This is a genomic window from Lacihabitans lacunae, from assembly GCF_042649125.1.
Lineage (GTDB): Bacteria > Bacteroidota > Bacteroidia > Cytophagales > Spirosomataceae > Leadbetterella > Leadbetterella lacunae.
Window position 1 is genome coordinate 173014 of sequence record NZ_JBHRYQ010000001.1, and the last position, 57671, is coordinate 230684.

A 57671-nucleotide genomic window follows, 5' to 3' on the forward strand; every position below is an offset into this window, starting at 1 on the left:
TGCTCAAGTTATTGATTGTATCAAAAGCACCGAAAATTATGTTTTCTCTGCGGAAGAGTTAAAACAGATAGATGAAATTTTGAAATAATAAAAAAAAAAAACGCTTACACATGAAAAAGGCTCCTTGAATTTATCTTTAAGGAGCCTTTTTTATATAAGTTTTAAAAATAATATCCCAAAAAACAGCCATTGGTATATCCAAACTGTTTTGGCAAGGCGATTAGGAGTTTGGAAATTTTGCTTAAAAAAGTACAACAAAAGTACAAAGCTTATCAAAAACCAAGCAACATAGTTTTGAACTGGCGGAGTATCGTTTTGCCAATTCCACATGTTTTGTGCTATGGCCACGGGTTCTGCTATTAGGTCAAAAAGAGTCATGAAGGCTGCTCCTAGTGCAGATTTTAAGTAAATATTTTCGATTTGCAGACTTAAAACCAACATTCCGGTAGTGTAAATCATAATAAACCAATTAATGCCAATCATTGGAGGAGTTCCGAAAACGTTGGGTCCGAGCGTTGTCAAATACGTGTAATGTCCGAAAATCAAGCCCGTATTTACTCCCGCTACTTCTATTAAGTAGCCCAAAAGGCTTATTACAAGTGAAAATATTTGAAAACGGGAGTTTATTTTTTCATGTGTGTAAATCAAGAAAAAACAGACGCTCAATAAATGGAAAGGCGTAATGAGTTGAAAAAAAGCTTCGGTTTTCTCGAAACTTAGTCCTATTATTCCTGCCAAATACATGGACCCAAGTAAATACGAAAGTGGTTTAGTGTTTTTCATAAGCGATTACCGCCTCACAGTATTTTTTTAGATTAAATGTTTTGTCCAATTCTTTAAGAATTCCTTCATTTTTGATTGGGTCGGGCAAAAAAGCCTCAGGATCTATTTGGGCTGTTTTTCCATTTAGTATTTTATTAAAATCTACTTCAGATATTTCTTTTAAAGCCATTTCAAAAAGCTTACGTTCTTGCTCCAAACCCAACAAAACAAGCGATTGATAAATAGCTGGCACAACATCTGATGCATGCCAAAATAGCTTAAAATAGCTTCCTTTTTCTTTATATTTCAATAAAATATAAGCCAAAAAATAAAGGTAGTTTGATTGGCTTTCAGTTACTTTCTCTTTTATTTCTTTTCTGAAAAATAGCTTTATTCTCAGAAAAGCGTCACCTTCTATTTCGTTATTATGTGCTTTTAAGTCAGGTAGTTGACTTAAATCTATACATTGTTTCTTTATCCTTTGAGCTTTTTCTTTTTTGTTTAATTTCAACAATCGAAGTGCAAATACTAAGATCAGTGAAATTTTAAAAACCAAAGGAGTTTTCATGCCTGTTACATTTTTTCTTTCAGAAAATCAGCCGTATAGTTTCCTGATATTTTCACCATGTCTTCTGGTTTTCCTTCGAAACAAATGTAGCCGCCTTTGTCGCCACCGTCTGGCCCTAAGTCTATCACCCAGTCGGCACATTTTATGACTTCCATGTTGTGTTCAATCACAATAACTGTGTCTCCTTGGTCTACGAGGGCGTTTAGGGCCTTCAATAGTTTTTTGATGTCATGAAAGTGTAAACCAGTAGTAGGTTCATCAAAAATGAACAAGGTTTTGCCTTTGTCTGAGTTTCCTTTTCCTAAGAAAAACGCCAGTTTGACCCTTTGTGCTTCACCACCAGAAAGTGTGTTAGACGCCTGTCCGAGTCTTATATAACCTAATCCTACCTCCTGAAGTGGTAAGATTTTGTCTGCTAACTTGGGTTGATTTGTTCTGAAAAAGTCGATGGCTTCATCTACCGTCATGTCCAATATTTCGGAAATGTCTTTTTCATGAAACTTAACCTCTAATATCTCTTTTTTAAACCTTTTACCTTGGCAGCTTTCGCAAGTCAATTTAACGTCTGCCATAAACTGCATTTCTATGGTTTGGTGGCCTTCACCTTGACACGCTTCGCAGCGGCCGCCGTCTACGTTAAACGAGAAATGGGCAGGCTTGTAATCTCTAGTTTTCGATAAAGGTTGTTCTGACATCAAGGCCCTTATGGTGTCGTAGGCTTTTATGTAGGTTATTGGGTTTGAGCGGCTTGACTTTCCTATCGGATTTTGGTCTACCATCTCTATTTGAGAGATTCTAGACAAGCTGCCTGTAATGTCATCGTATTTACCAACGTCATCGCCAAAGTCACCTTTGAGTTTTGATATAGCCGGATACAAAACTTTTCTGATTAAAGTCGATTTTCCTGAGCCACTTACGCCCGTTACTGCTGTAAGCACACCAAGCGGAATCTTTACATTCAGGTTTTTGAGGTTGTTTTCACGAGCTCCATTCAAGGAGATAAAATCCATGAATTTCCTTCTGTGCTTTGGCACTTCTATTTTGGCTCTGCCCGTCAAAAAATCAAGCGTATGACTGTTTTTTATAGGGGCTTCTTTTTCAAACCAATCTCCTTGGAAAATCAACTCACCACCTAGGTTTCCTGCTTCAGGACCAATGTCAATTATCTGGTCTGCTGCCTTCATGACTTCTTCTTCATGCTCCACTACAATTACCGTATTGCCAATCGCTTTCAGCGACTCAAGTACAGAAACCAGCCTTTGGGTATCTCTGGGGTGAAGGCCAATACTTGGCTCATCCAAAATATACATAGAGCCCACCAATGCACTTCCAAGCGAAGTTGCTAGGCGAATTCTTTGGCTTTCTCCACCCGAAAGGGAGTTAGAAAGACGATTCAAGGTTAAATAACCCAAGCCAACTCTTTCCATATAGTCTAACCTATTGGTTATTTCAGTCAGGATTCTCTTCGCTACTTTTTCGTCGTAGACGTTTAATGTTAAGCTTTTAAAGAATTCGCTAACTTCAGAAATTGGCAACAAAACTAAGTCAATGATAGACTTGCCTCCCACTTTAACATAGGACGCATCTTTTCTTAATCGAGAACCTCTGCAGTCGGGACAAACCGTGCGGCCACGATACCTCGATAGCATCACGCGGTATTGGATTTTGTAGGTTTGTTCTTCTAAAAACTTAAAGAATTCTTCTAAGCCATTGAAGTGTTCATTTCCGGTCCAAAGTAGTTGGTATTGCTCTTCGGTTAAGTCTTTGACAGCCCTGTGTATTGGAAAGTCAAATCGTATTCCTTTTCTTACCAAAGGAAGCAACCATTCGTTCATTTTTTCTGACCTCCATGGGGCTATAGCACCCTCAAATACCGAAAGGTTTTTGTCCGGAAATACCAAGTCAGGGTCGAGGCCAAGTACAGATCCAAAGCCTTCACATCTTTTGCAAGCACCGTATGGGTTGTTAAATGTAAAAAGGTTTACAGAAGGCTCTTCGAATTGAATGCCGTCAAGTTCAAATCTGTCAGAATAGTTAAATACTTCTGCTCCGCTTTCGGCCATAACTTTGACCTGACAATCGCCTTCTCCTTCAAAAAAAGCAGTTTGCAATGAGTCTGAAATACGGAATTGGGTGTCTTCGTCAGGTTCGTTTTTATCGTCAAAATGAACAACCGCTCGGTCTATCAGTATAAATATTTCTTCTTTTGTGATTTTTCTGTTTTCTAAAACATCTTCAATCAAACATACTTCGCCATCTATCAGTATTCGGTTAAATCCTTTTTTGAGAAGTAGGTCTAATTCATCTGCTATTTTTCGGTCTTCTTTACATTTCAGCGGAGCCGAAATCATTACTTTGGTGCCTTCAGGATAACTGAATATCTGATTTACCATATCTGTCACGGTGTCTTTCTTTACCGGATGGCCTGATTTTGGCGAATAGGTAACCCCAATTCTAGCAAAAAGTAATCGGAGGTAATCGTATATTTCGGTGGTAGTTCCTACGGTAGAGCGAGGGTTTTTCGATCCTACTTTTTGTTCAATAGCTATGGCAGGCGAAATTCCTTTTATATAATCTACCTCGGGTTTTTCCATTCTACCCAAAAACTGACGGGCGTAAGAGCTAAGCGATTCTACGTACATTCGCTGCCCTTCGGCATAAAGCGTGTCAAAGGCAAGCGACGATTTTCCACTCCCCGAAAGCCCGGTAATTACCGTCAGAGAGTTTCTTTTAATGGCTACATCAATGTTTTTGAGGTTATTCACTCTCGCTCCTTTGATGATAATGTATTGCTTTGGGTCTAGATTTTCTATATTCAATGTTTCCGCTTCTATTTTGCCTATCTTCATAATACAAATTTAAACCTCTTTTGTTTGTTTTTGTAGTGTTCTTTTAGATAAATATTTAGTTTTAACCGAATACCTCCAAAGTGTGGAAGTTTAGATTTTAAAACCTTGATTTTATTCAGATTGAAGCCGCGGAGTTTATTTGTAATTAAAAATTGAAGTATTTATTAATATTTTTTAAGAAAACCAATATTGCTTTTGCGTTATGCTGAAACTTTTGGTTTTTATATACTATTTTTGATTTATGAAAAATAGTGCAGTTATTTTTGACATGGACGGGGTTATATGTCACACCAATCCATTTCATACCAAGGCTTTTGAGCAGTTTTTTGCGAAGCGAGATTTATACCCTACTTATGAGGAGTTTGCCGAGCATATGTTTGGTAAAAGCAACAGTTACATTCTAAAGCATTTTTTGAAAAGAGAAATAGTAGGGCAAGAGTTTTTAGACATGGAATTTGAAAAAGAATCGCTTTTTCGTGACATATATGCTGATCATATCGAAACTATCCCTCATTTTTTGCCTTTCTTAGAATCTCTTAAGTCACATGGTTTTAAAACTGGAGTGGCCACCTCGGCACCCAAGGCAAATTTGGAGTTAATTATGGGTAGGTTAGGTTTTGAACCGAAAATGGAATCCATATTGGCAAGTGAAAACGTAAGTAAACACAAGCCAGACCCTGAAGTATATTTAACCTCTGCTCAAAACTTGGGTATTGTCCCGGCGAATTGTATTGTTTTTGAAGACTCCTTTTCAGGCGTGAGTGCAGGGCTAAACGCCGGCATGCAGGTAGTAGGAGTTTTGAGTTCACACACTAAAGAAGAATTGCCACCGTGCACGTTTTACATCAACGATTATTCCGAAATAAGTGTGGAAACTCTAAAAGACATTCTTAAATGAGAAAACTCTATTTTTTTGTATGTTTTTTTTTAATCAATGTTGGTCTTTTTGCTCAATATAAAATAAAGAAAATAGATGCTGACATTGTAATTGATGGTAAACTTGACGAAGCAGCTTGGGCAAATGCCGCAACCATCTCAAATTTTTATCAATATTTTCCTGATGACAAAGCCAAAGCCACATACGACACCGAAGTGAAGATTTTGTATGATTCAAAAAATCTTTACATCGCAGCAAAAATGTATTCAAAAGGCTCAAAATATATAACGCCTTCATTTAAACGTGATTTTAGAGCTGGAGGTAGCGACAATATTACTTTTTGTATCGATACATTTGATGACCACACCAATGGTTTTTTGTTTGGTACCAATCCGTATGGTGTAATGCGGGAGGGTTTAATGTTTGGCGGGGCTTCAGACAATAGTTTTTTGAATATTTTTTGGGACAATAAATGGGTGGCTGAGTCAAGTTTTGACGAAAATGCTTGGTATACCGAACTAGCCATTCCTTTTAGCACATTAAGATTTAAAGAAAATAGTCAAAAGTGGAATTTTAAAACATACAGGTTTGATTCCCAGTCAAATGAAACTTCCTCATCTATACAGACTTCTCAAAATCAAATCATAATGAATTTGGGATATACAGAAGCGGTTGAATTTGAGTATCCATTGGGGAAAAACGGAGCCAATATTGCGTTTATTCCATATGTTTCGGCACGAAATGCCACTGATTTTGAAAGCAAAAATCCAAGAGAAGGTACCAAGTTTGGGATTGGTGCAGATGCTAAAGTAGCCATTACTTCAGGGCTTAATTTGGATTTGACGGTAAATCCTGATTTTTCCAATGTGGCAGTTGATAAGCAGGTGGTTAACTTGACCCGGTTTGATATTAATTTGCCCGAGCAAAGGCAGTTTTTTCTCGAAAATGCCGATTTGTTTTCTGGTTTTGGTAGCGTAATTACTAATCCATTTGTGCCCTCTACAGGTACTTTGGTAGTTGGGAATCAGCTATTTTCGCCATTTTTCTCACGAAAAATAGGTATTTCTGTCGATTCGGTTTCTGGTTTGTCTGTTCAAAGTAGGATGAACTATGGAGCACGCTTAAGCGGAAAAATTGACGACAATTGGCGAATAGGAATATTAAATACCCAAACAGCAAAAGATGAAGCTAAAAGTATTGACGCAGTTAATTACTCCGTTTTTGCTTTACAACGCAAAGTGTTTGATAGATCTAACATTGCAGCCATTTTTGTTAATAACTTCAACCCAGGTTCTGCCGTAGATGGCAAAGGGAATCTGTTTAATAGAGTAGGAGGGTTGGAGTACAACTTAACCTCCAAAAATAACGAATGGCAAGGGAAGCTTTTCTATCATAAATCTTTTGAAAACAATACACCAGCAGATTCATATGCACATGGTGGTGTTATAAATTATTCTACTAAAAAGTTTATTTTCAAGTGGTCGCATGATTACATTGGAGATGGCTTTGTGGCGGACGCAGGTTTTGTGCCAAGAAAGAACTTTTGGCATATTAGTCCTACAGTTGGGTTTAACTTTTTTCCGAAGGAATCCATTTTTAATCGATACAGTTTTGGCTTAGCATATGACCAGTATAACAGTAACAAAATAGGTCTTACAGATAGAAAAGCAGGGCCATTTGGTTTATTTGTTTGGCAAAATACCAGTAAACTTTTGGTTTCAATTAATCAAAATTATACCTATCTGTTTTCTGATTTTGATGCCTTAAGAAGCAATAAAAAATTACCTATTTTAACAAAAGGAAGCTCATTTACATATTATAACATGGAGGCTAATTTGGTTACAGATTTGAGGCAAAAGGTTTCATTGGTGTTAAATCCTTTGGTTGGCCAATATTATGATGGAAATATAAAGTCGGTTTCAGGAAATTTAAATATGAGATTTCAGCCTTATGGCATTTTGACTTTGAATTATAGTTACAATGACATTAGACTTTCTAAGGGTCAAAACAAAATTTTTATAGTGGGGCCAAACCTCGATTTGACTTTAAACAAAAAACTGTTTTGGACCAGTTATGTACAATACAATAGTCAGTTTAATAACTTAAATGTAAATTCGCGTATTCAATGGAGATTTGCTCCAGTCTCTGATTTCTTCTTGGTTTACACGGACAATTACAATACCGAAATTTGGATGCCTAAAAGTAGAGGTGTCTTTGCAAAGCTAAACTATTGGTTTAGTATTTAAATAAAACAAAATGAATACCGCTAAAGTATATTTATTGCCCATGCTCCTGGCAGAAGATACACACTCAAAAGTGTTAACTCCCTACGCCATTGATTTGCTCAGTACACTAAAAGTCTTTTTTGTAGAAAATGTAAAGACCACACGTAGGTTTTTGTCGTCTCTAAAAAAGGGTATCGTAATAGATGATTTGACTTTTTATGAAGTAGATCAAAAAACAAATTTCGAGTATTTGTTTGATTTAATGAGCCAGATAAATGAGCCCATCGGAGTGATATCGGAAGCTGGATGTGCTGGAGTAGCAGATCCGGGTGCTTTGGTAGTAGAAGTTGCTCATCAGCTACGTGTACCCGTAGAGCCGCTTATGGGGCCCAATTCGATACTTCTAGCCTTGATGGCTTCCGGTTTTAATGGGCAGTCTTTTGCGTTTCACGGTTATTTGCCAATAAAAGAAGATGAGCGAAATAAGAAGATAAAAGCTCTGGAAAATGAAGGTTTCAAAAATAAGCAAACGCAGATCTTTATGGAGACACCTTACAGAAACAATCAAATGTTGGCATCGCTCCTAAAAATTTTAAATCCCCATACTAGACTATGTATAGCGTGTGATATTACAGCTCCAACCGAATATTTTGAGTCTAAAAGTGTAGAGTCTTGGAGGCGTAATATATTGCCAGATTTGCATAAAAGACCAGCGATATTTTTACTGTATTGATATAATTTTCGGATCTAAATCCAATAAAAAAGCCTCCGAAAGGAGGATTTTTTATTATATTTTGATTTCGTTATTTTTTAGATTCATTCTTGCAGTATCCACCTTTGGTCTAATTTTTCGAAGCCTATCTATATTTAGAGTGGTATCTGAACCTAATCGGGTTCTATATTTTTCTAGTGAGTCTAATAAGCTAGTGCCGGCAGTTAAACTATCGGAGGTGACCTCGCCTTCACCGCTTGAGCTGTAACAGCTAAGGTAGTCTTTTTCTATTTTAATGCTAGGTTTCGGGAATGGCCCTGCCGTATAGTCGAGACTTTTATCTTTATAAACATTGTTCATAAAGATTCCGAAAATAGGTAAAGCAGACTTGCTGCCTTCGCCCAAGCCACCTTTAAAGTGAATACTTCGGTCGTCACCTCCTACCCAAACACCGCAAACTAAGTCTTTGGTAAAACCAATATACCAGGCGTCAGAGTTGTTTGAAGTAGTGCCAGTTTTACCGGCTACTTGTCCTCCGTTTCTAAAGAGCTGTTCGTAGTTATACATTCTTCTACCAGTTCCGCCAGCCTCTTCCACGTTTCCTCTAAGCATATATTGCATCAAGTAAGCAGATTCAGGCTTAATTGCTTCCTTGGTTTTGGGTTCAAATTCAAATATCGTTCTTCCCGAATTATCCTCTATTTTGAAAACGAAAATAGGTTCTTTATATAGTCCTTCGTTTAAGAAAATTCCGTAGGCGGCTACCATTTCATATAGTGACACGTCAGAAGTTCCTAAGCCCAGCGAAGCTACTGGCTCAAGTTTTGAAGTAATACCCATTTTTCTGGCGTATTCTACCAAGTACGAAGGCAGCATTTCAAGGGTAAGTTGAACCGCCACGCTGTTTATACTTCTTGCTAGTGCCGACCTCAGCGTTAGGTTACTATTCGAAAACTTGCCATTTGCATTTTTAGGTTCCCAAAGCTTTTCAACACCATTTTCTGTCCATTTAACTTCTTGTTTTACATCCTGTCTTTTATCGCAGGGACTAAGGTTGAGTTTTCCATCTATAGCCGCAGTATATAAAATTGGCTTAAAAACTGAGCCAGGTTGGCGTCTTGCTTGTTTTACGTGGTCGTATTTGAAGTGGTCAAAATTAACGCCACCAACCCACGATTTAATAAAGCCCGAATACGGGTCAAAAGCCATCATACCAGCTTGCAAGAAACGTTTATAGTACCTGATTGAGTCCATTGGGCTCATGTTGACTTTCTTTTCTCCTTCCCAACTGAATAACTTCATTGGGATAGGTTTATTCATTTCTTTATTGATAGAATCAACATTGTTATTATACTTAACGGCAAGTTTTTTATAAATATTGGTACGCTTAGCCACAGTATCGATAAATCCTGGAATCTCATCTCCGTTTTGATATGTCCATGGGTTTTTGTCTTTCCATTGGTTATCAAATTCCTTTTGTAGCATTCTGAGGTGTTGCTCTACTGCACCTTCGGCGTATGTTTGCATGCGGCTGTCTATGGTGGTGTAGATTTTTAGACCGTCGCGGTAAAGGTCCACATCCATGTCATTTTTCTCCGCCCATTTTTCTATAAACTTAGATAAAGCTACTTTAAAGTAGTTTCCTTGTCCGTCATTTTGTTCCTCAATATAAAGGTCAAGTTTAATGTCTTCAACTTGAAGTTTTTCTGCTTCTTTGGCGTCTAGGTGCCCTGCCTGAACTAGTCGCTGCAATACGGTATTTCTTCTCTTTTTAGAGTTTTCTGGGTTTCTTCGCGGGTTGTAATAGGTTGTGGCTTTTTGAAGCCCTACTAGCACCGACGCCTCTGAAACCGTAAGTTTATCAGGTGTTTTATTGAAATAAGTTTTTGCGGCAGTTTTTATTCCGTAAGCGTTATCTCCAAAATCCACAGTGTTGAGATAAAGCGTGGCTATTTCTCCTTTTGTAAATCTTTTTTCAAGTTCTATGGCAGTAAGCCACTCCTTGGTTTTATACGTTAGAGTTGAAAGCAAAGGAATGTGGTAAAACAAACCTTTCATTTCTTTTTTACGAATATTATAGAGGTTTTTAGCTACTTGTTGTGATATTGTACTTCCACCACCGTTATCTCTTTTTCCGGTCAAAATTCCGACCGCAACACTTGCCATACGACGTAAATCAATGCCTGAGTGCTCAAAAAAACGTTTGTCTTCAGTTGAAATAAGTGCTTTAAATACCCAAGGTGAGATCTCTGAACTGTCTACAGGAGATCTATTTTCAGCGAAATATTTTCCAATTACTACTCCATCTGCTGAGTAAATGGTAGATGCTTGCGACAATTTTGGATTTTGCAATTGTTTTATACTCGGCATACCGCCAGTAAGCCAAAGGAAGTTCGTTTTTATTAAAAACAAAAAGATTAATACACCAAAAACAAGTCTGTAAAACCATGCATACATGGTGTATAGCAGTTTGTAGTTTTTGCCAGTAGTGTCTAAATGGCTAAATAAGGTTTCGTTTACTTTGTCTCTAATGCTTCCGACAAAATCATAAAATCTATTGACTTTGGCTCTCCCAAAAATGTAATGAAGAAACAAAGTTAAGAACTTGCCAACAAAGCCTAATTTTGACCAAACTAACTTAAGAAACTGCGATACTTTCGCTAAAATGACTTTTAAAGTCTCCAACATCGATTTTGTTTATAATGTAGTTGCAAAAATATGATTCTTTTCAATACTAATGTTCTATATCCGAAATAATTATAGTACTCAGGTATTATTTTTACTTAAAAAAAATTAAATATACCTATTGGAATGGCTAAAAAGCCACAATTTTGAAATAATATCGAAGAATATCAAACCATTTAGATTGCTTGTTTGACCATTTAACCCAAAGATTTTTGAATGAAGACCAAATCAGCTATTTTTGAAAAAATTAATTTATATGACTGAAAATATACTGACTGTAGACAGAATAGTAAAAAACTATTCCAATCATAAAGCACTAGACGATGTTAGTTTAAATGTACCCAAGGGCGTTATTTATGGGCTTTTGGGGCCAAATGGTGCTGGTAAAACATCGCTAATTAGAATCGTAAATCAAATCACTGGTCCAGATAGTGGCCAAATATTATTTGATGGAAAACCACTTTCAGAAGAGCATATTTATCAAATTGGGTATTTGCCTGAGGAGAGAGGCCTTTATAAAAAAATGAAGGTGGGAGAGCAGCTTTTGTATTTGGCTAGACTAAAAGGTTTAAACAAAGCAGAGGCCATGGACAAACTCAAATATTGGTTTGAGAAATTTGATATTAAAACCTGGTGGGACAAAAGCGTGGAGGACCTTTCGAAGGGTATGCAACAAAAAATTCAGTTTGTGGCCACAGTTCTTCATCAACCCAAACTGATAATTCTCGATGAGCCATTTTCTGGTTTTGATCCTATAAATGCGAGCATAATTAAAGACGAGATTTTGGAGTTAAAAGAAAAAGGGTCTACGATTATTTTTTCTACACACCGTATGGAATCTGTGGAGGAATTGTGCGACTATATCGCTTTGATAAATAAGTCTAAGAAAGTACTAGAAGGTAAAAAAATGGACATCAAAGATGCTTTCAAAACCAATACGTTTTCGGTGTTGTATTCTGGTGTGTTGCCAACCGAAACCGATAGCTACCATTTAAAAACGAATGAGGCAAATTTAGATGGTTCTAACTTGGCAGTGCTGGAGGCCAAAGCCGGAAGTGGTGGAAATCAAATCATTGCAGACTTAATCCAAAATGCTGAAATTAAGTCTTTTAAAGAAGATATTGCTTCTATGAATGATGTATTTATAAAAGCCGTGCAAGGCTCTAACTAAACTTTTAAATTAAATTTTTATGAAAAATATTTTATTAATTATTCAAAGAGAATATCTGACTCGCGTAAAAAAGAAGTCGTTTATTATCATGACTTTGGTGGGTCCTTTATTGATAGGTTTACTTTATGGAGGTGTATTTTGGGCGGCTTTGTCTTCTGTAGACCAAAAGAAAATAGAGGTAGTAGATGAAAGTAATCTTTTTGAAGGAAAATTTAAACCTACTAATGAGTTTCTTTTTGATTTCTCAAAGTCTGACTTGGCCAGTGCAAAAGCAAATTTTAAGGAAAGTGGATATGATGCCTTGGTGCATATTCCTGCCGGTATATTTGAGAACACCGGAAAGGTGCAAATCTTCTCAGAAAAAGGGGTGGCTTTAGAGCTACAAAACAGGGTAGAAAGCACGATAGAGAGAGAAATAGAAAACATTAAATTAACCGAGGCGGGCATCACACAAAGTGTGCTAGAAAGTGCTAAAATGAATGTGAAGTCAGAAACTATAAGTCTCAAAGAAGGCACTGAAGAGAAAAGTAGTGCGGCAGCGGCGTCTATTGTAGGGGGTATTTGTGCTTTTTTGATTTACCTATCAGTATTTATCTATGGAGCTCAGGTTATGCGAGGGATTACTGAGGAGAAAACTAGTAGAATTGTTGAAGTTATCATCTCATCTGTGAAGCCTTTTCAACTTATGATTGGTAAAATAGTGGGTGTGGCTTTAGTTGGACTTACTCAATTTGGTTTGTGGATATTACTTTCGGTGGGTGTCATTACTATTGGCGGACAAATAATGGCCGATAAGTTAGCCGCTTCCCAGCAAATGATTACCGAATCACAAATGGCGAACTTACCACCCGAGGCTCAGGAAATGGCAAAAGCAAAAATGCAGAATGGCGGGGGAATGCCGCAAGGAGCACTTCCTGATATTTTTGGAGCTATAGATACATTGCCTATGGCTACTATTTTGATTTCGTTTTTCTTTTATTTCATAGGCGGTTATTTGTTGTACAGTGCACTTTTTGGTGCTGTAGGGTCGGCGGTAGATAGTGATACCGACACCCAGCAGTTTATGATGCCTATCACTATTCCCATCATAGCGGCTTTCATGATTTCTCAGTTTGTGATTCGTGACCCGCACTCAAACTTGGCCATTTGGACCTCAATGATTCCGTTTACATCACCTATTATTATGATGGTCAGAATTCCGTTTGGGGTTCCTGTTTGGCAAATTGTGGTGTCTGTTTTGCTATTGATCGGTGGATTTATATTTACCACTTGGATTGCCGCACGTATTTACCGTGTAGGTATTTTGATGTATGGCAAAAAAGTAACTTGGAAAGAAATGGGGAAATGGCTTTTTTATAAAGGCTAATTTTAAATAAAAGCATAATAAAGGGCTTGGTTTATTCGTAAATCAAGCCCTTTTCATTTGTATTTTGTCATAAGAAAGTTGGTGGTTTTGATTTTTATAGATTAAATTCGAATCTGTTCTTTAAGAAAAGACAATAATCAACAAACCAATTTTAATAAATCTAACCTAAAATGAACGAAAAAACCTTATTTGGGCATCCTAGAGGCCTATTTGTATTGTTCTTTACAGAAATGTGGGAACGCTTCAGTTATTACGGCATGCGTGCCATTTTGTTTTTATATTTAACCAAAAGTGCTCAAGAAGGAGCTCTAGGTTTGGGCGAAGACACCGCAGGTGCAGTTTATGGTCTTTATGCAGCTTCTGTTTATTTATTAACACTTCCCGGAGGTTGGATTGCAGACAACATTTTAGGACAGAAAAAAGCGATTTGGTGGGGTGGTATCAGTATTATGATAGGTCACGCTATTCTTGCTATTCCGGGTAGTCCAGGTGTGTTCTTTTTAGGATTGGCTTTTGTGGCAGTCGGAACTGGGCTTTTAAAAGCAAATATATCATCTATAGTTGGGGAGTTATACCCCGAAGGAGGAGCACAACGTGATGCGGCCTTTAGTATTTTCTATTTAGGAATTAACCTGGGTTCATTTTTAGGAATGTTTATCGTAGGATATTTGGGCGAAAAAGTGGGCTGGCATTATGGATTTGGAGCTGCCGCATTTGCCATGTTTTTTGGGTTAATAAACTTTAAAGTAAACGGCAAGTATCTTAAAAATGTAGGTGAAAAACCTGCGACTAAGTCATCTTTGACGTATTTGTATGTGGTTATCGGTATGTTAGCTTTGGCGGCTATCTCGGTTACTTCGGGTATATTAGATAGTATTCAGTTGGCTAATTCTATGAAATATATCATTTCTGGTATTACCGTTGGGTATTTCTTTTACATCGGTTTTTTAGACAAATCGCTAACTATAGTAGAGCGTAAAAGAGTAGGAGTGCTGTTTATATTGTTTGTAGCCATTGCTATTTTTTGGTCAGGTTTTGAACAAGCAGCCACTACGTTTACCATTTTTGCAGACAGACACACAGACAAAGACCTGTTTGGATTTGCATTGCCAGCATCATGGTTTCAGAACGCAAATTCGTTTTATATCCTAGTGTTTTCAGCACCCTTTGCGGCACTTTGGGTTTGGTTAAATAAGAAAAACTTGAATCCGAATGTTCCTGTTAAATTTGGTCTTGGCTTAATTCAGTTGGGTCTTGGTTTCCTTATCATGTATTTTGCAGCTCAGCGAGTGTTAGATGGCACTTTAGCAGGTATGGGATGGTTAACTTTTACCTACCTTTTGCATTCGCTTGGAGAGCTTTGTATAAGCCCTGTGGGTTTGAGTTCGTATACCAAACTTGCACCTAAAAAATACTATAGTCAAATGATGGGCTTGTGGTTTGTGGGGGCTTCATTGGGTAACCTTATTGCAGGATTATTTGCAGGAAACTTTGACGAAGGAAACGTGAACGCGATGCCGGGGCTGTTTATGCAGTTTTGTTTATACGGTGTAGGAGCAGGCTTAATAATGATACTCTTTCAGAAACAGATTAAAAATTGGATGGGAGGGATAAAATAAAAAGAAAAAGCCGGATTAACCTCCGGCTTTTTTTGCTTTATAGCTTTCTTTTAGCAAATAGGCCAATATTTTATCTCGCTGATCGCCTTGAATCAAGATTTCCATATCTTTTACACTTCCACCTGTTCCGCAGTGATTTTGTAGTTTTTTCTTTAGTTCATTTATGTCAGCAGCAGTACCTATAAAGCCTTCTACTCGACTTACTACTTTGCCGCCGCCACGCCTGTCTAACCAAATCTTAAAACTTTGTTTGTCGTTTGGAAGTGTTTCCATTTCCTCATTGTCTGAGGCATATTCGTAGTCAGGGTTTGTAGAAAAAACCACTCCGCCTTTGTTATTTTTCATAGTTTTATTTTTTTATGATTCGTATTCCCAATAATAAAAATAGGGATTTCTGCTGTATTTATTTAACCGTTACGGCCAATGAAAGTTCCAAAATGTTAAAATTCAAGGCTGTGGCGTCTAATTTAAAAGGCTCTCCATCGAGGTGAATGTTGGTGCCCGGAGCTATTTTAATTGAAAAAGATTTTCCGGTATAGCTATCTACATGTTTTGAGTTTCTAAGCTTTTTACTCATCATTAAATACGCCAATACGGGCCCGTAGATTTTAGAATGTGGCAATATTACCGAGCAGTCTAATAGCCCATCGTCTATTTTGGCATCGGGGGTTATGTATGCATTGTTTCCAAATTGATTGGCATTTCCGATAGTTAATGAAAATACCTTTTTTGTTTTATTTTCAAAAGCTATTTCTATGGGTTTAAATTTAAAATAAGCGTTTAAGGCTACTTTTATGTAGTTAGCCAAGCCGCGTTTATGGCTGTTTTGGTCAAAAACATAGGCACAATAGGCATCGAAACCGATACCAGCGGTACAGAAAAAAGGAAACTCATTGATAGTGCCGGCGTCTATTTTTTTTACTTTGTGCGTTAGGGCTACTTCCAGAGCATTTTCTATTTCTAGTGGAATTTGTAGCATACGGGCGAGGCCATTGCCCGAGCCAACTGGAATAATAGACAATACCGCGTTAGTGTGAAGGAGTGCCGTTGCTACTTCGTTTACGGTTCCGTCGCCGCCCACTGCCACAAAATGCGTGTAACCTTTGGCTAAATATTCCTTAGCCAATTCAAAAGCATGCTTTTTGTACAGAGTTTTTAGAAACTGCGTTTTTATGTTTTTTTGAGCTAAAAGCGACTTTAGCAATAACTCAATATTTTTTTTTGCACCTCCAGCTATTGGATTAATAATAAAAATGATATCTTGTTGATTCAATCGCTTAGATTTATGTGTTTTTGAAAACTTTGTACAAAAATGAAAAAAGTAATTCTATTTTTAATAATTTTTCCATTTAGTTTTAGCCTCTTCGCTCAAAAAAAATCTGAAATATTAGAAGTTTTGGCCAGGCAACAATCCAATTGGAATAAAGGAGATATTCCGGCTTTTATGGAAGACTACTGGAAATCAGAAGAGTTGAAGTTTATTGGCAAAAGCGGCGTGGTTAAAGGTTGGCAGGCCACATTGGATAGATACGAAAAGAGCTATTCAAATCGAGATAAAATGGGCACTTTAGAATTCGATATTCAGGAGGTTGATTTTATGAGTAAGACCAGTGCGTGGGTTTTGGGAAAATGGCACTTAAAGCGACCAGTAGAAGGTGATATCGGGGGATATTTTACCTTAATATTTAAGAAAATAAACGGAAATTGGGTGGTCGTAAGTGACCATACCAGCTAAACACTAATATAAACTATAATAATTAAAATTTTACATGGAAGAAAAAATACCAGTTGGAGCTGAATTTAGACATGATTTTTCATTCTCTCAAGATGACGTGATTGCCTTTGCGAATTTAACGGGAGACCACAATCCGATACATTTAGATGCGGAATATGCGGCTACCACAAAATTCAAAATTCCGATTATTCACGGTCACTTAAGTAGCAGTGTTTTTACTAAGTTTTTGGGTATGCAAAAGCCTGGTGGGCCGGGGTCTATATATATGAAGCAAGTAACCGAATATTTAAGGCCAATGCACGTTGGTGTGCCTTACGAAGTGGTTTTTAGAGTTGTGGAGGTTGAGCCTGTTAGGCATATTGCTCAGATAGCTACCGAGGTTTATAACAAAGAAACCAACAAAGTAACCATCAGAGGTACAGGGACTTTGATGAATGAAGATAACTTCTAATTAAAAATTTGGCACAAAAAAAACACCAGCTTTACAGTTGGTGTTTTTTTATAAGACTTAAAATCTAAAAATTATTCCATTCCAGCATTTTTCATTGCCTGAACTTCGGCTCTAACTTCTTTTGCCCAAGCTGCAACCTCTTGCATGCCTTTTCTAACTCTTGTACCAGCAGCTTTATTTTTTTTATCATAAAACTTGTCAAAATCGTCTTTTAATGAGGTAACTAAGTCGTAAAGTTCTGAATATTTGTCCATGAATTTAAAGGGGTTATACGTGTTTAAACTAAATTTTGACTGCAATTTAATATATTTAAACAATAAAACAATTAATTAGGAAATATTAATAAAAATTAATTTAATCCAATTAAATTCTTAATTTATTATAGTTTTACGCTTCCACCGGACGATACGCTCCATCTGTCAGTTTTTGCTTCACTATTTCAAAACTATTCATGGTATATTCCACGTCTTCTAGTGTATGAGCCGCTGTAGGGATAACCCTTAGAAGAATCACACCTTTTGGAACCACTGGATAAACGATAATCGAACAGAAAATCCCCATATTTTCTCTGAGGTCACGTATTAGATTAGTAACAGTAGGTAAGTCATAGTCTCCTTGAAGGAAAACCGGAGTTACAGGCGAGTTAGTGTTACCTATGTTAAAACCTCTTTTGCGGAAACCTTCTTGTAGGGCATTTACTATGGTCCAAAGCTGATCTTTAAGCTGTGGATTTTTCTTGATAAGCTCCAATCTTTTCATTCCACCAAGTACAAATGGCATAGGTAGAGCCTTTGCGTAAGTTTGAGATCTTAGGTTGTATTTTAAATACATAACGATTTCTTTCTTTGCTGCAATAAAAGCACCAATAGCCGCCATAGATTTTGCAAACGTACAGAAATGTAAATCTACTGCGTCTTGAACACCAAAATGCTCAGGAACTCCAGCACCTGTTTTTCCTAAAGTTCCGAAACCGTGGGCGTCGTCAACCAAAAGTCTAAACTTGTATGTTTTCTTAAGTTCTGCAATTTTATCTAAACTACCTACTACACCTGACATACCAAAAACCCCTTCAGTAATCACCATGATTCCACCTTTTTGCTCTTCGGCAAGTTTGGTAGCTCTTATTAGGTTTTTCTCAAGGCTTTCCATGTCGTTATGCTTAAAGGTATAAGACTTTCCGCCTTTGGCTCTATGAAGTCTAATACCGTCTATCAAACAAGCGTGACACTCGGCATCATAAACGATGATGTCTTTAGTATCAACCATAGCTTCAACAACAGACATAACGCCTTGGTAGCCATAGTTAAGTAAGAATGAATCTTCTTTGCCCACAAACTCGGCAAGTTCTTTTTCAAACTGCTCGTGAAGTTCTGTGTTTCCTGTCATCATTCTGGCTCCCATTGGGTAGGCAAGGCCATACTCTGCTGCAGCTTTTGCGTCAGCCTCTCTCACCTCAGGGTGATTAGCCAAACCTAGGTAATTATTAAGTGACCAGTTTAGCATTTTTTTGCCGTTAAAGGTCATATGCGGGCCTAATTCGCCAGAAAGTTTCGGAAACGAATAGTAATGGTGCGAGTAATGAGCATGTGAGCCAATAGGGCCCATATTATTAACTACTTTATCGAAAATATCTTCAATCATTTTTTGGAATAAATCGTATAATGTGACAAATGATAAATAAAAATTGAGCAAATGTAATAATTAATAATTTTATTATGTAATTATAGAAATCAAACCACCAATAGAAAGGCCTGACTCTTAGATAAGTACAATATATTATTAATTGGTGGCATGTTTTTCTTTGATAAAAACTATAAAACAGCCTGTTTTTTTCAAGAAGTTACTTGTAAATTTTTAAGATTCGATATTGTCTCTACCGGATTTTTAGAGCTATAAACAAAGCTTCCTGCTACCAATGCATCTGCTCCGGCGTTGATCAATAATTGTGCAGTTTCAAGATTTACACCTCCATCTATTTCTATTATCGTATTGGCGTTTTTCTTAGTTATCAAGGCCTTAAGTTTGGCTACTTTTTCAATAGTATGATAAATGAATTTTTGTCCTCCAAAACCTGGATTTACAGACATGATTAAAACCAAGTCGCAGTCGTGAATAATGTCTTCTAATACTGAAACTGGTGTAGCTGGATTTAAGGCCACGCCCGCTTTACAACCCAAAGATTTTATTTGCTCGATGGTTCTGTGTAAATGTGGGCATGCTTCATAATGCACAGTCAAAATTTCAGCTCCTGCGTTTTTAAAGTCTTCCAAATATTTTTCTGGTTGCACAATCATTAAGTGAACATCAAGCGGTTTAGTTGCGTGCTTGTGAAGGGCTTGGGTAACGGGTAAACCGTAAGAAATGTTAGGCACAAATACACCGTCCATTATATCCACATGAAACCAGTCGGCTTCTGAGTTATTAACCATTTCGGTGTCTCGCTGAAGGTTTGCAAAATCAGATGCGAGTATAGAAGGGGCGATAATTGGTTTAGTCATATTTTGTTTTTTTGCAAAGTTAGCCATTTGACAGATTATTTACAAAAAGAAGCCATTCACTCATTTGATTGTACTGTCTACTAAGTACCCGTTGCCTTGTTTTATTTATTGTTACAACTTGAAGCTAAATCTGTATGAGAAAGGCATATTTCATAAAACATGAATCAGTTTTTCAGAAAAAACGAATTTTAGTTTATTTAAATAAAAGAAGACTATGAAAACATTTACACAATTAAAAATCAATGATCGAAAGATGTATCTCAATTATGGTAAGAAAGCGGTTTCGTTTTCAAATATCAAATATATAGAAAGCATAGCGGGTAATTATTCTATGATTAGACTGCTAGATAAAGGTTCGATTTGTTCTGCTTTTACACTCAAACATTACTATTCTCAGTTGGATACTGACCACGATTTTATACTGGTAAGAAAAGGTCTTTTGGTTAATTTAAAATACGCAAAAGAGGTGTTTGTGGAGGGCGGAATTAGGAGCTTAAAAATGTCAACTGGAGAGGTGTTTAAGCTCTCGAGAAGGCAGGGGCCGAAGGTAGAAGAATGCCTTAAAAACGCTGAAATGACATAAGTTTAGGTTGAAATAATTATGTAAAATAATCCCAAAAGCAGCTCGATTTGAAGCTGCTTTTTTTGTTTCTATTTTTTTTATTGAGTGGTAACTAATTGATTGTAAGCTAATATAATTTGTAACGTATTAGTGCATATGCTTTTGGCATAGTTTTTGCCACCGATTAATAATGATTTTAAATCCATTTTAAGTGATTTTTTCACTTGAAAAATTATTAGAAAATAGGAAAGTATAGGTGCTAATTTTACGTAAACAAATTTTAAACCCATTTAGGCATATAAATATGCTCCCTACATTGGCAATAATGTGGGTTTTCTTGTTTGTATACACAGCTCAGGCAGAAGATAAAAAAAGCACTCCGACCACTTCAGCACCAGCTCCCATAAACTTCGCCGGAGAGATTGCCGGAAACGAAGTAAGCAACGGGCCGTTTGTTCCTGGGAATATTACAAGTGTATCGAGTGCTACGGGTACAGGAGGTACTATCAGATACGAATGGCAGTACAGCACGGATTTGGTAAATTGGACTGTAATAATGACAAATACAAACCAAAGAACTTATAATCCGCCAAACACAATTACTCAAACAACATACTACAGAAGGCTTACACGAAATAGTGGAGGTTCTGGGGCTTTTGAAGGCGTCTCAAATATTATTTCAAAAGTAGTTACTAACTATAATATTACTTCTCCATCAAATGTAACCCAAGGAAGCTCGCTGGCCTTGACTGCAACTGGTGCTTTTTCAAACATGATGTTTGATGATGCACCCAACGGTAATTTTACCAATGGAGATAATGGATTCCAAACAGATGTTTCTACTAATTATTCATACGGAAGATATTCAATAGAAAACAATCCAAGAGATATTTTTAGTTGGGCCCCTAGTTTTAATGATATAAGTTTTGGAAATGGAAATTTGATGGCCGTAGATGCTCCTACACCTGCAAATTCTAGGATTTGGTATACTACTGTAAGTGTGGTGGCAGGTAATTCCTATGATCTTTCGGTGATGATGAGAGACTTTTGGGGCGGTGCTCAGATTCAATGGAATGCCAACGGCGTGGCTATTGGGTCTTCCATTACGGGGCAAGCAAATAACTGGTTAAATTTATCCACAACTTACACAGCAACTACTACTGGAAATGTCACATTTTCAATTAACAACTTAATTGGTGGCTCCAGTGGAAATGATTATGCCTTAGACGATGTCTCTATTATTGAAAATACACCAGTAACCTACCTATGGACTGGTCCAAATGGGTATTCAAGCACGCAGGCCAACCCTGTGATACCTAATGTACAGTTGGTAAACTCGGGTACCTATACCCTTACGGTTACTAAAAATGGGTACTCAGTAAGTGTTACCAAAACTATAAATGTAGACCCAATAGCTGTAGTTTGTTTGCCTCCGTCAGTATCTTTATCAAAAACTGATTTAACATGTTTTGGTGCCAATAACGGAAGTATATCTGCTGTAGGTACACTTGGAAATGGAGGTTCTGGAAATATTACGTATCAAATATGGGATAATATTGCGGGAAGTAGTGTAAGTAATTTGACTTCAAATTCAAATTATCCAAATAATCCTTTAAGTTCGAGTTATTTAGGATCAGCTAAAGCCCCTACTAATTTTCTCGATAATTATGGATCACGTATAATAGGATATATAGTTCCTCGCACATCGGGTACTTATTATTTTTGGGTTTCGTCTGATGATGCCAGTGAGCTTTGGTTAAGCACAAATAGTTCAGCAGCGAACAGAAGTTTGATAGCATCAGTATCTGGCTATACTGCAGAAGAGCAGTGGAATAAATATGCTTCTCAAAAATCGGTAGGAATAAATTTAGTTGCAGGACAAATTTATTATATAGAAGGTATTCAAAAAGAAGGCGGTGGTGGCGACAACTTCGCTATAGGGTGGTCTAAACCTGGTGAAGCCACTACAGCTCCTAGCGAGATTTTGCCTCCAAATGTTATTAGACCTTTTATTCCTGCTTCACTTACCGACCCTGTTTATCAATATAAAATAGGAAGCGGAGCATTTCAGTCATCTGGACAATTTGATAATTTGGCTGTAGGAACCTATGTTGTTACTTTGCAAGACACATATGGTTGTACGGCTACTGCAAATATCACAGTTAACCAACCTTCCTCATTTACCTCAAGTGCGAGTTCCAACTCACCTGTATGTGAAGGAGGTTCTTTAACCTTAACCGCCGCTTCGGTTTCAAGTGCTACATATAGTTGGTCAGGACCTTTAGGTTTTACATCTACTGCTAGGATCCCTACGATTTCGAATATTACGGCAAATCACGCAGGAATATATACTTTGGTAGTAACCAAAAGTGGTTGTTCGAATACATATACCACTTCTGTTGGAGTAGTGGCAAATCCGACGGCTACTATTACTACAACAGACCCAACTTGCGGCAAAAGTGATGGTACCATAACTTTTACATTTCCGGATAACCCAAATCAAACTCAAATACAGTTTAGTATAAATGGAGGATCTTCATATCCTTATTCTGTAAATGATAATGCGGGTACATATACAGTTTCGAATTTACCTATAGGAACTTATAATTTAAGGGCAAGGTGGGGCTCAGGTACACAATGTGTGGCTACATTGCCTACTACAGTTTTAACATCTAATAATGTTTTGCTAGGCTTGACCATGTCTCCAGATGTGACGTCATGTGCAGGTACGAACATTACGGTTTCGGGAGGAAGTACCCAAGGTCAAGCCCCTTATACCTACAGTTGGAGCAATGGTGGAGGAACAAATTCAAGTGCTGTTTATTCTCCAACCAATACAAGAACCTATACATTGTCAGTTACTGATAATGCGGGCTGTACGGCCACTGCCAATGTAACTATAAATGTGGTCAATACCCCAGGAGTAACAGTTACTACTCCTGATAGTTTAATTTGTGTCAATGGAAGCACAACCATAAATTCATCGATTAACGTAAGTGGTACTTATAATTATCAATGGCAGCAGTCTACTGATGGTTCAAGTGGGTGGTCAAATATTTTTGGAGCAACATCTACTACATACACAAATTCATTTTTAACACCAGGTTCTTATTTTTATAGACTTGTAGTTTCTGGTGGAAATGGGGCATGTTCAGACGGTATTTCAAATGTTTTTAAAGTAAGAGTAGTACTGACACCGAGTGCTACGGTGGTTGCACCTAGAAACGTAACCTGTTTAGGTACTCCACTGGCATTGTCTGCAAATGTGTCAAATGGAGCAGGAACTATAACCTATCAGTGGCAAAGCTCAGCAAACGGTAGTTCAGGATGGACAGACATATCGGGAGCAACCTCTCAAACTTACACGCCTGCCTCAAGTACTGCAGGAAATTACTATTTTAGAGTAATTGCGTATATGTCAGGTATAGGGTGCTCGTATGCTATTTCCAGTTCATATCTATTCACTGTATTGGTTCCAGGCACAATTTCTACTACTCCACCAACCACGAGTTTATGTCTAAATGGAACACAAGCATTAACAACCGCGGTAACAGGATCAAGTGGTTCATATACTTTACAGTGGCAAAGTTCTCCTGATTTAGGAGTATGGAGTGATATTTCAGGTGCTACGGCATCATCTTTTTCCCCAACTAATAATGTGGTGGGAAGCATGTACTACAGAGTAGTAGGAAACTTTAGTTCTTGTGGATTATTTAATGGTGGGCCAGTTCAAATACAAACTTTTGATCCGCACGTAGTTACGGCCACTATTACAAACGGAACAGTCTGTATCAGTGGTTCTACTCAGTTACAAGGTGGAGTAACTGGTACTACTGGAACAGTATCGTATCAATGGCAATTTAGAACTTCTCCAAGTGGTTCATGGTCAAATGTTTCGGGAGCAACGTCAATAAACTATACGCCGCCTACCACTACTGCTCAAGTAATTTACTATAGATTAAGGGTTTCTACCTCAGGAAATAATTGCCAATTTCAATACTCGCCTGAGCAAACTTTAAACATTGTGCCTCAAACAACGGTAACCATAGATCCATCTAATACCATTGTTTGTCAAAATGGATACTATACACTTAATTCTAATATTTCTGACGGTGTTGGGCCATTTACCTATCAATGGCAGGTTGCAACTACATCAGGAGGAACTTATACAAATATTTCAGGAGCTACTAATAGCTTTTATGTATTACCTACTGGTACTTTAAATACTAGGTACTATAGAGTAGTAGTAAATGCTTCAGGAAACGGATGTAATCCTGCCACTTCTAATATAACAGCGATTACTATCTTACCAAGGCCAACGCTTTCTGTTACGAATACGGGTATACATTGCGTAGGTTCAGTATTTAAGTTGAATGCGATACCAAGCCCAACCACACCAACTGTAATAACAGGATATGAATGGAATAGTGCAAACGGATTTTCGAGTACACAACAAAATCCTTTAGTATTAGCGAGTAGCGGATCTAGTGGAGGAGTTTATACGGTAACTGCAACTGGGGCAAACCAGTGTACAAATACAGCCACCACCAATATGACAGTTTTAACTAACTGTAATAATATTTGTAATGGACAATATATAATTGTACCAGTAAATCCGAGTTCATGTTCAAATACCAACGGGTATGTACGAGTTACAGCAACAACAGACTATGAAACAAGTATAGATGGTATAAATTGGTTTAGAGGAAGAATTGGTTATTCAACAAACTATAATGACTTTACAGGTTTAGGAGTAGGTAATTATTTATTCTTTGTTAGAGATTATGCTACGAAATATGTTTGTAAAAACGTAAATATTACATTAGTTTCAAATGAGAGCTCATTTTTTACGAGTCAGACTGTAACAGGTGCAAATGGTTGTTATGCTACAAACGGTTCGATCCAATTATCTTCAAATGTGCTTGGAACCGATCAGGTGACTTGGATTACTACATTGAATTCTACACCAGTCAATGTATCAACTTTAAGTCCAACCAGAACCATAACGGGTTTAGCTCCCGGAACTTACTATGTAAAAGTGACAAGAAATGGGCAGTATTGTTATGCAGATAGGTATGTGACGGTTCCAAATACGGGAGCTGCTTGTATTGCACCTGCTCTTTGTGATGACAGCTCAGTGCCAAATTTATTTCCTAATGGAGACTTTGGGTCTGGTGCAAATGAAAATGGTCCTGTTTATGTTGAAACACAATATGGGTATTCAAACTATACTTGTTATGCTCCTTGGGATGGGTTTTATTCAATCACTAACAATACTGATTGCGATGGTAATGGAACAAGTGCTTTCTCAAATCAGGCTTCAGGATGGTGGGATGTATTATACGAGGATCATACACCGGGAGACGTAAATGGTTATATGATGGTAGTCAATGCGGGTTACACACCTAACATTGTTACCGAAAAAGTGATTAATAATTTATGTCCGAATACACAATATAATTTTACAGCATGGCTTAAAAATATTTCTCCTACCTCTACAATTCAACCTAATGTTTCATTTATTATTGATGGAATTATTAGAGCACAATCAGGTGATGTTACGGGTGGAGCTTGGCAAAAGTTCGGATTTTCATTTAAAACAGGAGCCAATACATCCTCTGCATTATTTGCTATTCGTAACGTAGCACCAGGTGGTTTTGGTAACAACTTTATTATTGATGATATTAAAGTAAGTAAGTGTCCATTAAATATTGTTTTAAATGGAGAATCAATTGCTTGTTTGGGCGGAACTAATGAAACTATTAATGCTACCATTACGGACCCGAATCTAGAACATAAATATTATAAATGGGAGGAAAGTAATGATAACGGCGTAACATGGTCTGATGTTACGGGAGTATTAACAGGTACATTTGTTGGAACTACAATGAATGTCTCTATTAACTTACCAACTCCTATAGTTTCAGCTTTAAGTGGTAAATTATACAGAATCAGATTGGCTACAACTGCGGCTACCGTTGGCGATGCTCAGTGTTCCGTTTCAAGTTCAATAACCAAAATTATTGTACCTCCAGTTGCGGTTAGTATTACACCACCACTTACTATTTGTGCAGGTTCGTCTACCACACTAACGGCGGTAGGAAGTGGAGGTACAGCACCGTACACCTATACATGGACAAACTCTACAAGTACAACTGCTTCAGCTACCGTTTCTCCAAGTGTAACTACGGTTTATCAAGTTACAGCAAGAGACAAAGACAATTGTTCGGCAACAAATACAACGCAAGTTACTGTTACTCCTTTGCCTGTGGCAAGTGCTGCTGGTGTTACGGTTTGTACTGGTGTGCCTTTTTCGGTTACTCCAACCACAAATATCGTAGGAACAACTTATACATGGACCACAAGTGTGGTTTCTGGCACAGCTTCAGGTTATTCGAATAATGCGACTAAAACTGCAGGGCCTATTTCCCAAACCCTTACAAATACTTCGACTACAAGTGCAGTTATAAGATATACAGTGACTCCTTACAATGGAATTTGTGCAGGGGCTAATTTTACATTTGATGTTACGGTTCGCCCAGCGATAGTGATAACAAATCCAGGTCCTCTTACAATTTGTTCAGGCACTAGCTTTAGTAGAACTCCAACGTCAAACATTACTGGTACCACATACATGTGGACAGCAGTTGTATCTACCACACCAACAGGTGGAGCTATAACTGGCCTTTCTGATAATTTAACGCCTTCAGCAGCACCAATAACTCAGACATTAACCAATTCAGGAACAACAAACGGTGTTGTAACATATACGGTTACTCCAGTTGCAAATGGATGTGATGGAACACCGTTTACTTTTGCTATTACAGTACAGCCTACAATAGTTATTACTAACCCTGGCCCTCAGACTATATGTTCAGGTGCTCCATTTAGTAGAACCCCAACTTCGAATATTTCGGGTACCACTTATAAATGGACACAAGTAGTTACAACTGCTCCTACTGGTGGGTCAATTAGTGGTAACTCAAATGTTACTACTCCAATTGCGGCACCAATTACCCAGACTTTAACAAATACTGGAACTACTAATGGAGTAGTAACCTATACGGTTACTCCAGTAGCTAACGGTTGTGATGGAACACCCTTTACAATTGCTATAACTGTCCAACCTACATTAATAATTACAAACCCTGGTCCGCTGACTATTTGTTCAGGAGCAAGTTTTAGTAGAGCTCCAATTTCAAATATTGCAGGAACTGTCTATACTTGGACTTCTGCAGTGACAACTACTCCAACTTTGGGTAGTATTTCTGGTAATAATAACAATGCAACAGCATCAGCGGGTCCTATTACAGACGTTTTAACAAATTCAGGAACTTCAAATGGAGTAGTAACCTATACGGTAACACCAATTACAAATGGTTGTACTGGCCCTACTTTTACTTTTGCTATTACGATACAGCCAACACTAACCGCATCACTTAGCAATCCAGCAGTGATTTGTTCAGGAGCAAGTGTAACGGCAGTAACACCAACCAGCAATATCGCAGGAACGACATATACCTGGACCGCACCGACCATGAGTGCAGGCGTAACAGGAGGTGTGGCACAAACAACCGCTCAATCACAATTCTCGACTGGAGCCCTAAGTAACTCAGGAGCAGCAAACGGAACCGCAGTTTATACAGTAACGGCAACCAATGCAGCCGCATGTAACACGGTAACATTTACGGTAACCGTAACGATACAGCCAACATTAACTGCATCGCTTAGCAATCCAGCAGTGATTTGTTCAGGAGCAAGTGTAACGGCAGTAACACCAACCAGCAATATCGCAGGAACTACGTATACGTGGACCGCACCGACAATGAGTGCAGGCGTAACAGGTGGAGCAGCTCAAGCAGTAGGCGTAGCCCAATTCTCGACAGGAGCCTTAAGCAATTCAGGAGCAGCAAACGGAACCGCAGTTTATACAGTAACAGCCACAAATGCAGCGACATGTAACACGGTGACCTTCACGGTAACAGTAACGATTCGTCCAACCTTAACCGCATCACTTAGCAATCCAGCAGTGATTTGTTCAGGAGCAAGTGTAACGGCAGTAACACCAACCAGCAATATTTCAGGAACGACCTATACGTGGACCGCACCAACGATGAGTGCAGGCGTAACAGGTGGAGTAGCTCAAGCAGTAGGCGTAGCCCAATTCTCAACAGGAGCCTTAAGTAACTCAGGAGCAGCAAACGGAACCGCAGTTTATACAGTAACGGCAACCAATGCAGCCGCATGTAACACGGTAACATTCACGGTAACAGTAACGATACAGCCAACATTAACCGCATCACTTAGCAATCCAGCAGTGATCTGTTCAGGAGCAAGTGTAACGGCAGTAACGCCAACCAGCAATATTGCAGGAACGACCTACACGTGGACCGCACCGACAATGAGTGCAGGCGTAACAGGAGGTGTGGCACAAGCAACAGCACAATCACAATTCACGACAGGAGCCTTAAGTAACTCAGGAGCAGCAAACGGAACCGCAGTTTATACAGTAACGGCAACCAATGCAGCCGCATGTAACTCGGTAACATTTACGGTAACCGTAACGATACAGCCAACATTAACCGCATCACTTAGCAATCCAGCAGTGATTTGTTCAGGAGCAAGTGTAACGGCAGTAACGCCAACTAGCAATATCGCAGGAACGACGTATACGTGGACCGCACCGACCATGAGTGCAGGAGTAACAGGTGGTGTGGCACAAGCAACCGGAGTAGCACAATTCTCAACTGGAGCTTTGAGTAATACAGGAGCAGCCAACGGAACAGCGACCTACACCATCACTGCAACGAATGCAGCAGCCTGTAACACGGTAACATTCACGGTAACCGTAACGATTCGTCCAACCTTAACTGCATCACTTAGCAATCCGGCAGTGATTTGTTCAGGAGCAAGTGTAACGGCAGTAGCACCAACCAGCAATATTTCAGGAACGACTTATACGTGGACCGCACCGACCATGAGTGCAGGGGTAACAGGAGGTGTGGCACAAGCAACCGGAGTAGCTCAATTCTCGACAGGAGCCTTAAGTAACTCAGGAGCAGCAAACGGAACCGCAGTTTATACAGTAACGGCAACGAATGCAGCGGCATGTAACACGGTAACTTTCACCGTAACAGTAACGATACAACCAACACTAACCGCATCACTTAGCAATCCAGCAGTGATTTGTTCAGGAGCAAGTGTAACGGCAGTAACGCCAACCAGCAATAACGCAGGAACTTCGTATACCTGGACCGCACCTACCATGAGTGCAGGAGTAACAGGAGGTGTGGCACAAGCAACAGGAGTAGCACAATTCTCAACTGGAGCCTTAAGCAATTCAGGAGCAGCAAACGGAACCGCAGTTTATACAGTAATAGCTACCAATGCAGCGGCATGTAACACGGTAACATTCACAGTAACCGTAACGATACAGCCAACACTAACCGCATCACTTAGCAATCCAGCAGTGATTTGTTCAGGAGCAAGTGTAACGGCAGTAACACCAACCAGCAATATTTCAGGAACGACGTATACGTGGACCGCACCAACCATGAGTGCAGGCGTAACAGGTGGAGCAGCTCAAGCAACCGGAGTAGCTCAATTCTCAACTGGAGCCTTAAGCAATTCAGGAGCAGCAAACGGAACCGCAGTTTATACAGTAACGGCAACGAATGCAGCCGCATGTAATACGGTAACATTTACGGTAACCGTAACGATACAGCCAACATTAACCGCATCACTTAGCAATCCAGCAACGATTTGTTCAGGAGCAAGTGTATCGGCAGTAACACCAACCAGCAATATCGCAGGAACGACCTATACGTGGACCGCACCGACCATGAGTGCAGGCGTAACCGGAGGCGTGGCACAAGCAACCGCTCAGTCACAATTCTCAACAGGAGCCTTAAGTAACTCAGGAGCAGCAAACGGAACCGCAGTTTATACAGTAACAGCAACCAATGCAGCGGCATGTAACACGGTAACCTTCACGGTAACAGTAACGATACAGCCAACATTAACCGCATCACTTAGCAATCCAGCAGTGATCTGTTCAGGAGCAAGTGTAACAGCTGTAACGCCAACCAGCAATATCGCAGGAACGACCTATACGTGGACCGCACCAACGATGAGTGCAGGTGTAACAGGAGGTGTGGCACAAGCAACAGGCGTGGCTCAATTCTCAACAGGAGCCCTAAGTAATTCAGGAGCAGCCAACGGAACCGCAGTTTATACAGTAACGGCAACGAATGCAGCCGCATGTAACTCGGTAACATTCACGGTAACCGTAACGATACAGCCAACACTAACCGCATCACTTAGCAATCCAGCAACGATTTGTTCAGGAGCAAGTGTAACGGCAGTAACGCCAACTAGCAATATCGCAGGAACGACGTATACGTGGACCGCACCGACCATGAGTGCAGGAGTAACAGGTGGTGTGGCACAAGCAACCGGAGTAGCACAATTCTCAACTGGAGCTTTGAGTAATACAGGAGCAGCCAACGGAACAGCGACCTACACCATCACTGCAACGAATGCAGCAGCCTGTAACACGGTAACATTCACGGTAACCGTAACGATTCGTCCAACCTTAACTGCATCACTTAGCAATCCGGCAGTGATTTGTTCAGGAGCAAGTGTAACGGCAGTAACACCAACCAGCAATATCGCAGGAACTACGTATACGTGGACCGCACCGACCATGAGTGCAGGTGTAACAGGAGGTGTGGCACAAGCAACCGCTCAATCACAATTCTCGACAGGAGCCTTAAACAATTCAGGAGCAGCAAACGGAACCGCAGTTTATACAGTAACAGCCACGAATGCAGCCGCATGTAATACGGTAACATTTACGGTAACCGTAACGATACAGCCAACATTAACTGCAAGTTTAGCCAATCCAGCAGTGATTTGTTCAGGAGCAAGTGTAACGGCAGTAACGCCAACTAGCAATATCGCAGGAACGACCTATACATGGACTGTACCAACGATGAGTGCAGGTGTAACAGGTGGAGCAGCTCAAGCAATAGGCGTAGCCCAATTCTCGACTGGAGCCCTAAGTAATTCAGGAGCAGCAAACGGAACCGCAGTTTATACAGTAACAGCCACAAATGCAGCGGCATGTAACACGGTAACACTTACGGTAACGGTAACGATACAGCCAACACTAACCGCATCACTTAGCAATCCAGCAGTGATTTGTTCAGGAGCAAGTGTAACGGCAGTAACGCCAACTAGCAATATCGCAGGAACGACGTATACGTGGACCGCACCGACCATGAGTGCAGGAGTAACAGGTGGTGTGGCACAAGCAACCGGAGTAGCACAATTCTCAACTGGAGCTTTGAGTAATACAGGAGCAGCCAACGGAACAGCGACCTACACCATCACTGCAACGAATGCAGCAGCCTGTAACACGGTAACATTCACGGTAACCGTAACGATTCGTCCAACCTTAACTGCATCACTTAGCAATCCGGCAGTGATTTGTTCAGGAGCAAGTGTAACGGCAGTAACACCAACCAGCAATATCGCAGGAACTACGTATACGTGGACCGCACCGACCATAAGTGCAGGTGTAACAGGAGGTGTGGCACAAGCAACCGCTCAATCACAATTCTCAACAGGAGCCTTAAGCAATTCAGGAGCAGCAAACGGAACCGCAGTTTATACAGTAACGGCAACAAACGCAGCCGCATGTAACACGGTAACGTTCACCGTAACAGTAACAATACAGCCAACACTAACAGCATCGCTTTCTAATCCGAGTACAATTTGTTCAGGAGCAAGTGTAACGGCAGTAACACCAACCAGCAATATCGCAGGAACGACCTATACGTGGACCGCACCAACGATGAGTGCAGGCGTAACAGGAGGTGTGGCACAAGCAACCGCACAATCACAATTCTCGACAGGAGCCTTAAGTAATTCAGGAGTAGCAAACGGAACCGCAGTTTATACAGTAACAGCCACCAATGCAGCGGCATGTAACACGGTGACCTTCACGGTAACGGTAACAATACAGCCAACATTAACCGCATCACTTAGCAATCCAGCAGTGATTTGTTCAGGAGCAAGTGTAACGGCAGTAACGCCAACCAGCAATATTGCAGGAACGACCTATACCTGGACCGCACCGACCATGAGTGCAGGAGTAACAGGAGGTGTGGCACAAGCAACCGGCGTAGCCCAATTCTCAACTGGAGCATTAAGCAATTCAGGAGCAGCAAACGGAACCGCAGTTTATACAGTAACGGCAACCAATGCAGCCGCATGTAACACGGTAACATTCACGGTAACCGTAACGATACAGCCAACACTAACCGCATCACTTAGCAATCCAGCAGTGATTTGTTCAGGAGCAAGTGTAACGGCAGTAACGCCAACCAGCAATATCGCAGGAACGACGTATACATGGACCGCACCGACCATGAGTGCAGGCGTAACAGGAGGTGTTGCACAAGCAACCGGAGTAGCACAATTCTCAACTGGAGCTTTGAGTAATACAGGAGCAGCCAACGGAACAGCGACCTACACCATCACTGCAACGAATGCAGCGGCATGTAACACGGTAACATTCACGGTAACCGTAACGATACAGCCAACACTAACCGCATCACTTAGCAATCCAGCAACGATTTGTTCAGGAGCAAGTGTAACGGCAGTAACACCAACCAGCAATATTTCAGGAACGACCTATACGTGGACCGCACCGACCATGAGTGCAGGTGTAACAGGAGGTGTGGCACAAGCAACCGCACAATCACAATTCTCAACAGGAGCCTTAAGTAATTCTGGAGCAACAAACGGAACCGCAGTTTATACAGTAACGGCAACGAATGCAGCCGCATGTAATTCGGTAACGTTCACGGTAACCGTAACGATACAACCAACATTAACCGCATCACTTAGCAATCCAGCAGTGATTTGTTCAGGAGCAAGTGTAACGGCAGTAACGCCAACTAGCAATATTTCAGGAACGACCTATACGTGGACCGCACCGACCATGAGTGCAGGCGTAACAGGAGGTGTGGCACAAGCAACAGGCGTGGCTCAATTCTCGACAGGAGCTTTGAGTAATACAGGAGCAGCCAACGGAACAGCGACCTACACCATCACTGCAACGAATGCAGCGGCATGTAACACGGTAACATTTACGGTAACGGTAACGATACAGCCAACATTAACTGCAAGTTTAGCCAATCCAGCAGTAATTTGTTCAGGAGCAAGTGTAACGGCAGTAACACCAACCAGCAATATCGCAGGAACGACCTATACGTGGACCGCACCAACGATGAGTGCAGGTGTAACAGGAGGTGTGGCCCAAGCATCAGGAGTAGCTCAATTCTCGACAGGAGCCTTAAGCAATTCAGGAGCAGCAAACGGAACCGCAGTTTATACAGTAACGGCAACGAATGCAGCCGCATGTAATTCGGTAACATTCACGGTAACAGTAACGATACAGCCAACACTAACCGCATCGCTTAGCAATCCAGCAGTGATTTGTTCAGGAGCAAGTGTAACAGCAGTAACACCAATTAGCAATATCGCAGGAACGACCTATACGTGGACCGCACCAACGATGAGTGCAGGCGTAACAGGAGGTGTGGCACAAGCAACCGGAGTAGCACAATTCTCAACTGGAGCTTTGAGTAATACAGGAGCAGCCAACGGAACAGCGACCTACACCATCACTGCAACGAATGCAGCAGCCTGTAACACGGTAACATTTACAGTAACGGTAACGATACAGCCAACATTAACTGCAAGTTTAGCCAATCCAGCAGTGATTTGTTCAGGAGCAAGTGTAACGGCAGTAACACCAACCAGCAATATCGCAGGAACGACCTATACGTGGACCGCACCGACAATGAGTGCAGGCGTAACAGGTGGAGCAGCTCAAGCAGTAGACGTAGCCCAATTCTCGACTGGAGCCCTAAGTAATTCAGGAGCAGCAAACGGAACCGCAGTTTATACAGTAACGGCAACGAATGCAGCCGCATGTAACACGGTAACGTTCACGGTAACCGTAACGATACAGCCAACACTAACCGCATCACTTAGCAATCCAGCAGTGATTTGTTCAGGAGCAAGTGTAACGGCAGTAACACCAACCAGCAATATTTCAGGAACGACCTATACGTGGACCGCACCTACCATGAGTGCAGGCGTAACAGGTGGAGCAGCTCAAGCAGTAGGCGTAGCCCAATTCTCAACAGGAGCCTTAAGCAATTCTGGAGCAGCAAACGGAACCGCAGTTTATACAGTAACAGCCACCAATGCAGCGGCATGTAACACGGTAACCTTCACGGTAACCGTAACGATACAGCCAACACTAACCGCATCACTTAGTAATCCAGCAGTGATTTGTTCAGGAGCAAGTGTAACGGCAGTAACACCAACCAGCAATATTTCAGGAACGACCTATACGTGGACCGCACCTACCATGAGTGCAGGCGTAACAGGTGGAGAAGCTCAAGCAGTAGGCGTAGCCCAATTCTCGACAGGAGCCTTAAGTAACTCAGGAGCAACAAACGGAACCGCGGTTTATACAGTAACAGCCACAAATGCAGCGGCATGTAACACGGTAACATTTACGGTAACGGTAACGATACAGCCAACATTAACTGCAAGTTTAGCCAATCCAGCAGTGATTTGTTCAGGAGCAAGTGTAACGGCAGTAACACCAACCAGCAATATCGCAGGAACGACCTATACCTGGACTGCACCGACCATGAGTGCAGGCGTAACAGGAGGTGTGGCACAAGCAACCGGAGTAGCTCAATTCTCGACAGGAGCCTTAAGTAACTCAGGAGCAACAAACGGAACCGCGGTTTATACAGTAACAGCCACAAATGCAGCGGCATGTAACACGGTAACATTTACGGTAACGGTAACGATACAGCCAACATTAACAGCAAGTTTAGCCAATCCAGCAGTGATTTGTTCAGGAGCAAGTGTAACGGCAGTAACGCCAACCAGCAATATCGCAGGAACGACCTATACCTGGACTGCACCGACCATGAGTGCAGGCGTAACAGGAGGTGTGGCACAAGCAACCGGAGTAGCTCAATTCTCGACAGGAGCCCTAAGTAATTCAGGAGCAGCAAACGGAACCGCAGTTTATACAGTAACGGCAACGAATGCAGCGGCATGTAACACGGTAACATTTACGGTAACCGTAACGATACAGCCAACATTAACCGCATCACTTAGCAATCCAGCAGTGATTTGTTCAGGAGCAAGTGTAACGGCAGTAACACCAACCAGCAATATTGCAGGAACGACGTATACGTGGACCGCACCAACGATGAGTGCAGGAGTAACAGGAGGTGTGGCACAAGCAACAGGCGTGGCTCAGTTCTCAACAGGAGTCTTAAGTAATTCAGGAGCAGCAAACGGAACCGCAGTTTATACAGTAACGGCAACGAATGCAGCCGCATGTAATACGGTAACATTTACGGTAACAGTAACGATACAGCCAACACTAACCGCATCACTTAGCAATCCAGCAGTGATTTGTTCAGGAGCAAGTGTAACGGCAGTAACACCAACCAGCAATATCGCAGGAACGACGTATACGTGGACCGCACCGACCATGAGTGCAGGCGTAACCGGAGGTGTGGCACAAGCAACCGCTCAATCACAATTCTCGACAGGAGCCTTAAACAATTCAGGAGCAGCAAACGGAACCGCAGTTTATACAGTAACGGCAACGAATGCAGCGGCATGTAATACGGTAACATTCACGGTAACAGTAACGATACAGCCAACACTAACCGCATCGCTTAGCAATCCAGCAGTGATTTGTTCAGGAGCAAGTGTAACGGCAGTAACACCAACCAGCAATATTTCAGGAACGACCTATACGTGGACCTTGCCAACGATGAGTGCAGGCGTAACAGGTGGAGCAGCTCAAGCAGTAGGCGTAGCCCAATTCTCGACTGGAGCCCTAAGTAATTCAGGAGCAGCAAACGGAACCGCAGTTTATACAGTAACAGCCACAAATGCAGCGGCATGTAACACGGTGACCTTCACGGTAACAGTAACGATACAGCCAACATTAACAGCATCACTTAGCAATCCAGCAGTGATTTGTTCAGGAGCAAGTGTAACGGCAGTAACGCCAACCAGCAATATCGCAGGAACGACCTATACCTGGACATTGGGTACTATTACTGGTGGAATAACAGGTGCAAGTGCAGAAAGTAATCCCCAAACTCAGTTTAGTACAGGTTCATTAGTAAATACAGGTTCAAATGTAGGCAGTGTAACATTTAACTTAACCGCAGTTAATAGTCAATCGTGTAATACCGTAAGTTTTTCAATTACGGTAAATGTTAACCCTACTAACATAATGGATCCAGTGGCAAACAAAGAAGTTTGTCACACCGAAGTTATCCCAGCGATATACTTTACAGGAACATTACCAACAGGATATTCATGGACAAACAGTAATACAGCTATCGGCTTAGCAGCAAGTGGTACAGGAAACATCGCATCATTTACAGCAACAAATACAGGTTCTACTCCAATTACGGCAACTGTAACGGTTACGCCTTTAATTAACGGTTGTCCAGGTAATACACAGACATTTACAATTATTGTTAATCCAGTAATCACGATGGACCCAGTGGCAAACAAAGAAGTTTGTCATACCGAAGTTATCCCAGCGATAAACTTCACCGGAACATTACCAACAGGATATTCATGGACAAATAGCAATACTGCTATCGGATTAGCCGCAAGTGGAACTGGGAATATCGCATCATTTACGGCAACAAATACAGGTTCTACACCAATTACAGCTACTGTAACGGTTACGCCTTTAATAAACGCTTGTCCAGGAAATACACAGATATTTACAATTATTGTTAATCCAGTAATCACGATGGATCCAGTGGCAAACAAGGAAGTTTGTCACACTGAAGTTATTCCAGCGATAAACTTCACAGGGACATTATCAACAGGATATTCATGGACAAATAGCAATACGGCTATCGGTTTAGCTGCAAGTGGCACTGGTAATATCGCTTCATTTACTGCCACAAATACAGGTTCTACACCAATTACAGCTACTGTAACGGTTACGCCTTTAATAAACGCTTGTCCAGGAAATACCCAAACATTTACGATCATTGTAAATCCAGTAATCACGATGGATCCAGTGTCAAACAAGGAAGTGTGTCATACTGAAGTTATTCCAGCGATAAACTTTACAGGAACATTACCAACAGGATATTCATGGACAAATAGCAATACAGCTATCGGTTTAGCAGCTAGTGGTACAGGTAACATCGCATCATTTACGGCAACAAATACAGGTGCTACACCAATTACGGCAACTATTACGGTTACGCCTTTGATAAATAGCTGCCCTGGAAATACGCAAACATTTACAATTATTGTAAATCCAGTAATCACAATGAATTCAGTTGCAAACAAAGAAGTTTGTCATACTGAAGTTATCCCAGCGATTAACTTTACAAGCACGTTGGCAACTAGTTATTTATGGACAAATAACAATACAGCTATCGGTTTAGCCGCAAGTGGAACTGGTAATATCGCATCATTTACGGCAACAAATACAGGAGCTACACCAATTACAGCTACTGTAACGGTTACGCCTTTAATAAACGCTTGTCCAGGAAATACACAGACATTTACGATCATTGTAAATCCAGTAATCACAATGGATCCAGTGGCAAACAAAGAAGTTTGTCATACTGAAGTTATCCCAGCGATAAACTTTACAGGAACATTACCAACAGGATATTCATGGACAAACAGTAATACAGCTATCGGTTTAGCAGCTAGTGGTACAGGTAACATCGCATCATTTACCGCAACAAATACAGGAGCTACACCAATAACTGCAACTGTAACGGTTACGCCTTTAATAAACGCTTGTCCAGGAAATACGCAAACATTTACGATTATTGTTAATCCAGTAATCACGATGGGTCCAGTGGCAAACAAAGAAGTTTGTCATACTGAAGTTATCCCAGCGATAAACTTTACAAGCACGTTGGCAACTAGTTATTCATGGACAAATAGCAATACATCTATCGGTTTAGCTGCAAGTGGAACAGGTAACATCGCATCATTTACTGCAACAAATACAGGTACTACACCAATTACGGCAACTATCACGGTTACGCCATTAATAAACGCTTGTCCTGGAAATACCCAGACATTTACGATTGTTGTAAATCCAGTAATCACAATGGATCCAGTGGCAAACAAAGAAGTGTGTCATACAGAAGTAATTCCAGCCATTAACTTTACAAGCACGTTGGCAACTAGTTATTCATGGACAAATAGCAATACAGCTATCGGTTTTGCAGCTAGTGGTACAGGTAACATCGCATCATTTACAGCAACAAATACAGGTGCTACACCAATTACGGCAACTGTAACGGTTACGCCTTTTATTAACGGTTGTCCAGGAAATACACAGGCATTTACGATTGTTGTAAATCCAGTAATCACGATGGATCCAGTGGCAAACAAAGAAGTGTGTCATACCGAAGTTATTCCAGCCATTAACTTTACAAGCACGTTGGCAACTAGTTATTCGTGGACAAACAGTAATACAGCTATCGGCTTAGCCGCAAGTGGAACTGGGAATATCGCATCATTTACTGCAACTAACACAGGTGCTACACCAATTACGGCAACTATCACAGTTACGCCATTAATAAACGGTTGCCCAGGAAATACGCAGACATTTACAATTATTGTTAATCCAGTAATCACAATGAATGCTGTTTCAAACAAGGAAGTTTGTCACACTGAAGTTATTCCTGCGATTAATTTTACTGGAACATTATCGACAGGATATTCATGGACAAATAACAATACAGCTATCGGTTTAGCAGCTAGTGGTACAGGTAACATCGCATCATTTGCCGCAACAAATACAGGTTCTACACCAATTACGGCAACTATCACGGTTACGCCATTAATAAACGCTTGTCCTGGAAATACACAGACATTTACAATTATAGTTAATCCTGTAATTACTATGGATCCGGTGGCTAGTGATTCGGTTTGTAGCAATGTTACTTATCCAGCAAAAGTATTTACAGGTACACTTTCTACCGGTTATTCTTGGACAAATAATAACACTGCTATTGGCTTAGCAGCAAGTGGAAATGGTGATTTGCCAGCATTTACAGCTATCAATAACGGAACTACGCCATTAGTAGCAACTATTACGGTTACCCCATTAATTAATTCGTGTCCAGGAAATACCCAGACATTTACTATAACTGTATTGCCAAGACTTGGTGCTGATATTAATCTTTCAGATATTGTCATTTGTCAAACAGGAACTATTACTTTAAATGCCCTGGTGACTAATCAAAATGGACCTTTAAGGTATCAGTGGAAATCATCGCAAGATGGTACTTCTTGGTCACCAATATCAGGAGCGACTAATGCTACTCTGAATCTAAATGGAAGCATTGTAGATACAGTTTATTATAAAGTGAGTGTGCAAGCAGTAGGAGTGGGTTGTAATTATCAAGATTCTGACTCTAGCAAAGTTATAGTTGTACCTAACTTAACAGTGAATGTCTCGGTGCCAAGTATGATTCTTTGTGCAGATTCTAAATATACTTTAAAAGCAACTACAACAAACGGAACGGGAAATATCACATATCAATGGCAAGTGTCTAATGACAATGTAACCTTTACAGACTCATTGGGAGCTACTGCAGATAGTTTAGTGATTCCAACTCAGGAAGCAAGAATTAGGTATTATCAATTACGTGCCGCCGCCAATGGCGTAGGTTGTGGGTCGGCTACTTCAGCTGTTTCAGAAATTGAAGTAGTACCAAATTTAGAAGTAGAAGTAAATATTCCAAGTATCACGGTTTGTCAAAATGGTGACGCTACACTTAATGCAACTACAGTAAAAGGTACAGGAACAATCAGCTATCAATGGCAAAAGTCGAGTGATAAATTAGCATGGGCTAATATTCCAGGTGCTAACGGAACATCATATACACCAAACACTTCTACGCCAGATACTACTTATTATAAAATAGTGGCGTCGGCAAGTGGATATGGTTGTAGTGCAGATACTTCAGCGATTTCGACTGTAATAGTTGTGCCAAACTTGGGAGCAAGCGTAAATCTTTCAAATATTGAATTATGTAGTGGTCCAGATACATTATTAATTGGAAAAATTACTAACGGAACTGGCAACATTACGCTTCAGTGGTTACGTTCTACCAACCTGATTTCTTGGTCTCCAATTGCGGGTGAATCTAACGATAGCTTGTTGCTAAATACTACTACGCCAGGCACTACATATTATAGACTTAAAGCAACAGCTTCAGGAAATGGCTGTGGAACGGACTCGTCTGATTATGCTATTGTCAGAATTAGACCAAATCCAGTTGTAACTATTGCAGGTGGGGAGTTCTGTACCGCTACAGATATCACTCTAAACAGCACTGGAGGCGGAACCTACCTATGGAATGGCCCTTCAGCATTTACATCTACGGTTCAAAATCCAGTGATAGCAAATGCGGATAGCACGCTCAATGACGGTAAGTATTATTTAGAAGTAACTAACTCATTCGGATGTAAAACCAAAGATTCTGTACTAGTAGATATACTGCCTTTACCTGCTCCTCCAAATGTTTTAGGAGCTCAAATATGCGGACCAGGGACTCTAAGTCTTTCAGCTTCAAATTGTAATGGAAATATTAATTGGTATGACCAACAATTTTCTGGAAATATCCTACTAACTGGTACGAATTTTGTAACAAATAACTTAAGTGGTAGTAAAAATTATTTTGCTTCATGTGTTTCAGTGAAAAACTGTACAAGTCCTTATAGAAGTGTAGTAGAAGCTAGAGTAAATGTAGCCCCAGTAACGGAGCCATTAGTTTCAAACCCAACTTGTTTAGGTACTAGTGTTTTAAACAACGGAATGATAACCCTAACAAGATCTAAAGTAGGAGAAACATTCACAGTGAATTCTGGAAACACTTATAACGGAGCTAGTGCAAGTGCACCGATTTTAATTCCTTCAAACGGAATAATCAGAAGTGACTTAGCTGGGCCAGCAAAAGGAGTAAATGACTTCTATACCATAAGAATAACAAGTGCTGAAGGTTGTCCGATAGATAAGGTCATAAGTATTGCAAATTCTTGCTCTGATTGTGAACCAGGTTATTGTCCACCAGCAGTTATAAATAAATCAAAATAGTAAAAACAAATTTATCAATTAATACTTTTTATCATGAAAAACAATTACTTTAAAATTAGACCTTGGTCTGTTTTAGAAAGGGATAAAAGCATCGGGAGGGTCCTTCTTTTGCTCAGTGTCCTCATGTTGTTTGCCCATTTCTCTACCTTTGCCCAAGCCTGTGATCCTAAATTAGCGATGACAATTGTAACGGTTGATGCGACGTCAGAAACAGCAAACAATGCTAAAATTAGACTTTCTGGTCTTCCTTCTAATGCTCTAAAAGTTGGATATTCCAGCGGAACAACTTACACGGGTCCTGATTTTGCATCAGCAGATGTTTGGTCTTCACTCGATAGTGGCTATGTAACTAAAGATAGACCCACTCCAACTTCTGCTCCAGGTGCTCCATATACCGTTAGGGTATATAATGCAGGTGGTAGTTGTTTTACTGACTCTACATTTTATCTTCCGTATGTAAACTGGACATTTACTCCGCAATTTGTGGATATCATGGCCACAATTACGAGAACTCCCGCAGGAGATGTACCTATGGGTTCTGATGTATCTGTATTCGTACACGTTAAAAATGATGGATCAATAAAAGCTACGGGCGTAGAATTTACGGTTAACTATGCCGCAGGTTTAACATTTGTTTCTGATTCTGCAGCAACGGGTACCACTTACTCAGATGCAACAAAAAAATGGATAATTGGTGAACTCGCAGCAGGAGCCACCATAACATTAAAAATGGTTTATACGGTCACTACGAGAGGTATTAAAGAGGTTAACGCATATAATACTGCTCTGACCGAAATAGATGTGGATTCATCTCCTGGCTCTATTGGAGCAGTGGAAGATGATCAGGGACAAATTTGTATTTCTACCCACTTAGATTATTGTGATGGCGATGAGTTTACTTTTGAACTAGCGGGAGCTACTCCGGATTACACAGGTGTAACTTGGTTAAGAAGTGTGGATAATGGCGTTAATTTTACAGCTATTACGGGTTCAACTGCAGATTATGAAATAACAGCTGCTAATCATTTGATTATCAAAAAGCCCGGTGATTATAAATATGAAAAAACTACAGGCTCATGTCCATCTGATGGATGTTGTCCAGTAAAAGTTATACCGGGTTTACCTCCGATTTTGACAAAACCTACTGACGTAGTAATATGTTTCGGTGCACCAGATACCACCATTAGTTCAGCGAATACCCAATTAGGTTATACCACTACCTCAAATACATTGTATGGGATTCAACCAACTCTGCCTCCTTTTTTATCTGATCAAGGTGTATTTGAATACAAATGGTATAACGATAACGGATTAAGTAATCCAACTACAGATTCAATTCCTGGTCAAACTTCACTTAAGCTTACTAATCTTCCGAAAGCTGTAGGTGTTTACAATTACAAATTAATTTCGGTTCAAACAGGTCATACTTCATGTAATGATACCACAGAGGTAATTTACAAAGTGAACGAATTGCCGGTACCAGTAGCTACTATTAATTCTCCGGTTTGTCAAGAGGATACTATTTTCCTTAGGGCTACTAACACTGCGGTAAACCCAACTCCTGGCATAACTTGGTCATGGGAAGGTCCAGCATCATATACACATGCAGACAGTTCAGATAGGATTTTGAATGCTCAACCAGTCAATGCAGGTCAGTATATAGTGACAGCTGGATACACGCTTAACGGTATTGGATGTTCAAATAAAGACACTGTAGATTTAGTAGTAAATTTACTTCCTGCTCCTCCAAACGCAATAGATACCACGTATTGTCAATTAATTGACCCTAAACGTTTATCAGCTTTAGGTACAGCAGATTCATTGAGATGGTATAAGAGTCCAACCTATTTATTTACGGATAAGCCAGATACAACCACAAGAATTGGTTATAATGTTGGACCATTACCTCAAACAAATGTTTCGGCAGGTACAACTATATATTTTGTAACACAAGTTGATGCAAACGGTTGTCAATCCCATCCAGATACTTTAAAAGTTACGATTGATGAAAAACCAGCTTTACCTACAGTTAAAGATATAGCCTATTGTGAAGGGTATCCTTCCAACCCGCTCACGGCCACAACTCTACCAGGTGGGTATGGATTAATATGGTATGGATTAAATAAAACTGACAGAGATACCGCAGCTACTTATGCAGCACCTCCTACAGAAGTAATTGGAACATTTAGTTACTATGTTTCGCAGTATAATCTAGCATCAAATTGTCAGTCTGACTCAGCAAAACTAGATGTGTATATCAAAGATACGCCAGATGCTCCAGCTGTAACAGAACCAGTTTACTGTCTAAATGCAACACCGGTTGATACTCTAATAGCAGTTAGGTCTTTACCAACAAACTCTTTAAAGTATTACTTTAACGGAACAGGTACTTCGGTGAGTCCAACGCCTTCAACAGCAATGGCCGGAGCCACATGGTACTATGTAACGCAGACTACAAAATACGATACATTACTATGTGAGTCACCACAGCAACCGCTGAAAGTCTTAGTGAATCCATTGCCAGTGGCTACGATTATACCAGTAAGTGCACTCTGTTTAGGAACTGCTTCGCAAAATAACGGTTATCTAATCTTAAACAGATTTAGGGACTCAGATCAAGTGTCATGGAACGTAGGTTCAACTTACAATGGTCTTTCGGGAACGCCTGCATCAACTGCATTCGCTTCTTTACCAGCAAGTGGTATTTTTACACCGCAAAATCTTGCAAACCCTGCAGCGGCTGGTCAAGACTACACCGCTCGAGTTAAAAACTCATTCGGATGTACAATTGATGTAACTGCTACATTAACATTCAAAGATTGTACATGTCCTGGTGGATATTGTGAGCCTGCTCAAGTTACCAAGACAAAATAATTTGAATAGTATTTCATAAAGCATAAACTAAAAGTAAATACCTGCTAAAACCAGGTATTTACTTTTTTAAAATTTAAAGTAATTCTCTCAAACCATAAAAAATGTCAAAATTCTACACGAATTTTATACGATCATTTTTATTCTCTTTCGGGATGTTTTTTCTCGGAGGCTACACGCTTACTTTTGCAAAAACTATCAACCACGAAGACGATAAAAACGATACACTAAGAGTTAATTGTACATTTCCATCATACACTACAAGCAATACAGACGTAACTTCTTCTACTAACAACGACGGAAAGTTACTTATTCTAAATATCTACAATACCACACATTACGAAATTATAGAAGGTACAAATACTCCTTTTGACTTTGCCGCATCTACAGTTTTTGATCAAACTCAAAATAAGATTGAGATTAAAAACATTTCAAACCCTACCGGATACAAAATTTACCGCGTAAGGCTTTACAATGAATCGCCTACTTGTTTCAGTGAACAAACCATTGTTTTCGAGCATATGAACTTTGCTGTAAACAGAGAATATACAAGGTTAGAACTTGTGCAAGGAGTAAACAATTCTACTCCTAAATCAGGTGATTTGGTTACCTTTAGCACTATAGTTCAAAACAAAGGAACCAAAACTGCCGAGAATGTAGAAATAAAAGTGGTTTCAACCGAAACGCTCGAAACCGTTACTTTTTATACCGAAAAAGGTACTTATTCATCCCTTGGTAATACTTGGGTTATCGGTAGTTTAGAAGGTGGTAAAAGTGTCAAATTAGTTGTTACCGCCAAGGTTAGGGCCGAAGGTTTGTCATATTTTTCATCGTATATCGCCAAAGAAGGAACTTCGTCGTTTACCTATGCTCAAGCCCAATTAGATGGGGTAGAAGGATCAAAAAGAAGCGGAACGAGCTGTGTAACTGTGCCTATCGCTATTAAAAATGACGAGGTATATAATGTGGTTTTAAAAGAATACAAAAGCGTTAAATTCTATTACAAAGATGCCTCGGGCAATTTTTCGGAGATAAACGATAAAACCAACCCTGCGTTAGCAGTGATTAATAAAGATAGTTCGCTTACAGTCAAACAAAGTGGCGAGTATTCGTTTTCTAAAAAAGTAGGCGATTGCAACATTTCGAGTTGCTGTCCCATTATTGTGGAATCGTGTAGCGGCCCGGGTATTGTGGTAGACTCTATTTTTTGTAGCACAACAGTGGATAGTTACAGTATTATTGTTCACCTCAATAACGACCAGTTTAGCATTATCGAGAAAGTATTTTTTGCAATGTCAAACCTAAACTTCCCGGTGTTAACTAACTACCTAAACCGTATCAATGCCTTGCCTTTGACATCAAGTTCAGGTTTTGTGACTTCATTAGGAAATTCAAAATATAAGATAGAAAACATTCCTGCTTTTATGCCAAACGTAACCTTGGTTTCGTCTGACCTAACGGGTAAGTGTAGAAGCACCAGAATAGTAAATGCTCCTAACTGTACCGCCAAACCATTGGGTATGCCAAACTTAGCCGAGCAAGTTCAGTTTATGACTGCAGGTGAGTTTGCTCCTGCATTTAGCGTAATCTCTAAACCAAAAGGGGTAGACATCGTGTGGTTTGCAGATGACGTAGGCAACAAAGTGATTCATAAAGGCAAAAAATTTAGGCCAAAAGAGCCAGGAGACTATTATGTAGCGTTTTTTGATTCAAAAAATAACTATACGGGTCTTCTGAGAAAAGCCGAAATGCGTGAAATAAAATCGGATGCTCCGGGTAAATTTGACGGTGTAAATGTCTGCGATTGTGACAATCCATTGTTAGTACCTCAAGGTGACTTAGGCGATTTAACCATGGCTAAGGCATTTCCAAACCCGGTAAGTGACATACTTACAGTAGAATATCGGGTGCCAAAAACTTCCACAGAATCTACGCTAAACTTTACAAACGTAAACGGTAAGTTGATGAAGGTTTTACCTATCAACAAAAATACAAACCTAATAAAGGTAGATACCATTAAATGGGCAGATGGCCTATATTTTTATAGCTTAATAGTTGACGGAGTCAGAATGATAAATCAGAAAATTGTGGTTTCTCACAGCCTCTAATTTATCCTCAATTGCGTATTTGATTTAAGTATTTTGATAATTTTTTAAGCCTTTGGATTTCCAAGGGCTTTTTTTGCGTTAGTAGATTGTAAACCTGAATTTATTTGGGTTGATTTGTATAAAAAATAACCTTTAAAAGCTGGATGAATAAAACAATAGAGAATCTTACACCGGGACAAATCGTACTTGAACTTGACAAATATATAATTGGGCAAAAAGACGCAAAGAAAAATGTAGCGATTGCCCTACGAAACCGCTGGAGAAGAATGAATGCTTCTGCCGAAATGCAGGAAGAAATCATTCCAAATAACATCTTAATGATTGGCTCTACGGGAGTTGGAAAAACCGAAATAGCACGTAGGTTAGCAAAAATAGCAGACGCTCCTTTTACAAAAGTGGAGGCGTCGAAGTTTACCGAAGTGGGGTATGTAGGCCGCGATGTGGAATCTATGGTGCGTGACTTGGTGGAGCAATCTATCAACATTGTAAAAAGTCAGAAAAAAGAGGAAGTTAAAGTGAAGGCCGCCGCAGCTGTAGAAGATATTTTATTAGATAAACTTATCCCTTCGGTCAAAAGCAAGTCCAATGTAGGTTTTGAGAGTGAAGGCGACAAGTCTAACTATGAACTCAATCAAGAAACTCGCGAAGCTTTCAGAGAAAAACTAAAAAATGGCTCACTTGACGAGCGAAAAATAGAAATAGATGTATCGGGTTCTAACATGTCACCAATAGGCGTTATGGGTGGCCCTATAGACGATGTTTCGATGATGAACATTCAGGACATGATCGGAAATATGATGCCCAAAAACAGCAAAAAAAGAAAAGTAAGTATAGGCGAAGCACGTAAAATATTGATGGAAGAGGAATCTGCCAAGCTCATAGACATGGACGAGGTAAAGGAAGAAGCCATCTGGAAAGCCGAAAACTTGGGAATGATATTCATTGATGAAATAGATAAAATAGCTTCAACGGGAGGTAAGTCGGGTCCTGACGTTAGCAGGGAAGGGGTGCAGCGAGATTTGCTTCCGATTGTAGAGGGGTCAACCGTAAACACCAAACACGGAACCATCAAGACTGACCATATTTTGTTTATAGCAGCGGGAGCATTTCATGTTTCAAAACCGTCTGACTTGATACCTGAGTTACAGGGTCGTTTCCCAATCAGAGTTGAGTTAGAATCACTGACAGAAGATAATTTTTATCAGATTTTGAAAACACCTAGAAACGCATTGACTAAGCAATATGTGGCCATGTTGGCTTCTGAGGGTGTTTCCTTGACATTTACAGATGAGGCTTTGCGTGAGTTGGCTTCTTTGGCTTTTCAGGCAAATTCAGAAGTAGAAAATATAGGTGCTCGTAGGTTGCAAACGGTCATGAGTCATTTGTTAAACGACATCCTTTTTGATGTCCCTGAGCTAATTCCAGCAGGAAGCCAAATCGAGATTTCGAAAGAAATGGTAAGTGAAAAATTGGCTAGTTTAATTAAAAATAAAGATCTAAGTCAGTATATTTTATAATACTTATTGAGCAAAAAAAAGAGCGGGCATTTTTCCAAATGTCCGCTCTTTGCATGTAAGCTTTTTTGCTTTATTTTTTAAACTTGGTTTTGTAAGTACCTACTTTGTAAGACTCAAACTCCTCTTTTTTGTGGTAATTGCCACCTATATAGGTAATTATCTCATGAAATGCCTTGGCATCCATATATCCTGGAAGGGGTTGAATCATATTGAATTTTTCGTCTAAATAAACGATGCTCGGGTAGCTCATTTGACCTTGAAGTAGGGTTATTGCAGCTTCGTTTGCTTTATTGGCTTCATCAAATTTATATACTTTACCACCAACCCGTATATCTTTTCTTGATTCCGCGTCCAGTTTTACGGCATAGTAGTTATCGTTTATATATTTCACTACTGCAGGGTCTGTAAACGTGTTTTTGTCCATTACTTTACACCATCCGCACCAGCCGGTATATACATCTATTATGGTTTTTTTAGGAGCAACTTGAGACTTAGCGTATGCTTCCTCAATGCTCATCCAGTTAATTTTGTTTTGTGCAAAACTCACATTCCCAAAACCAAATATCCCTAAAACTAAAAGTGATAATAAAAGACTTTTTTTCATATTAAATTATTGATGCGTTTTCGTATTAAATAACGCAAATAGCATTCCAAAAGTGCGTTTCTCTTTTGAAATTCAATAGTTTATTCCCAAATAGTATGATATGATTTGCCCGAAGGGTCATTTCTTCGCTGATAGGTATGTGCACCAAAGAAATCTCGCTGGGCCTGGATAATATTAGCGGTTTGGGTATGATTTCTAATTCCATTCAAAAAATCGAGGGCATTTGTAAACGTCGGAATTGGTAAATCTGCCGAAAGTGAACCCATACAAAATGCTTTTAAGTCTACTTTTTGACTTTTTATAATATCCACAAAGCTCTCAGCTGCAAAAAGATCTTTCTTGATTTCAAAAATAGTGGAAATTTCTTCCATCAAACCACTTCTGATTATACAGCCATTTGTCCAGATTCTAGCTATTTCAGACAAGTTTAATTCCCAATTATATGTTTCGGAAGCGGTTCGGATCAATTCAAAACCTTGCTGGTGGTTTACCATTCGGGCTACTTCGTAGGCATTCGCTATTTCGCTGATGCTTAGTTTTTTATATTCAGAACTGTCGCTTGGTAGTTCAAGCAAATAATTATGTTTAATAGTAGAAATATAACGGGCAAAAAGTGCCGCTGTAATCATTGTGGCTGGAATACCCATTTCTGTTGCTGTCACGGTGGTCCAGTTACCGGTACCTTTGTTGCCTGCCTTGTCCAATATTTGGTCAATAATATAGGTATCTCCTTCTTTTTTGGTTAAAAGCTTCGCTGTTATTTCAAGCAAGTAGCTTTTTAGTTTTCCTTGGTTCCAAGTGTGAAAAACCTCAGAAATTTCTTCTGGATTTTGTTTTAATACATACCTAAAATATGCGTAAACTTCTGCCAATAATTGCATTTCGGCATATTCCACACCATTGTGCACCATTTTTATGAAGTGCCCCGAGCCGTCAGGTCCTATTAAAGCACAGCAAGGATTGTGGTCTTTGTCTTTTGCCGCTATTTTCATCAAAAAAGGCGTAACCAAATCCAATGCTTCTTTTGGCCCAGATGGCATTATAGAAGGACCTTCTAACGCACCTTTTTCTCCTCCAGAAACTCCCGTTCCTACAAAAAATATGCCTTTGGCTTGGAGATAATCAATGCGTCTTTTTGTATCTGCAAAATGTGAATTTCCCCCATCTATTAATACGTCGCCCTTATCCATAAAAGGCACTATTTTGTCAATAAATTCGTCCGTTTCTTTTCCGGCCTTTATCATCAAAAAAATCTTTCTTGGCGTTTCTAAGTCGTTCACAAAGGCTTCTAGGTCTTCAAACCCACTGGCATTTACAAATTCAGGATATTCGGCTATGGTTTTCTCGGCTATTTTTTCTTCTGATCCTTGTACATATCTATTATAAAGCGAAAGGCTAAAATTATTACGAGCGAGATTTCGGGCCAAACTTTTGCCCATTACACCAAGGCCTACCAAGCCAAACGACTTTTTGTTTATTTTTTGCATGATTTGAATAATGATATTTTCAGGTGATTCTAACAACGAAACGGTTATTGCGTTTTTGGGTTCTTCGAGTGCGTCAAATTGCGACTTGAGCAGGGCAGGTGGCATAAAGTGGTCTTTTCTCAGCGAAAGCCTATCGAAAACCTCTTGATAAGTGCCTTTTAAATACACGAAGTTTACATTTACGTCATTACAAAGCATTTGGCGATAGCTTTCTTTTAAAGACGAGCACGCAAATACGGCTCCTGTGTTTTTCAGTTCTATCGCTTTCGAATTCAATTTTTTGAGCCAGCCCATTCTGTCTGCATCGTCAAGGGGTATGCCGGCTGCCATTTTTGCTATATTTTCTGGTGGGTGAAAATCGTCTCCGTCTAAAAAATCGAGAGAAAGAGCTGCTGCCAATTTTGCACCTATGGTAGATTTTCCACTACCCGAAACTCCCATCACGATAAAAATATTGTTTCTCAATGCTGTGATATATTAATTACTACAAACATAGGATTTTAAAGTGTAATATGCCACTATCAGCCTTAAATCGCAGTGGGATTGTTAAAAATGCCTCAAAAGAATAGGTATAGTGAAAAGGGCCATTTAATTTTGAGAAAAAATGAGAACGGATGACACTTGTTGAAAAAATAAAAGCTCTTTCAAAAGAAAACTTTAGCCAAACAGTAAAAATCAGAAGGCACTTGCATCAAAACCCCGAACTTTCGTTTGAGGAGTTTGAAACTGCAAAGTTCATTGCAAAGACTTTAAAAGAACTCGAAATTCCTTTTCAAGAAGGCGTTGCTGGTACAGGTTTATTGGCTTTAATAAAAGGCAAGAATCCCGATAAAAAGACCATAGCCCTTAGAGCAGACATGGACGCTTTGCCAATTTTAGAAAAAAACGATGTAGATTATAAGTCTAAAAATGAGGGTGTTATGCATGCTTGCGGGCATGATGTCCATACTTCCTCTTTACTTTCGGCTGCGGCTATTTTGAATAAACTGACAGACGATTTTGAGGGTACTATAAAGTTGATTTTTCAGCCAGCTGAGGAGAAAGCACCCGGTGGGGCATCCTTGATGATTAAAGAAGGTGTATTGGAAAACCCAAAAGTAGAGGCAATACTTGGGCAGCATGTGGCTCCTAATATTCCGGTAGGGAAAATTGGTTTCAGAGAGGGCATGTACATGGCCAGCACAGATGAAATTTACATTAAAGTCATAGGCAAAGGTGGCCACGGTGCCGCTCCACATCAAACCATTGACCCAGTAGTAATCGCATCGCATATTATAGTAGGACTTCAACAGATAATTTCGCGAAACAGAAATCCAGCGTTTCCTTCTGTTTTGACGTTTGGTAGGTTTATCGCGGACGGCGTTACTAATGTGATTCCTGGAGAAGTAAACATAGAGGGCACTTATAGATGTATGGATGAAGATTGGCGTGCAGAAGGTTTACAGAAAATGGAAAAAATGGCGGTGGGCATGGCGGAAGCCATGGGAGCTGAGTGCGTGTTTTATGTAGAAAAAGGATATCCGTTTTTGAAAAATAACCCAGAAGTAACTAAAAGAGCCCGTCAAGGTGCTGCCGAATATGTAGGAGCTGAAAATATCGTAGATCTGGACCTGTGGATGGGCGGAGAAGATTTTGCCTATTACAGTCAAAAAGCCGATGCCTGTTTTTATAGATTAGGTACCAGAAACGAAGAAAAAGGAATAGTTTCGGGTGTGCATACACCAACTTTTGATATTGACGAAAACGCTCTTGAGATTGGACCCGGACTAATGGCCTATTTGGCTATCAAAGAGTTAGCTTGCTGAGAGGCTTTGCCACTTATCTGTAAAATCCTGCCACTTATCGATTTGTGTTAAGGTAAAAAAGGATGGCATAGAATTAGATGATATTTATACAAATATCATGGGTTTTATGAATTATTTATTAATCGCTCTACAATCTCTGGGGCTAATTTTTGTATTTTTTTGGTTTACTAGCAGTAGCAGGTTTTTTTACCTTTTGAAGAAATATCGTGGTTCTAACCCGCTTTTTCTGTTTTTTCTGCCTTTAAGCTTTGTTTTGTTTCCTGCTTTATTGGCATTTTGCTATAATCTTTCATGGGAATTAGTCGGGAGGAGAAGCTAATAAATGCAATGCTTATCTCTACGGTTCCAATTTTTGCTTTCTTTGTTGGCAAAAAAGTCTTCCAAATATTGGAATAATTTCCAATTATGAAATAGAAGGTAATTTTTTATCTACCTCTGCTATTCCTACCTTCTGAATTTTAGGATACGACTTACACAAGTCCGTTATTCCACAAACCTCACATTTCGGATTTCTCGCCAAACACGTATATCGTCCGTGCAAAATTAACCAATGATGGGCTTTCGGGATTACCGCATCAGAAAACATCTTCGTAAGTTCTTTTTCTACTAAAAGTGGGGTTTTTGACTTTAAGCCTACCAAACCAAGTCTGTGCGAAACCCTAAACACATGGGTGTCAACCGCCATAGTGGGTCTGTTGTGAACCACAGAGGCAATCACATTGGCAGTTTTTCTACCTACACCAGGCATTTTAGTCAGATTATCTATAGATTCAGGTACTTCTCCTTTAAATTCTTCCGTCAATATCTTAGCCATACCAACCAAATGTTTGGCTTTATTATTTGGATAAGAAATACTTCGGATATACTCAAAAACTTCGTCAGAATCGGTTTCTGCTAAAGATTTAGGATTTGGAAAACGTTGGAAAAGGGCAGGAGTCACGATGTTAACGCGTTTGTCTGTACATTGAGCAGACAAAATTACGGCTACCAATAGTTCGTATGGATTGTTGTAGTTTAATTCCGTTTCCGGATTGGGCATATTCTCTTGAAAATACGCAATCAGCTTTTCTAGTTTTTCTTTTTTAGTCATCAAATAAAATGCTTAATGCTACAAAAATAGCATTTTATATCTCAAAATTAAGGAATCTAGTTTCTCTTTATAGGAAATCTAAATTGAGATTACTTAACGTTTTTTCTTCTGTTTCTTTCAAAATCTTCTAATACAAAACCACCCAAACCGTCAAGGTTTGAATAATAGGCTCGGCCTTGATTTACCTCAGTAAACTCATGAACAAACTTTTTGAGGTAAGGGTCTGTAGCAATCATAAAAGTAGTAATCGGAATTTTAAGTCTTTTGGCTTGTGCGGCTATGTTTAGCGTTTTGTTTACAATTTTTCTATCTAAACCAAAACTGTTTTTATAATAGTTGATTCCTTCTTTGAGGCAGGTCGGTTTGCCATCTGTAATCATAAAAATCTGTTTGTTCTTGGTTTTTCTTCTTCTCAAAAGATCCATTGCCAATTCTAAACCCGCCACTGTGTTGGTGTGAAAAGGCCCCACTTCTAGGTATGGAATATCTTTAAGTTGAATTTGCCAAGCATCATTTCCGAATACAATGATATCTAAGGTGTCTTTCGGGTATCGGGTTCTGATGATTTCGGCCATTGCCAACGCAACTTTCTTGGCAGGTGTTATTCGGTCTTCGCCATATAGAATCATGGAGTGGCTGATGTCAATCATCAAAACTGTGGAGGTTTGTATATTTGACTCACGGTCAGTTACTTCCAGGTCTTTTTCGAATATCACCAAATCGTCTCCTAAGCCATTGTTAATCTGTGCATTTCGGATTGACTCGGTCATCGAAATTTGGTCCAAATTGTCGCCGAACTGAAATGCTCGCACGTCTGAACTGTTTTCGTCTGAAGTGCCTTTGTGTGGCGAGCGATGGTTTCCGCTCGATTTGGCCCTTTTTAACTTTCCAAAAATCTCTTCAAGGCTTTGTTTTCTTATGTTTCGCTCCGTTTTGGCGGTTAGCGTAAGTTCACCGTCTTGTTTTTCTTCGCTTATGTAGCCTTGTTTTTTTAGGTCATCAATAAAATCAGCGATGCCGTATTTGTCGTCGGTTAATTGATACTGACGGTCTAGGTCGCTTAGGTAGCTCAAAGCCTCAGAAACATTGCCAGCAAAAATGAGCAACAGCTGCTGAAAAATGTTCAATAGCTGCTCGAAAGTGCTTTTGTCTTTGCCTTCGTTTTTGTATTCAGAAAAATTAAATCCAATCATAGTTTCTCAACAAAAAAATAAGGATGAATGTTCTATTCCAGGCACCAAAAGCTTTTATTATATTCGTTCGGATTCGCTTATATCCTGTCTTTGAAGGTTTCGTAGCCAAATGACTTCAACAATTGAAAGGTATTGTCTTCTTTCCAAACCCCAATAGAAGGCAAGCCGACGCCATTAAAAGTCGTGGTTTTTACCATGGTATAGTGAATCATGTCATCAAATATCACAGTGTCGCCAATCTGTAGTTCTTTTTCGAAAGAATAGCCCGACATGAAATCTCCAGCCAAACATGTCATTCCGCCCAATCTATACGTAGGTTTTCCTTCGGTTTCGTCAGTGGCTCCGTGTACTTTTGGTTTGTAGGGCATTTCAAGGGTATCTGGCATGTGTGCTGCAAAAGACACATCCAGTATCGCCACGTCTATTCCTTGGGCATCTACTATGTCAAGCACTTTGCTTTTAAGGTAACCCGTTTGCCACGCAATAGCCGATCCCGGCTCCATTATTATTTTTATGTTGTAGGTCTCTTTTAGTCTTTTAATGATTTTGATTACGTGCTCGTGGTCATAACCCGCTTTGGTCATCAGGTGCCCACCACCCAAGTTTAACCATTTTACTTGGTGAAGCAAATCGCCAAATTTCTCCTCGATGTGCACCAAAGTTCTTTCAAGCACAAAAGAGTCGTTTTCGCACATGGTGTGTGAGTGAAGTCCCTCTATTCCTTCTGGCAGGGTGTCGCCCAAGGCATCGCGAGTGATTCCCAATCGGCTGCCTACCACACAAGGGTTATACATATCTGTGGCCACTTCGGCATATTGCGGGTTTATTCGGATTCCCATCGAAACCTTCCGTTCATTTGCCTCAACTTGCGATTTAAATTGATTGAACTGATTCAATGAATTAAAGGTGATGTGGCTGCTATAGCTCAATATTTCTTCAAACTCTTCGGGTTTGTAAGCAGGTGCGTAGGTGTGTGCCAAGCAATTCATTTCCTCAAAAATCAGCCTAGCCTCATTAAGCGAGCTCGCCGTGGCTCCCGAAAGGTATTGCTTTACCATCGGAAACATACTGTACATAGAAAACCCCTTCAGTGCCAAAATGATGTTAGCACCCGATCGCTCCTGCACGTTGTGCAACAGTTCAAGGTTTTTACGTAAAAGTTTTTCTTCTAATACATAACAAGGCGAAGGAATTTGAGAAAAATCGACAGACATATAAATTCTTTTTTTTGCGAAATTAATTAATCACTTTTAAATAACACGTCTTAGACCCAAAATGGCTTAAATAATCTCGTTTTTTTTCAAAATAAAAAAAAGGCCATTCTCAAATGAAAATGACCTTTCCGTATTAAAATTTAGTTTTCATAATGCGAAATTAATTCCACCTGTTAGGGTGATAGGGCGAGATTTATAACCGTAAATCTCAGTATATGTGGTATTTAATAAGTTTTGTCCGTTCACAAATATTTTAGTTTTGGCATTTACAGCGTAGCTTCCGTGTGCTCCAAGCAAAGTATATGCCTTTAAGGCTGTGGCTTGGTTGCTGTAAGTGGCATTGTCATAAAATACGTCATTTCGTTTTCCTACGTGTTGCACATTTAGGCCTAAGGTTAGTTTTTGGTCAAATGTATAGTTTCCACTTAGGTTAACTGTATGTTTTGGTCTTCTCAAAAAAGACATGATTTTGTCGTTTTCTGCCTTTAAATCCTCCGATATTAAACCTTTCAAATACGTATAGTTTCCTGAAAACGAAAATGATTGAAGTTGGTACGCTCCGTCAAATTCAATTCCTCTGTCTACTTGTTTTTTTAGGTTGGTGTAAATTCCGTAAGGAGGCTCAGATTGAGAAAGAAATACGATTAAGTTTTTGTAATCTCTGTTAAAGAATACCGCTCTTGCGAAGTTTTTCTCCGATTTTCCAAATACTTGGACGCCCAAGTCTATCGTTTGTGCGGTTTCTGGTTTTAAGTCTTCGTTTCCGTATGGCGAATAAAGTTGATACAAGGCCGGGTTTTTAAAGCTCGAAGCCAAAGTTCCGAATACTTTGATGCTTTTATTAATTCTATAGAAAGGGTTTAAAGAATACGTGGCGTTGGTACCATAAACCGAATGGTAGTTTAGTCGCGTTCCTATTTCTATGCCTATTCCGTTGTCGTATTTGTTAATAATCGAAGTATACATACTTGCGTTATCTATTTTTGCATTTTTAGCTAAAATAGGCTCGTCGGTATACGGCCCAAAGGCACTCACCGAAAAATAATCGTAGGCCATGTTTTGCTTTCTGTAGTCTGCACCTATCAATACGTCTAAGTTTTGATTAAGACTTAAAGTACTGTAAAGTTCTAAAAATAAGGCTTTTGAATTGTAGTTTGAATTTGAAAATTTAGCAAAAGCAGTTGGAGCTACCGAAGCCGAGTCATTAAAATAGTTTCTGTCTGTTTGGTTATAAAGACCGTTAAACTTTATTTTTCCTTTTGCCACAGTTAGGTCTATCCCGCCACCGATTTGGTTGTTTTTTGAGGTAAATTTATAATCTTTATCATCCACAAATGCTCCGTCGTCAAGGTCACTTTTGTATTGATTGTGACGGTACAAACCGTATAGGCTTAGTTTTTCGCTCAAGTCTTGGCTGATTTTTATTTGTGTATTTTGCGATTTAAAACCATCTTTTTCATAAGTGGTTTTTGCATCTTTTTCGTCAGCTGAAGAGAAACCATTTGTAGTTTGTAGGTTTTGCTCGATGTTATAATGCGTGTTTTTTAATGTTCCGCTTACTCCCACATTGGCACCCAAAGTAGCCATGTTTCCTGCTTGCAGTGAGCCATTTACGCCAATCTTCTTTGAGCTGTTTTTCTTAGTTATGATATTTATTACGCCGCCAAGTGCATCAGAACCGTATAGGGTAGATTGACCACTTTTCATGATTTCAATACGCTCTATTTGTTGCAGAGCCAGCTGATTAATATCAAAAGAACTACCAATGCCCGAAGGCTCGTTTACGGGAATGCCGTCAATCAAAATTAGGGTTTGGCCAAATGCCGAGCCACGCGTGCTAATGTTTTGTACACTTCCGGGTGTTTGGCCACTTCCAATCACCTGCATACCCACTTGGGTGTTTAGCAACTGACCCAAACTTAAACCTGCGTTTGCTTTAATCAAAGAATCAGACAAGACCGTTAGTACTTTTCCTGACTGCGATTGTTTTTGCGGGTATTTGTTTGCTGTTACGATCGTTTCTTTTAGGTCTATTTGACCAAAAGCGTTTGAGCATACCAATCCCATGCTTACAATAAGAGCATTTTTGAATGTTTTGAACATTGTTTTTTTGTAAAAAAAATAAAAAATAGGCGAACGCTCGTATGCTAAAATCCTCCGTTTAGAGCATAAAAGAATGATTTGAAGGCAGGTCTCCTGGCTTGTTTCTTGTTTTCGAACCTTCCCACCTCGCTTGTGGAGGCAGTGGCTATGGAGTGAAAACAAACAAATGAAACGCACAGTTGCGGGGACAGCTCACGACTCTTACGTGATTCCCTATTAAGTCAGACAGTTTTTACGATAAAAACTGAAGACACCTACAAACTGCCGCAAAGGTAGATTATTTTTGTTATGTTCAATACACGCATTGAAATATTGTATCATAAAAAGGCAAAAAAAGCCAGCTACGTAAATCTAGACCGCACAAAAAAAA

The 57671-nt window shown here is 39.7% G+C and carries 30 protein-coding genes and 1 riboswitch (1 of these 31 running past the window's edge); of the genes, 15 read left to right on the forward strand and 15 right to left on the reverse strand.

Annotated elements, in window-relative coordinates; all coding sequences use genetic code 11:
- On the forward strand, window positions 1-88 hold the 3' portion of the coding sequence (gene mgrA, locus ACFOOI_RS00630; protein ID WP_379833789.1) for an L-glyceraldehyde 3-phosphate reductase. It extends 908 nt beyond the left edge of the window; 88 of the gene's 996 nt are visible here — the last part of the coding sequence; its start codon lies off the left edge, out of view; it ends in the stop codon at window positions 86-88.
- A 62-nt stretch (window positions 89-150) separates the two neighbouring features.
- Here mgrA and ACFOOI_RS00635 read toward each other — a convergent pair whose 3' ends face one another.
- The 3 genes from ACFOOI_RS00635 to uvrA are packed head-to-tail and all read right to left on the reverse strand — an operon-like array spanning window position 151 to window position 4179.
- Entirely contained in the window at window positions 151-783 is a 633-nt protein-coding gene (locus tag ACFOOI_RS00635) for a carotenoid biosynthesis protein (RefSeq protein WP_379833791.1), read from the reverse strand.
- Window positions 770-1330 carry a hypothetical protein gene (locus tag ACFOOI_RS00640; protein ID WP_379833794.1) on the reverse strand — a complete coding sequence of 187 codons (561 nt, stop codon included), beginning with the start codon at window positions 1328-1330 and terminating at the stop codon, window positions 770-772. Before ACFOOI_RS00640 ends, ACFOOI_RS00635 begins: the two co-directional genes overlap by 14 nt.
- Before the next feature lie 5 nt (window positions 1331-1335).
- On the reverse strand, window positions 1336-4179 hold the full coding sequence (gene uvrA, locus ACFOOI_RS00645) for an excinuclease ABC subunit UvrA (RefSeq protein ID WP_379833796.1): 2844 nt from the start codon (window positions 4177-4179) through the stop codon (window positions 1336-1338).
- A gap of 241 nt (window positions 4180-4420) precedes the next feature.
- Between uvrA and ACFOOI_RS00650 the strand changes: the two genes are divergently transcribed.
- The 3 genes from ACFOOI_RS00650 to ACFOOI_RS00660 are packed head-to-tail and all read left to right on the forward strand — an operon-like array spanning window position 4421 to window position 8014.
- Complete coding sequence (locus ACFOOI_RS00650; protein WP_379833799.1) at window positions 4421-5077, forward strand: HAD family hydrolase; 657 nt, start codon at window positions 4421-4423, stop codon at window positions 5075-5077.
- Window positions 5074-7302: a DUF5916 domain-containing protein gene (locus tag ACFOOI_RS00655; protein WP_379833802.1), complete on the forward strand. Its 2229-nt coding sequence runs from the start codon at window positions 5074-5076 to the stop codon at window positions 7300-7302. The genes ACFOOI_RS00650 and ACFOOI_RS00655 overlap by 4 nt, the downstream gene beginning before the upstream one ends.
- Before the next feature lie 10 nt (window positions 7303-7312).
- On the forward strand, window positions 7313-8014 hold the full coding sequence (locus ACFOOI_RS00660; RefSeq protein WP_379833804.1) for an SAM-dependent methyltransferase: 702 nt from the start codon (window positions 7313-7315) through the stop codon (window positions 8012-8014).
- Between the two features lie 54 nt (window positions 8015-8068).
- On the opposite strand, the gene ACFOOI_RS00665 is transcribed toward ACFOOI_RS00660, so the two are convergent.
- Window positions 8069-10681, reverse strand: a complete 2613-nt coding sequence (locus ACFOOI_RS00665) for a penicillin-binding protein 1A (RefSeq protein WP_379833807.1) — start codon at window positions 10679-10681, stop codon at window positions 8069-8071.
- 253 nt (window positions 10682-10934) lie between these two features.
- On the opposite strand from ACFOOI_RS00665, the gene ACFOOI_RS00670 reads away from it, so the two are divergent.
- The 3 genes from ACFOOI_RS00670 to ACFOOI_RS00680 all read left to right on the forward strand — a co-directional run bounded on the left by ACFOOI_RS00670 (window position 10935) and on the right by ACFOOI_RS00680 (window position 14834).
- On the forward strand, window positions 10935-11849 hold the full coding sequence (locus ACFOOI_RS00670; RefSeq protein WP_379833810.1) for an ABC transporter ATP-binding protein: 915 nt from the start codon (window positions 10935-10937) through the stop codon (window positions 11847-11849).
- A 19-nt stretch (window positions 11850-11868) separates the two neighbouring features.
- Window positions 11869-13215 carry an ABC transporter permease gene (locus ACFOOI_RS00675; RefSeq protein WP_379833813.1) on the forward strand — a complete coding sequence of 449 codons (1347 nt, stop codon included), beginning with the start codon at window positions 11869-11871 and terminating at the stop codon, window positions 13213-13215.
- Window positions 13216-13385: 170 nt separating this feature from the next.
- Window positions 13386-14834, forward strand: coding sequence for a peptide MFS transporter (locus ACFOOI_RS00680; RefSeq protein WP_379833815.1), 1449 nt, complete (start codon window positions 13386-13388; stop codon window positions 14832-14834).
- Window positions 14835-14849: 15 nt separating this feature from the next.
- Here the strand turns inward: ACFOOI_RS00680 and ACFOOI_RS00685 are convergent, their stop codons facing one another.
- Together ACFOOI_RS00685 and ACFOOI_RS00690 are read right to left on the reverse strand one after the other, a co-directional pair.
- The gene (locus ACFOOI_RS00685; RefSeq protein WP_379833817.1) at window positions 14850-15179 is read right to left on the reverse strand and encodes a translation initiation factor; all 330 of its coding nucleotides are present in this window, start codon (window positions 15177-15179) and stop codon (window positions 14850-14852) included.
- Window positions 15180-15237: 58 nt separating this feature from the next.
- Window positions 15238-16107, reverse strand: a complete 870-nt coding sequence (locus tag ACFOOI_RS00690) for a diacylglycerol/lipid kinase family protein (RefSeq protein WP_379833819.1) — start codon at window positions 16105-16107, stop codon at window positions 15238-15240.
- Between the two features lie 39 nt (window positions 16108-16146).
- On the opposite strand from ACFOOI_RS00690, the gene ACFOOI_RS00695 reads away from it, so the two are divergent.
- Window positions 16147-16569, forward strand: a complete 423-nt coding sequence (locus tag ACFOOI_RS00695; protein ID WP_379833821.1) for a YybH family protein — start codon at window positions 16147-16149, stop codon at window positions 16567-16569.
- Window positions 16570-16603: 34 nt separating this feature from the next.
- The gene (locus tag ACFOOI_RS00700) at window positions 16604-17020 is read left to right on the forward strand and encodes a MaoC family dehydratase (RefSeq protein WP_379833823.1); all 417 of its coding nucleotides are present in this window, start codon (window positions 16604-16606) and stop codon (window positions 17018-17020) included.
- A gap of 71 nt (window positions 17021-17091) precedes the next feature.
- On the opposite strand, the gene ACFOOI_RS00705 is transcribed toward ACFOOI_RS00700, so the two are convergent.
- The 3 genes from ACFOOI_RS00705 to rpe all read right to left on the reverse strand — a co-directional run bounded on the left by ACFOOI_RS00705 (window position 17092) and on the right by rpe (window position 19518).
- Window positions 17092-17274 (reverse strand): histone H1, encoded by a 183-nt coding sequence (locus ACFOOI_RS00705; protein ID WP_379833825.1) that lies wholly within the window; start codon window positions 17272-17274, stop codon window positions 17092-17094.
- A 133-nt stretch (window positions 17275-17407) separates the two neighbouring features.
- On the reverse strand, window positions 17408-18661 hold the full coding sequence (locus ACFOOI_RS00710; RefSeq protein WP_379833827.1) for an aminotransferase class I/II-fold pyridoxal phosphate-dependent enzyme: 1254 nt from the start codon (window positions 18659-18661) through the stop codon (window positions 17408-17410).
- Between the two features lie 191 nt (window positions 18662-18852).
- Window positions 18853-19518 carry a ribulose-phosphate 3-epimerase gene (rpe, locus tag ACFOOI_RS00715; RefSeq protein WP_379833830.1) on the reverse strand — a complete coding sequence of 222 codons (666 nt, stop codon included), beginning with the start codon at window positions 19516-19518 and terminating at the stop codon, window positions 18853-18855.
- Window positions 19519-19732: 214 nt separating this feature from the next.
- Here rpe and ACFOOI_RS00720 point away from each other — a divergent pair, with 214 nt between their 5' ends.
- The 5 genes from ACFOOI_RS00720 to hslU all read left to right on the forward strand — a co-directional run bounded on the left by ACFOOI_RS00720 (window position 19733) and on the right by hslU (window position 47805).
- Entirely contained in the window at window positions 19733-20101 is a 369-nt protein-coding gene (locus ACFOOI_RS00720) for a LytTR family transcriptional regulator DNA-binding domain-containing protein (protein WP_379833833.1), read from the forward strand.
- A 283-nt stretch (window positions 20102-20384) separates the two neighbouring features.
- The gene (locus tag ACFOOI_RS00725) at window positions 20385-41309 is read left to right on the forward strand and encodes a beta strand repeat-containing protein (RefSeq protein WP_379833836.1); all 20925 of its coding nucleotides are present in this window, start codon (window positions 20385-20387) and stop codon (window positions 41307-41309) included.
- A 33-nt stretch (window positions 41310-41342) separates the two neighbouring features.
- Window positions 41343-44183 (forward strand): DUF11 domain-containing protein, encoded by a 2841-nt coding sequence (locus ACFOOI_RS00730; RefSeq protein ID WP_379833839.1) that lies wholly within the window; start codon window positions 41343-41345, stop codon window positions 44181-44183.
- 101 nt (window positions 44184-44284) lie between these two features.
- On the forward strand, window positions 44285-46288 hold the full coding sequence (locus tag ACFOOI_RS00735) for a T9SS type A sorting domain-containing protein (protein WP_379833842.1): 2004 nt from the start codon (window positions 44285-44287) through the stop codon (window positions 46286-46288).
- A gap of 143 nt (window positions 46289-46431) precedes the next feature.
- Window positions 46432-47805 (forward strand): ATP-dependent protease ATPase subunit HslU, encoded by a 1374-nt coding sequence (hslU, locus tag ACFOOI_RS00740; RefSeq protein ID WP_379833845.1) that lies wholly within the window; start codon window positions 46432-46434, stop codon window positions 47803-47805.
- A 70-nt stretch (window positions 47806-47875) separates the two neighbouring features.
- On the opposite strand, the gene ACFOOI_RS00745 is transcribed toward hslU, so the two are convergent.
- Window positions 47876-48409, reverse strand: coding sequence for a thioredoxin family protein (locus tag ACFOOI_RS00745; RefSeq protein ID WP_379833848.1), 534 nt, complete (start codon window positions 48407-48409; stop codon window positions 47876-47878).
- An 80-nt stretch (window positions 48410-48489) separates the two neighbouring features.
- Window positions 48490-50361 carry an NADP-dependent phosphogluconate dehydrogenase gene (gndA, locus tag ACFOOI_RS00750; protein ID WP_379833850.1) on the reverse strand — a complete coding sequence of 624 codons (1872 nt, stop codon included), beginning with the start codon at window positions 50359-50361 and terminating at the stop codon, window positions 48490-48492.
- 149 nt (window positions 50362-50510) lie between these two features.
- On the opposite strand from gndA, the gene ACFOOI_RS00755 reads away from it, so the two are divergent.
- The gene (locus ACFOOI_RS00755) at window positions 50511-51701 is read left to right on the forward strand and encodes a M20 metallopeptidase family protein (RefSeq protein WP_379833853.1); all 1191 of its coding nucleotides are present in this window, start codon (window positions 50511-50513) and stop codon (window positions 51699-51701) included.
- A gap of 403 nt (window positions 51702-52104) precedes the next feature.
- Here ACFOOI_RS00755 and nth read toward each other — a convergent pair whose 3' ends face one another.
- The 4 genes from nth to ACFOOI_RS00775 form a co-directional block, all read right to left on the reverse strand.
- Window positions 52105-52791, reverse strand: coding sequence for an endonuclease III (gene nth / locus ACFOOI_RS00760; RefSeq protein WP_379833856.1), 687 nt, complete (start codon window positions 52789-52791; stop codon window positions 52105-52107).
- Between the two features lie 89 nt (window positions 52792-52880).
- Entirely contained in the window at window positions 52881-53984 is a 1104-nt protein-coding gene (locus ACFOOI_RS00765; RefSeq protein WP_379833859.1) for a vWA domain-containing protein, read from the reverse strand.
- 77 nt (window positions 53985-54061) lie between these two features.
- On the reverse strand, window positions 54062-55198 hold the full coding sequence (gene nspC, locus ACFOOI_RS00770) for a carboxynorspermidine decarboxylase (RefSeq protein ID WP_379833862.1): 1137 nt from the start codon (window positions 55196-55198) through the stop codon (window positions 54062-54064).
- Between the two features lie 147 nt (window positions 55199-55345).
- Entirely contained in the window at window positions 55346-57301 is a 1956-nt protein-coding gene (locus tag ACFOOI_RS00775; RefSeq protein WP_379833864.1) for a TonB-dependent receptor plug domain-containing protein, read from the reverse strand.
- A gap of 66 nt (window positions 57302-57367) precedes the next feature.
- A riboswitch (cobalamin riboswitch) is annotated at window positions 57368-57574 on the reverse strand.
- Window positions 57575-57671 lie beyond the last annotated feature (97 nt).

Coding starts and splice junctions, on each gene's coding strand:
- ACFOOI_RS00635 (WP_379833791.1), bottom strand. CDS start 783: ATGAAAAACACTAAACCACTTTCGTATTTACTTGGGTCCATGTATTTG.
- ACFOOI_RS00640 (WP_379833794.1), bottom strand. CDS start 1,330: ATGAAAACTCCTTTGGTTTTTAAAATTTCACTGATCTTAGTATTTGCA.
- uvrA (WP_379833796.1), bottom strand. CDS start 4,179: ATGAAGATAGGCAAAATAGAAGCGGAAACATTGAATATAGAAAATCTA.
- ACFOOI_RS00650 (WP_379833799.1), top strand. CDS start 4,421: ATGAAAAATAGTGCAGTTATTTTTGACATGGACGGGGTTATATGTCAC.
- ACFOOI_RS00655 (WP_379833802.1), top strand. CDS start 5,074: ATGAGAAAACTCTATTTTTTTGTATGTTTTTTTTTAATCAATGTTGGT.
- ACFOOI_RS00660 (WP_379833804.1), top strand. CDS start 7,313: ATGAATACCGCTAAAGTATATTTATTGCCCATGCTCCTGGCAGAAGAT.
- ACFOOI_RS00665 (WP_379833807.1), bottom strand. CDS start 10,681: ATGTTGGAGACTTTAAAAGTCATTTTAGCGAAAGTATCGCAGTTTCTT.
- ACFOOI_RS00670 (WP_379833810.1), top strand. CDS start 10,935: ATGACTGAAAATATACTGACTGTAGACAGAATAGTAAAAAACTATTCC.
- ACFOOI_RS00675 (WP_379833813.1), top strand. CDS start 11,869: ATGAAAAATATTTTATTAATTATTCAAAGAGAATATCTGACTCGCGTA.
- ACFOOI_RS00680 (WP_379833815.1), top strand. CDS start 13,386: ATGAACGAAAAAACCTTATTTGGGCATCCTAGAGGCCTATTTGTATTG.
- ACFOOI_RS00685 (WP_379833817.1), bottom strand. CDS start 15,179: ATGAAAAATAACAAAGGCGGAGTGGTTTTTTCTACAAACCCTGACTAC.
- ACFOOI_RS00695 (WP_379833821.1), top strand. CDS start 16,147: ATGAAAAAAGTAATTCTATTTTTAATAATTTTTCCATTTAGTTTTAGC.
- ACFOOI_RS00700 (WP_379833823.1), top strand. CDS start 16,604: ATGGAAGAAAAAATACCAGTTGGAGCTGAATTTAGACATGATTTTTCA.
- ACFOOI_RS00705 (WP_379833825.1), bottom strand. CDS start 17,274: ATGGACAAATATTCAGAACTTTACGACTTAGTTACCTCATTAAAAGAC.
- ACFOOI_RS00710 (WP_379833827.1), bottom strand. CDS start 18,661: ATGATTGAAGATATTTTCGATAAAGTAGTTAATAATATGGGCCCTATT.
- rpe (WP_379833830.1), bottom strand. CDS start 19,518: ATGACTAAACCAATTATCGCCCCTTCTATACTCGCATCTGATTTTGCA.
- ACFOOI_RS00720 (WP_379833833.1), top strand. CDS start 19,733: ATGAAAACATTTACACAATTAAAAATCAATGATCGAAAGATGTATCTC.
- ACFOOI_RS00725 (WP_379833836.1), top strand. CDS start 20,385: ATGCTCCCTACATTGGCAATAATGTGGGTTTTCTTGTTTGTATACACA.
- ACFOOI_RS00730 (WP_379833839.1), top strand. CDS start 41,343: ATGAAAAACAATTACTTTAAAATTAGACCTTGGTCTGTTTTAGAAAGG.
- ACFOOI_RS00735 (WP_379833842.1), top strand. CDS start 44,285: ATGTCAAAATTCTACACGAATTTTATACGATCATTTTTATTCTCTTTC.
- hslU (WP_379833845.1), top strand. CDS start 46,432: ATGAATAAAACAATAGAGAATCTTACACCGGGACAAATCGTACTTGAA.
- ACFOOI_RS00745 (WP_379833848.1), bottom strand. CDS start 48,409: ATGAAAAAAAGTCTTTTATTATCACTTTTAGTTTTAGGGATATTTGGT.
- ACFOOI_RS00755 (WP_379833853.1), top strand. CDS start 50,511: ATGACACTTGTTGAAAAAATAAAAGCTCTTTCAAAAGAAAACTTTAGC.
- nth (WP_379833856.1), bottom strand. CDS start 52,791: ATGACTAAAAAAGAAAAACTAGAAAAGCTGATTGCGTATTTTCAAGAG.
- ACFOOI_RS00765 (WP_379833859.1), bottom strand. CDS start 53,984: ATGATTGGATTTAATTTTTCTGAATACAAAAACGAAGGCAAAGACAAA.
- nspC (WP_379833862.1), bottom strand. CDS start 55,198: ATGTCTGTCGATTTTTCTCAAATTCCTTCGCCTTGTTATGTATTAGAA.
- ACFOOI_RS00775 (WP_379833864.1), bottom strand. CDS start 57,301: ATGTTCAAAACATTCAAAAATGCTCTTATTGTAAGCATGGGATTGGTA.